The sequence below is a fragment of the Arthrobacter sp. P4_F11 genome (assembly GCF_056401395.1).
Genome location: NZ_JBFUJK010000019.1, coordinates 1 through 57671 on the forward strand (window position 1 = coordinate 1; position 57671 = coordinate 57671).

45 protein-coding genes, 1 tRNA gene, 1 rRNA gene, 1 pseudogene and 1 riboswitch (1 of these 49 running past the window's edge) are annotated in these 57671 nt (G+C 67.4%); of the genes and pseudogenes, 21 read left to right on the top strand and 27 right to left on the bottom strand.

Features of this window, described 5'->3' with window-relative positions; all coding sequences use genetic code 11:
• Window positions 1–103: 103 nt before the first annotated feature.
• The 4 genes from rrf (at window position 104) to AC1DRO_RS18330 (ending at window position 5448) form a co-directional block, all read left to right on the top strand.
• Window positions 104–220, top strand: a 5S ribosomal RNA gene (rrf, locus tag AC1DRO_RS18315).
• 568 nt (window positions 221–788) lie between these two features.
• The gene (locus AC1DRO_RS18320) at window positions 789–1076 is read left to right on the top strand and encodes an HU family DNA-binding protein (RefSeq protein WP_011776355.1); all 288 of its coding nucleotides are present in this window, start codon (window positions 789–791) and stop codon (window positions 1074–1076) included.
• 242 nt (window positions 1077–1318) lie between these two features.
• Window positions 1319–3493, top strand: coding sequence for a bifunctional copper resistance protein CopD/cytochrome c oxidase assembly protein (locus AC1DRO_RS18325; protein WP_476951921.1), 2175 nt, complete (start codon window positions 1319–1321; stop codon window positions 3491–3493).
• Window positions 3490–5448: an NHL domain-containing thioredoxin family protein gene (locus AC1DRO_RS18330; protein ID WP_476951922.1), complete on the top strand. Its 1959-nt coding sequence runs from the start codon at window positions 3490–3492 to the stop codon at window positions 5446–5448. Before AC1DRO_RS18325 ends, AC1DRO_RS18330 begins: the two co-directional genes overlap by 4 nt.
• 105 nt (window positions 5449–5553) lie before the next feature.
• On the opposite strand, the gene AC1DRO_RS18335 is transcribed toward AC1DRO_RS18330, so the two are convergent.
• The 4 genes from AC1DRO_RS18335 to AC1DRO_RS18350 form a co-directional block, all read right to left on the bottom strand.
• Window positions 5554–6546, bottom strand: a complete 993-nt coding sequence (locus tag AC1DRO_RS18335) for a hypothetical protein (protein ID WP_476951923.1) — start codon at window positions 6544–6546, stop codon at window positions 5554–5556.
• A 134-nt stretch (window positions 6547–6680) separates the two neighbouring features.
• Window positions 6681–8417: a helicase HerA-like domain-containing protein gene (locus AC1DRO_RS18340; RefSeq protein ID WP_476951924.1), complete on the bottom strand. Its 1737-nt coding sequence runs from the start codon at window positions 8415–8417 to the stop codon at window positions 6681–6683.
• Between the two features lie 49 nt (window positions 8418–8466).
• Window positions 8467–9171, bottom strand: coding sequence for a type 1 glutamine amidotransferase domain-containing protein (locus AC1DRO_RS18345; protein WP_476951925.1), 705 nt, complete (start codon window positions 9169–9171; stop codon window positions 8467–8469).
• A 71-nt stretch (window positions 9172–9242) separates the two neighbouring features.
• Window positions 9243–10112, bottom strand: coding sequence for an aldo/keto reductase (locus AC1DRO_RS18350; protein ID WP_476951926.1), 870 nt, complete (start codon window positions 10110–10112; stop codon window positions 9243–9245).
• 178 nt (window positions 10113–10290) lie between these two features.
• On the opposite strand from AC1DRO_RS18350, the gene AC1DRO_RS18355 reads away from it, so the two are divergent.
• On the top strand, window positions 10291–11091 hold the full coding sequence (locus tag AC1DRO_RS18355) for a glycoside hydrolase family 25 domain-containing protein (RefSeq protein ID WP_476951927.1): 801 nt from the start codon (window positions 10291–10293) through the stop codon (window positions 11089–11091).
• A gap of 133 nt (window positions 11092–11224) precedes the next feature.
• Window positions 11225–12214, top strand: coding sequence for an LLM class flavin-dependent oxidoreductase (locus AC1DRO_RS18360; protein ID WP_476951928.1), 990 nt, complete (start codon window positions 11225–11227; stop codon window positions 12212–12214).
• Between the two features lie 20 nt (window positions 12215–12234).
• On the opposite strand, the gene galK is transcribed toward AC1DRO_RS18360, so the two are convergent.
• The 8 genes from galK to AC1DRO_RS18400 all read right to left on the bottom strand — a co-directional run bounded on the left by galK (window position 12235) and on the right by AC1DRO_RS18400 (window position 23248).
• On the bottom strand, window positions 12235–13473 hold the full coding sequence (gene galK / locus AC1DRO_RS18365; RefSeq protein WP_476951929.1) for a galactokinase: 1239 nt from the start codon (window positions 13471–13473) through the stop codon (window positions 12235–12237).
• Window positions 13470–14651 carry a galactose-1-phosphate uridylyltransferase gene (galT, locus tag AC1DRO_RS18370; RefSeq protein WP_476951930.1) on the bottom strand — a complete coding sequence of 394 codons (1182 nt, stop codon included), beginning with the start codon at window positions 14649–14651 and terminating at the stop codon, window positions 13470–13472. Before galT ends, galK begins: the two co-directional genes overlap by 4 nt.
• Before the next feature lies 1 nt (window position 14652).
• Window positions 14653–16941 carry an alpha-galactosidase gene (locus AC1DRO_RS18375; protein ID WP_476951987.1) on the bottom strand — a complete coding sequence of 763 codons (2289 nt, stop codon included), beginning with the start codon at window positions 16939–16941 and terminating at the stop codon, window positions 14653–14655.
• Window positions 16942–17060: 119 nt separating this feature from the next.
• Window positions 17061–17879, bottom strand: coding sequence for a DeoR/GlpR family DNA-binding transcription regulator (locus AC1DRO_RS18380; RefSeq protein WP_476951931.1), 819 nt, complete (start codon window positions 17877–17879; stop codon window positions 17061–17063).
• Between the two features lie 9 nt (window positions 17880–17888).
• Window positions 17889–20009 carry a beta-galactosidase gene (locus AC1DRO_RS18385; RefSeq protein WP_476951932.1) on the bottom strand — a complete coding sequence of 707 codons (2121 nt, stop codon included), beginning with the start codon at window positions 20007–20009 and terminating at the stop codon, window positions 17889–17891.
• A gap of 2 nt (window positions 20010–20011) precedes the next feature.
• Window positions 20012–20980 carry a carbohydrate ABC transporter permease gene (locus AC1DRO_RS18390; RefSeq protein ID WP_476951933.1) on the bottom strand — a complete coding sequence of 323 codons (969 nt, stop codon included), beginning with the start codon at window positions 20978–20980 and terminating at the stop codon, window positions 20012–20014.
• Window positions 20977–21651 carry a carbohydrate ABC transporter permease gene (locus AC1DRO_RS18395; RefSeq protein WP_476951934.1) on the bottom strand — a complete coding sequence of 225 codons (675 nt, stop codon included), beginning with the start codon at window positions 21649–21651 and terminating at the stop codon, window positions 20977–20979. The genes AC1DRO_RS18390 and AC1DRO_RS18395 overlap by 4 nt, the downstream gene beginning before the upstream one ends.
• On the bottom strand, window positions 21572–23248 hold the full coding sequence (locus tag AC1DRO_RS18400) for an ABC transporter substrate-binding protein (protein ID WP_476951935.1): 1677 nt from the start codon (window positions 23246–23248) through the stop codon (window positions 21572–21574). Before AC1DRO_RS18400 ends, AC1DRO_RS18395 begins: the two co-directional genes overlap by 80 nt.
• A gap of 239 nt (window positions 23249–23487) precedes the next feature.
• Here AC1DRO_RS18400 and AC1DRO_RS18405 point away from each other — a divergent pair, with 239 nt between their 5' ends.
• Entirely contained in the window at window positions 23488–24813 is a 1326-nt protein-coding gene (locus AC1DRO_RS18405; protein ID WP_476951936.1) for a right-handed parallel beta-helix repeat-containing protein, read from the top strand.
• Between the two features lie 202 nt (window positions 24814–25015).
• The gene (locus AC1DRO_RS18410; protein WP_476951937.1) at window positions 25016–27655 is read left to right on the top strand and encodes a trehalase-like domain-containing protein; all 2640 of its coding nucleotides are present in this window, start codon (window positions 25016–25018) and stop codon (window positions 27653–27655) included.
• Window positions 27656–27685: 30 nt separating this feature from the next.
• On the opposite strand, the gene AC1DRO_RS18415 is transcribed toward AC1DRO_RS18410, so the two are convergent.
• The 5 genes from AC1DRO_RS18415 to AC1DRO_RS18435 form a co-directional block, all read right to left on the bottom strand.
• Window positions 27686–28804 carry a GmrSD restriction endonuclease domain-containing protein gene (locus tag AC1DRO_RS18415; RefSeq protein WP_476951938.1) on the bottom strand — a complete coding sequence of 373 codons (1119 nt, stop codon included), beginning with the start codon at window positions 28802–28804 and terminating at the stop codon, window positions 27686–27688.
• An 81-nt stretch (window positions 28805–28885) separates the two neighbouring features.
• Complete coding sequence (locus AC1DRO_RS18420) at window positions 28886–30016, bottom strand: FAD-dependent oxidoreductase (RefSeq protein WP_476951939.1); 1131 nt, start codon at window positions 30014–30016, stop codon at window positions 28886–28888.
• A gap of 67 nt (window positions 30017–30083) precedes the next feature.
• Complete coding sequence (locus AC1DRO_RS18425; protein WP_018774009.1) at window positions 30084–31010, bottom strand: AEC family transporter; 927 nt, start codon at window positions 31008–31010, stop codon at window positions 30084–30086.
• 106 nt (window positions 31011–31116) lie between these two features.
• Window positions 31117–31545, bottom strand: a complete 429-nt coding sequence (gene panD / locus AC1DRO_RS18430; RefSeq protein ID WP_028275366.1) for an aspartate 1-decarboxylase — start codon at window positions 31543–31545, stop codon at window positions 31117–31119.
• Between the two features lie 92 nt (window positions 31546–31637).
• Window positions 31638–32588, bottom strand: a complete 951-nt coding sequence (locus tag AC1DRO_RS18435) for a LysR family transcriptional regulator (RefSeq protein WP_476951940.1) — start codon at window positions 32586–32588, stop codon at window positions 31638–31640.
• 142 nt (window positions 32589–32730) lie between these two features.
• On the opposite strand from AC1DRO_RS18435, the gene AC1DRO_RS18440 reads away from it, so the two are divergent.
• Together AC1DRO_RS18440 and AC1DRO_RS18445 are read left to right on the top strand one after the other, a co-directional pair.
• Complete coding sequence (locus AC1DRO_RS18440; protein ID WP_476951941.1) at window positions 32731–34194, top strand: amino acid permease; 1464 nt, start codon at window positions 32731–32733, stop codon at window positions 34192–34194.
• 353 nt (window positions 34195–34547) lie between these two features.
• On the top strand, window positions 34548–38102 hold the full coding sequence (locus AC1DRO_RS18445) for a bifunctional proline dehydrogenase/L-glutamate gamma-semialdehyde dehydrogenase (protein WP_476951942.1): 3555 nt from the start codon (window positions 34548–34550) through the stop codon (window positions 38100–38102).
• Between the two features lie 133 nt (window positions 38103–38235).
• Here the strand turns inward: AC1DRO_RS18445 and AC1DRO_RS18450 are convergent, their stop codons facing one another.
• On the bottom strand, window positions 38236–38613 hold the full coding sequence (locus tag AC1DRO_RS18450) for a hypothetical protein (RefSeq protein WP_476951943.1): 378 nt from the start codon (window positions 38611–38613) through the stop codon (window positions 38236–38238).
• A gap of 241 nt (window positions 38614–38854) precedes the next feature.
• A complete protein-coding gene (locus AC1DRO_RS18455) occupies window positions 38855–39709 on the bottom strand; it encodes a LysR substrate-binding domain-containing protein (RefSeq protein WP_476951944.1) in 855 nt (284 codons plus the stop codon).
• 139 nt (window positions 39710–39848) lie between these two features.
• Here AC1DRO_RS18455 and AC1DRO_RS18460 point away from each other — a divergent pair, with 139 nt between their 5' ends.
• Window positions 39849–41246 carry an MFS transporter gene (locus AC1DRO_RS18460; protein WP_476951945.1) on the top strand — a complete coding sequence of 466 codons (1398 nt, stop codon included), beginning with the start codon at window positions 39849–39851 and terminating at the stop codon, window positions 41244–41246.
• 35 nt (window positions 41247–41281) lie between these two features.
• Here AC1DRO_RS18460 and AC1DRO_RS18465 read toward each other — a convergent pair whose 3' ends face one another.
• The 3 genes from AC1DRO_RS18465 to AC1DRO_RS18475 form a co-directional block, all read right to left on the bottom strand.
• Complete coding sequence (locus AC1DRO_RS18465) at window positions 41282–42442, bottom strand: N(5)-(carboxyethyl)ornithine synthase (RefSeq protein ID WP_476951946.1); 1161 nt, start codon at window positions 42440–42442, stop codon at window positions 41282–41284.
• Window positions 42439–42588, bottom strand: coding sequence for a hypothetical protein (locus AC1DRO_RS18470; RefSeq protein WP_018774018.1), 150 nt, complete (start codon window positions 42586–42588; stop codon window positions 42439–42441). Before AC1DRO_RS18470 ends, AC1DRO_RS18465 begins: the two co-directional genes overlap by 4 nt.
• 90 nt (window positions 42589–42678) lie before the next feature.
• Window positions 42679–42752, bottom strand: a tRNA-Gly gene (locus tag AC1DRO_RS18475).
• A 425-nt stretch (window positions 42753–43177) separates the two neighbouring features.
• On the opposite strand from AC1DRO_RS18475, the gene AC1DRO_RS18480 reads away from it, so the two are divergent.
• The 4 genes and pseudogenes from AC1DRO_RS18480 to dcd all read left to right on the top strand — a co-directional run bounded on the left by AC1DRO_RS18480 (window position 43178) and on the right by dcd (window position 46578).
• Entirely contained in the window at window positions 43178–43636 is a 459-nt protein-coding gene (locus tag AC1DRO_RS18480; RefSeq protein WP_476951947.1) for an SRPBCC family protein, read from the top strand.
• A gap of 424 nt (window positions 43637–44060) precedes the next feature.
• Window positions 44061–45638 carry a sugar transferase gene (locus tag AC1DRO_RS18485; protein ID WP_476951948.1) on the top strand — a complete coding sequence of 526 codons (1578 nt, stop codon included), beginning with the start codon at window positions 44061–44063 and terminating at the stop codon, window positions 45636–45638.
• A gap of 25 nt (window positions 45639–45663) precedes the next feature.
• Window positions 45664–45782 (top strand): annotated as a pseudogene (locus AC1DRO_RS18490) (adenylyltransferase/cytidyltransferase family protein); the annotation flags it as partial.
• A gap of 220 nt (window positions 45783–46002) precedes the next feature.
• Window positions 46003–46578 carry a dCTP deaminase gene (gene dcd / locus AC1DRO_RS18495; protein WP_026538211.1) on the top strand — a complete coding sequence of 192 codons (576 nt, stop codon included), beginning with the start codon at window positions 46003–46005 and terminating at the stop codon, window positions 46576–46578.
• 93 nt (window positions 46579–46671) lie between these two features.
• On the opposite strand, the gene AC1DRO_RS18500 is transcribed toward dcd, so the two are convergent.
• Genes AC1DRO_RS18500 through AC1DRO_RS18510 form a run of 3 tightly spaced genes read right to left on the bottom strand, consistent with a single transcriptional unit; the run spans window position 46672 to window position 49795 of the window.
• Window positions 46672–47868: a cation:proton antiporter gene (locus tag AC1DRO_RS18500; RefSeq protein WP_028275381.1), complete on the bottom strand. Its 1197-nt coding sequence runs from the start codon at window positions 47866–47868 to the stop codon at window positions 46672–46674.
• Window positions 47869–47873: 5 nt separating this feature from the next.
• Window positions 47874–48356 carry a cation:proton antiporter regulatory subunit gene (locus tag AC1DRO_RS18505; RefSeq protein WP_018774037.1) on the bottom strand — a complete coding sequence of 161 codons (483 nt, stop codon included), beginning with the start codon at window positions 48354–48356 and terminating at the stop codon, window positions 47874–47876.
• Window positions 48357–48394: 38 nt separating this feature from the next.
• Window positions 48395–49795, bottom strand: coding sequence for an MFS transporter (locus AC1DRO_RS18510; RefSeq protein ID WP_476951949.1), 1401 nt, complete (start codon window positions 49793–49795; stop codon window positions 48395–48397).
• A 225-nt stretch (window positions 49796–50020) separates the two neighbouring features.
• Here AC1DRO_RS18510 and AC1DRO_RS18515 point away from each other — a divergent pair, with 225 nt between their 5' ends.
• The 6 genes from AC1DRO_RS18515 to mnhG are packed head-to-tail and all read left to right on the top strand — an operon-like array spanning window position 50021 to window position 56416.
• A complete protein-coding gene (locus AC1DRO_RS18515; RefSeq protein WP_476951950.1) occupies window positions 50021–53077 on the top strand; it encodes a Na+/H+ antiporter subunit A in 3057 nt (1018 codons plus the stop codon).
• Window positions 53074–53595, top strand: a complete 522-nt coding sequence (locus AC1DRO_RS18520) for a Na(+)/H(+) antiporter subunit C (protein ID WP_230009245.1) — start codon at window positions 53074–53076, stop codon at window positions 53593–53595. The genes AC1DRO_RS18515 and AC1DRO_RS18520 overlap by 4 nt, the downstream gene beginning before the upstream one ends.
• On the top strand, window positions 53592–55220 hold the full coding sequence (locus AC1DRO_RS18525; RefSeq protein WP_476951951.1) for a Na+/H+ antiporter subunit D: 1629 nt from the start codon (window positions 53592–53594) through the stop codon (window positions 55218–55220). Before AC1DRO_RS18520 ends, AC1DRO_RS18525 begins: the two co-directional genes overlap by 4 nt.
• A complete protein-coding gene (locus tag AC1DRO_RS18530) occupies window positions 55217–55762 on the top strand; it encodes a Na+/H+ antiporter subunit E (protein WP_476951952.1) in 546 nt (181 codons plus the stop codon). Before AC1DRO_RS18525 ends, AC1DRO_RS18530 begins: the two co-directional genes overlap by 4 nt.
• Window positions 55759–56037 (top strand): MrpF/PhaF family protein, encoded by a 279-nt coding sequence (locus AC1DRO_RS18535; protein WP_018774043.1) that lies wholly within the window; start codon window positions 55759–55761, stop codon window positions 56035–56037. Before AC1DRO_RS18530 ends, AC1DRO_RS18535 begins: the two co-directional genes overlap by 4 nt.
• Window positions 56038–56068: 31 nt before the next feature.
• Window positions 56069–56416 carry a monovalent cation/H(+) antiporter subunit G gene (gene mnhG, locus AC1DRO_RS18540; protein WP_476951988.1) on the top strand — a complete coding sequence of 116 codons (348 nt, stop codon included), beginning with the start codon at window positions 56069–56071 and terminating at the stop codon, window positions 56414–56416.
• 113 nt (window positions 56417–56529) lie between these two features.
• Here mnhG and AC1DRO_RS18545 read toward each other — a convergent pair whose 3' ends face one another.
• Window positions 56530–56793: a DUF4235 domain-containing protein gene (locus AC1DRO_RS18545; protein ID WP_223915203.1), complete on the bottom strand. Its 264-nt coding sequence runs from the start codon at window positions 56791–56793 to the stop codon at window positions 56530–56532.
• A gap of 39 nt (window positions 56794–56832) precedes the next feature.
• The gene (locus AC1DRO_RS18550; RefSeq protein ID WP_476951953.1) at window positions 56833–57378 is read right to left on the bottom strand and encodes a heme-degrading domain-containing protein; all 546 of its coding nucleotides are present in this window, start codon (window positions 57376–57378) and stop codon (window positions 56833–56835) included.
• Between the two features lie 187 nt (window positions 57379–57565).
• Window positions 57566–57671, top strand: a riboswitch (TPP riboswitch); it runs 38 nt beyond the window's last position.

Here is a 57671-nt window from a genome sequence, read left to right on the forward strand (position 1 = left end):
CCGTTGCTTGAGGAACAAAACCACAACAAAATAACAACACCACAGATGTTGTAACCACAGATTTCCCCACCCCCGCCCCGCGGGTGCGTGGCGGAGCAAGGGTTACGGCGGTCATAGCGTGGGGGAAACGCCCGGTCCCATCCCGAACCCGGAAGCTAAGACCCACAGCGCCGATGGTACTGCACCCGGGAGGGTGTGGGAGAGTAGGTCACCGCCGGAACACCATTAACGGTCGAGGACCCCCACCACACGGTGGGGGTCCTCCCGCATTTAACCGGCCTCTCCGAACCGAGCCGGGCCGGGGTCCCCGACCCGGAGCGGAACCCGGACCGGACAAGACCAGGGCCAGCGTGCCCAGCCGAACCCGGGTCACGGCCTGCCAGAACACAGGTCCCAGGGCCCGCCACGAGCGCCCCACGTCCCCCGGGCAGCCGGCAGGGCATCCAAGACGGGTGCCGGCGTCGCCCCCGCTAAGGCCCCCCTCACGGCCCGCCAGGACCATGGGACCGGTGCCCAGCGGGCAGCGCCCGGGCTGGCTTCCTGGCGGCGGAAAGTCCGCCGGCGGGGACGGCGGCGGATCTGGGTGAAACGGCGCCGACGAGGGGGCTTCCGCTCTCGGCGCAATTTGACGGCGATCGGCGCCCGATTCCAGTGATTTTCCCCAAAAAAGGCCGAAAACACGCGGAATTTGCCACCTCTGAGGCGCCAAGCTGGTAAGTTTTCGAACAGTGGTTTGTACGCATGCCGTGTGCAGGCTCCAAAAATCGTGACCGTCCAGGAGGACATAAATGGCTAAGAACCGTAGTGAACTTGTTGCAGAGGTAGCAGGCAAGGCCGGCACCAGCCAGGCAGCAGTCAACTCCGTGCTCGACGCACTGTTCGAGGTCTTCGAGACCTCTGTCGCCGCGGGCGAGAAGATCACCATCCCGGGCTGGCTCGCCGTAGAGCGCACCGACCGTGCAGCTCGCACCGGCCGCAACCCGCAGACCGGCGAGACCATCCAGATTGCCGCTGGCCACAGCGTCAAGCTGACCGCCGGCTCCAAGCTGAAGGCTGCAGTCGCCAAGAAGAAGTAGTCTTCTTCGCAGGCTTGAAAGGAGCGGCAACCCTCGGGTTGCCGCTCCTTTTGCGTCATCGGCCAGTCCCCGGCCAGCCGCCGGCCGGTCCCTAACCGGTCCCTGACCGGTCTTAGGCCGGCCGGGCTGCCTTCCCGACCAATCCGCAGCCCTTTGAAGGCCGCGCCGGCTGGACGGATCCCCGGAGGCCCAGCCGCCGGGGCCGATTCGCTGAGCAAGGCGGCGTAGCGGACAATGGAGGTGTGCCTTCCGCAGTAAATCCCACGCCCACAACCGCAGCGCCCGTTCCCCCCGGGGACGCACGCGGCCCTGGCTCCGGTCCCCCCGGGATTGCCCGGCCTTGGCTGATCGCAGGCCTTGGCGCGTTGTTTCTTGGCCTGGTAGCGGCACTGATCTTCTCCGGCGCAGCAGCCGCCCGCGAGGTCTCAGATCCAGGTGCGCTGGTGCGCTGGGGGCTTCCGGTGAGCAAAGCGATCCACAACGTCGCTGTCGCCACCGTGATCGGCGGCCTTATCTTCGCCGTCGGCATCCTGCCGCGAAACAGGAACAGCTCCCGGTCCAAGGAGCAGGACGCCCCGGAACATCCGGCCTTCACCCGGGCGCTGGCCGTGGCAGCGGCCGCCGGCGCCGTCTGGACGCTGTCCGCGATCACCGTACTGGTCCTGGGCTACGCGGACATCGCGGGGCAGGGCATCTCCGGGGACCCGGAATTCACCCGCTCCCTCGTGTACTTCATGACGGACATCGAAACCGGACGCGCGTGGCTGGCTGTCGTCATCATCGCCGCCGTCGTTACCACCGCCCTGTTCGGAGTGCGCTCCCGCGGCGGCCTGGCACTGACGCTGGTCCTTTCGCTGATCGGGCTGGTTCCCGCTGCCCTGATCGGACACTCCTCCAGCTCCAGCGACCACGAGGGCGCCATCAACTCGCTCGGCCTGCACCTGGTCGGCGTATCGGCCTGGGTAGGCGGCATCATCATGCTCGCAGTCCTCTCCGGCGTCCTGGAAGGCACAGGCGCCGGCGGCCGCACCTCCGGGGCAGCCTCGGGGACAGCAGACATCACCGAGCCGACCCTGCGCCGGTTCTCATCCCTGGCCGGCTTTGCCTTCGCCCTGGTCTTCGCCTCCGGCGTGATCAACGCCAGCATCCGCCTCACCACTTGGGCAGACCTCTTCGGCTCGGCCTACGGGCAACTGATCCTGGCCAAGACGGCAGCGGTCCTGGTGCTGGGCGGCATCGGGCTCATGCACCGCCGCTGGGTCATCCCGCAGCTCGGCAACCGCGCCATGGGCAGGTCCGCGCGCCGGGTGTTGTGGCAGTTGGTGATTGTGGAGTTGATCATCATGGGGGCGACGTCCGGGATCGCCGTCGCGCTGGGGCGTTCCGCCCCGCCGCAGCCCACCACTTTCGCACCCGACGCTTCGCCGGCCTTCATCCTCTCGGGCTACGAGCTGCCGCCGGAACTGACCCCGGAAAGATGGCTCACGGAGTGGCGGCTCGACTGGCTCTGGATCGCCGTCGCCGTGTTTGGCCTGGTGTCCTACCTCCTCGGCGTGCGAAAAGTGATGAAGCGGGGCGACTCGTGGCCCTGGTTCCGGGCGGTCAACTGGGTGCTCGGACTCGTGGTCCTCACCTACGTGACCTCGGGGCCGCCGTCGGTCTATGGCAGGGTACTGTTTTCGGCGCACATGGTGGACCACATGGCCCTGACCATGGTGGCCCCGATCTTCCTGGTCCTGGGCGCCCCCGTGACGCTGGCACTGCGGGCGCTCACCCCCCGGCGCGACAGCTCCCGCGGCCCGCGCGAGTGGCTGATGATCTTCATCCACTCCAAGTTCTCGCAACTGGTGACCCACCCGCTGTTCGCGGCCGCCAACTTCGCCGGCTCGATCGTGCTTTTCTACTACTCGGACGCGTTCGGCTACGCGATGCGGGACCACGTGGGCCACGAACTCATGAACCTGCACTTCGCCCTCACCGGCTACATCTTCGTGCTCACCATGATCGGCACCGATCCGTTGCCGCGCCGCGCACCGTACCCCATGCGGCTGCTGCTCCTGTTGGCCACTATGGGCTTCCACGCGTTCTTCGGCGTCGCCATCATGGGCGGCACCGGGCTGCTGGCCGCCGACTACTTCGGCAACCTCGGGCGGACCTGGGGCCCCCCGGCCCTGCTGGACCAACAGATGGGCGGTGCCGTGGCGTGGGGGATCGGCGAAGTGCCGACCCTGCTGGTAGCGATCGGTGTCGCCGTGATGTGGTCCCGCTCCGACGCGCGCGAGTCCAAACGCACCGACCGGGCGGCGGACAGGAATAACGACGCCGATCTCACCGCTTACAACGATATGTTTGCCAAGCTGGCCGAGCGCGACGCCAGGCTTGCCGAACGCAATTCAAAGCTGGAAGGACGCTCATGACCGAAACCGTACGCACCCACCTCCGGGTCCGGGCCTCCGAACTGGTGGGCCGCAACTGGCTGAACACCGGTGGCAAGTCCCTGGACCTTGAATCCCTGCGCGGCAAGATCGTGCTGCTGGACTTCTGGACGTTCTGCTGCATCAACTGCCTGCACGTCCTGGACGAACTCCGCTCGCTCGAGCAGCAGTACTCGGATGTCCTCGTGACGGTTGGCGTGCATTCGCCCAAGTTCGAGCACGAGGCCGATCCCGTGGCGCTGGCGGCCGCCGTCGAACGCTACGAGATCCGCCACCCTGTCCTCGACGACCCCGAGCTGGACACCTGGAAGGCCTATACGGCCCGGGCCTGGCCGACCCTGGTGGTCATCGATCCCGAGGGCTACATCGTCGCGCACCTCTCCGGCGAGGGCCACGCGGACGGCCTCGCCGTCCTGATCCCCGAGCTGATCGCCGAACACGAGGCCCGGGGCACCCTGCACCGGGGCGACGGCCCCTACGTGGCGCCGGAACCGACGTCGGGAACGCTGCGCTTCCCGGGCAAGGCCCTGTTCCTGCCCGCCGGCCGCGGGGTCGGAGGCGCCGGCGACGGCTCGTGGCTGGTGACCGACACCGGCCATCACCGGCTCGTGGAACTCTCTACCGACTTTCAGACCGTGCTGGCCACTTACGGCTCGGGCGAAAAGGGCCACGCCGACGGCAACGCCGCCACCGCCCGGTTCAACGAACCGCAGGGCCTGGTGCTGCTGCCCGAGGATGTCGCCGCGGCCGCCGGTTACGACGTCGTCATTGCCGACTCCGTGAATCACCGGCTCCGCGGGCTGTCCCTCGCGGACGGCACCGTCCGGACGCTGGCCGGCAACGGCGTACAGCGGCTGCTGGAAACCGGCCCGGCCCGCGTGGACGAGGAAGGCGCCGCCTACGGAACCCGGCTCGAGGCGGACCCGCTCGCGGTGTCCCTGAGCTCGCCGTGGGACGTCGTCTGGTCCGCCAAGCTCAACGCCGTGGTGGTCGCGATGGCGGGAGTGCACCAGATCTTCAGCTTCGACCCGACTTCCGGCGCCGTAAAGATCATCGCCGGCAACGGCCTCGAAGGGCTCCTGGACGGCCCGGCCGCTGAAGCCTGGTTCGCCCAGTCCTCCGGCCTTGCCGAAGACGCGGACGGCAACATCTGGGTGGCTGACTCCGAGACCTCCGCCCTGCGCAAACTCGTGATTGATGACGCGGGCACCACCACCGTCGAATCGGCGGTGGGCAAGGGCCTGTTCGACTTCGGCTTCCGCGATGGACCCGCCGCGGAGGCGCGGCTGCAGCACCCGCTCGGCGTCACGGTGCTCCCTGACGGTTCGGTGGCCATCGCGGACACGTACAACGGCGCAGTCCGCCGCTACGACCCCGCAACGGGCACGGTCTCCACACTGGCCCGCGGACTGTCCGAGCCCTCGGACGTGATTGTGGACCACACCCAGGTCGCCGGATCCGAGCCGTTGCTGGTGGTGGTCGAGGCCAACAAGCACCAGCTCGTGTACGTGCCCATCCCGAAGGAAGCCCAGCAGGTGGACGAGGGTGCGGCGCAGACCCACCGTCCCAAGAGCCCTGTGGCGCCTGGGCCGCTCGAACTGGCGGTCCGCTTCACGGCGCCCACCGGTCAGAAGCTGGACGACCGCTGGGGCGATCCCACCCAGTTGAAGATCTCGTCCACACCCCCCGAACTGCTGGTCTCCGGCGGGGGGACGTCCGTGGGGCTCCTGCGCACCCTGGAGCTTTCCTCCGACGTCCCCGAGGGCGTCCTGCACATCACCGCCCGCGCGGCGGCCTGTGACGGGTCCGAAGACGCCGACGGCGAGATCCCGGACCATGCGGCCTGCCACCTCTACCAGCAGGACTGGGGAATCCCCGTGCTCCTGCAGGCCGACGGAGACACCGAGCTGGTCCTGGACCTGCGCGGAATGGACTGAGCCGCTGCGCCAAGGCTGACCTAAGGCTGCTGTCCGTGACCCTGAATCACGGACAGCAGCCTTTTGGCTTTCTTCGGGCCCGCCGCCGCGGAGTCCCGGAGGGTACTAGTAGTCCAGCTGCGGCGTGAGTTTGACGGTGTCGCCGTCGATGTCCAGACGGGTCGTGAAGCTGAAATCGTGGACGGAGTCGATGTCGGACACGGCGCCCGAGAACAGATCCTGTTGGCGGGCCTTGATCCGGGCCTTGCCGTCGAGGGGAGCCACCACCCAGCGGCCGCCGAACGGCTCGATGCTGACGCTCGGGTAGTCCGTGATGCTCCAGTCGATGGTTCCGTCCATCACGCGGTTGTTGGTGGCGTGGTAGAACGGGCAGTTGGGCTGCAGCTTCTGCTGCTTGTCGGCCTCGTCCGCGCAGGAGTCCAGGAACTCCTTGACCTTGCCGCTCACGGCCTCCTTCAGGGCGCCCGTGGCCTCGGTCAGCAGGTTCAGCGATGCCGGAGGCGCGTCCGCGGCCGACACGGTGGCGCGGGTGGCCGGGGCGGAGAAGTACTGGCCGTTCAGGGTCGCCTCATACTCGCCCGGGTAGAAGACAGCGAAGGAGTTGCGGCCGTTGGGCATGTTCACCGGCACCCCGTTGAGGGTGGCCTCGCTGGAGTTGACCACGGTGACGTCCAGGACGGGCAGCTCAGAGGGAACGAAAGACCATTTGTGGAAGAACAGCCACTCGGTGCCGGAGCGCTCCAACAGGAACTCGGTCCGCAGTTTGTTGCCGTCAACGGTGTACTCCATGGGCACCATGACCTGATTGGCACCGCGCTCTTCCGCGGCGCCAAGCTTGACGTCGGAGATGCGTGCCGCCGCGGTTTGCAGGGCCGTGCCGTCGAGCATCGCCGGGTTGCTTTGTGGCACGGAGGCGCGCAACAGGCCCAGCGCCTTTTCGCCATCGCCCTTTTGCAGGGCACTCAAATATTCACGGACTGGCTGCTGGGGCCCGGCAATGGAGTCGTTCACCAGATTGATCGACACGATGGCGCCGGCGACGGCAAGCATCAGTCCCAGCAGCCACACTGCTGCGATTTTGACCAACGCCTGACTCATCTGCACCATTCTTACGTTACCTGTACCCCACAGGAATCCCGGTGTCACAGTCCGCACCTGTGACGCGGAGCATGGCTGAAGGCCGCCCGACCCGCGGGCCGGGAACGTTCGGTTGGGTGTCGCCGCGGTGATCCCTAGCGGCGGCGGCGTTTGGAGGAAGTGCCGAAGACGCCGCGGAGCAGTTCCCTGCCAAGCTGGGTCCCCAGCGAGCGGGCCATGCTCTGGAGGCCACCGCCCAGGGCCCCGGCGAGTTCGCCGCCGCCGCCGGCCGGCGGCTGCGCCGGCCGGGGGGCACGCCGCTCGGCCACGTTGTCATCGTCGGGCATCCGGGGCGCCGGCGCGGGGCGGCTGCTGGGGCGGCCAAGGATTTCCTCCTCGATCCGCCGGGCTTCGGCGTCGATGGCGCGGGGGTCCAAACCGCCGCCCTGGGCGGATTCCTGGCTGCCGCCGTCCCGGGCGCCGCCGTGGTGCGCGGTCCCGGCCGCCGGCCCGGTGGGGGCAGCGCCCGTGCGGTCACCGCCTTCGGCGGCGATCTTCTCGTACGCCGAGATGTTGTCGACGGCGGTGCCGTACTTGGGCAGCAGGGCGGAGGCGGCGACGGTGCTGGAGATCAGCTCGTCTGTGCTGGGACCCATCACGGACTCCGGGGCACGGAGCCGGGTCAGCGCCACCGGGGTCGGCGCGCCCTTCTCATTCAGGACTGTGATGACGGCCTCGCCGATGCCGGCGGTAGTGAGGGTCTCCTCGAGGTCATAGTCGCTGGTCGGGAAGGTGGAGACGGTGGCCCTGAGGGCCTTGGCGTCCTCCGGGGTATAGGCGCGGAGGGCGTGCTGCACGCGGTTTGCCAGTTGGCCGAGGACGTCGGCGGGGACGTCCTTGGGGGTCTGCGTCACGAAGAAGATTCCGACACCTTTGGACCTGATGAGCCGGACGGTGGTGGTGATCGCGTCAAGGAAGGCTTTCGAGGCGCCGTTGAACAGCAAGTGGGCCTCGTCGAGGAAGAACACGAGCTTGGGCTTGTCGAGGTCCCCGGACTCGGGCAGGTCCTCGAAGAGGTCGGCCAACAGCCACATGAGGAACGTCGAGAAGAGCATGGGCTTGGTCTGCAGCGTCGGAAGCTCCAGGCAGCTCACCACACCGCGGCCGTCCGGCGCGGTACGCAGCAGTTCGGCGGTGTCGAACTCGGGTTCGCCGAAGAACTTCTCCATACCCTGCGCCTCGAGCGTGATCAGTTCGCGCAGGATCACGCCGGCGGTTGCCTTGGAGAGCCCGCCGAGTTCCTCAAGTTCGTCCTTGCCCTCGGCCGAGGTCAGGAATTGGATCACGGCCCGGAGGTCCTTGAGGTCGATCAGCTCCAGGTCTTTCTTGTCCGCGAAATGGAAGACCAGCTGCAGGCTGGATTCCTGGGTTTCGTTCAGGTCCATGATGCGGGAGAGCAGGATGGGGCCGAAGGAGGTGATGGTGGCGCGGACCGGTATGCCCTTGCCGTCACCGCCTAGGGCCAGGAACTCCACCGGAAAAGTCTTGCCGGACCAGGCCTGGCCGATGCTCTCCGTGCGGGCCAGGAGTTTTTCGGTGCCCGTGCCGGCGGTGGCCAGGCCCGAGAGGTCGCCCTTGATGTCGGCCAGGAACACGGGCACACCGGCGGTGGAAAGCTGTTCGGCCATCATGTGCAGCGTGACGGTCTTGCCCGTGCCTGTCGCCCCGGCCACGAGGCCGTGCCGGTTCATCATCGCGAGCGGCAGCCGGACGGAGGCTTCCTTGTGGAGTTCGCCGTCGACGATCGCCGCGCCGAGCTCGATCGTCGGGCCGTCCAGGGTGTAGCCCTGGACGATCGTGGCGACTTTGTCTGCAGTGGATTTGATGGCCATGCGGTTAGCTTAGCCGGGTCCGGGGTTCCCGGACCCGGCTAAGGGTGGCTTATTCGGCGAGGGCCTTGAGGACCTCCTTGGCCACGTCCTCGCTGGACTGCGGGTTCTGCCCGGTGATGAGGTTTCCGTCCCGCACAACATGAGACGTCCAAGCCGCGCCGTTCTCCACTACCGCGCCCTTCTCCTTCAGGACGTCCTCCACGAACCACGGTGTATTGGGTCCCGTGCCGCCACCCAGCTCCTCCTCATTGGTGAAGACGGTGAGGCGGCGTCCGGCGAAGCTGAACGCGCCGTCGTCGTCCGTGGCGCTCAACAGTCCGGCCGGGCCGTGGCAGAAGGGGGCAATGATCTTGCCGGCCGTGTTGACGGCCGTCAGCAGACGGCCAAGATCGGCGTCCTGGTACAGGTCGGCCATCGGCCCGTGGCCGCCCGGCATCACGACGGCGTCGTAGGCGGAGGCGTCGACGTCGGCCAGCACCAGCGGGTTGGACAGTTCGGTGTCGAGGGAATCGATGTAGCGGCGGAAGCTATCCGCATGGTCCTGCCCACCGGCGGACTCGGCCGCGAGGCTCACCTCATCCACCGTCGGCTTCTTGCCGCCCGGAGTGGCGATGTGCACGGTGTGGCCCGCGTCGAGAAGGGTCCGGTGGGAGACAACGAGCTCCTCGGCCCAGTAGCCGGTGGGGTGGTCGCTGCCGTCGCGCATTGTCAGGGAATCTGCTGCCGAGACAACCATCAGAATACTTTTAGCCATGGTGTTGCTCCTGTTCTGCCGGCAAGGGCCGGCGGACGGTGGATAAGGTGAAATATGGTAGGCGGCGCGGTTCAGCGGGTCGCTTCGAGTTCCGCATAGGTGGCGTCGTCGAGGACGACGGCGGCGGCGGCCAGGTTCTCTTCAAGGTGCTTGACGGAGCCGGTGCCGGGGATCGGCATCATGACGGGGGACCGGCGCAGAAGCCAGGCCAGCGCCACCTGGGAAGTCGTGGCGCCCAGCCGCTTCGCCGCCTCGTCGAGCGGTCCGCCCGGCCGGGCCAGCTCGCCAGCGGACATCGGCGCCCACGGAATGAAGCCGATGCCGTTCTCCTCGGCGTACTCGAGGACGTCCTCGGAGCTGCGGTCGGTGAGGTTGTAGCGGTTCTGCACCGTAGAGACCGTGAAGTACCTCCCGGCTTCCTCCAGTTCCTCCACGCTGACCTGGGAGAGGCCGAGGGCCTTGACCTTGCCTTCCTTTTGCAGATCGCGCAGCACGGCGAACTGCTCCTCGCGGTCCACCTTGGGGTCGATCCGGTGCAGCTGCAGGAGGTCGAGGGAGTCGACCTTGAGCTTGCGCAGGCTCAGTTCCGTCTGCTGGCGCAGGTATTCGGGCCGGCCGACCGGAACCCAGGCGTTGGGTCCGGTGCGGGTGAACCCCACCTTCGTGGCGATCCTGACGCCGTCCCGGTAGGGGTGCAAGGCCTCGGCAATGATTTCCTCGCTGATGTTGGGGCCGTACGAGTCGGCAGTGTCAATGAAGTCGACGCCAAGCTCCACGGCGCGGCGTACCACGGCGACCGCGGCGGCGCGGTCTGCCGGCTCGCCCCAGACGCCGTCGCCGACGATCCGCATGGCGCCAAAGCCCAGCCGGCGGACGGTTGCCAGGTCCTTCAGGGCGATCGTGGCGGATGTTTCCGGGTGCTGTGCTTTGTCATGGCTCATAGGGAAGAGAACATCCTCAGCCTGCTGACTATTCCAAGGTTTCCTAACGGGGCGTCCCCGCCCGGCGATGCGGGGGCGTCTGCAGGGGTGCGTTCCGGGCAGTCCGGCGGCAAAGCCTGCGCCGTGACGGAATTACGCCACCGATTAGCGTTTCTGCGATTTTGCCTTAGACTGTGGCATGCCCAACTCGCTCCCGCGCATCGTGCTGGCCTTTGTCGTGACCCTCGGCCTTGTCCTGCTGGGCGGAAGCCCCGCTTCGGCTGCTACGGCCAGTACCTCGGGACCCGGAATCGATGTTTCCTGGCCGCAATGCGGGAAGGCCCTCCCAAAGCAGCCGGCCTTCGCGATCGTCGGCGTCAACCATGGCCTGGCCAACAACACGAACCCGTGCCTGGCAAGCCAGCTGGCCTGGGCCAAGACCGCAAAGTCCCCGGCAGCGACGGCGCAGCCGGGGGTGGCGCTGTACGTCAACACGGCCAACCCCGCCCGGCAGGGGTCCTGGTGGCCCACGTTGAACACCTACAACGGGGTGAAGGTCACAAACCCCTACGGCAACTGCGCCTTGGGGTCGCTCAAAGCCTGCTCCTATATGTATGGGTGGGCCAAGGCGTCCGACGACGCCAAGCGCCGCGGGGTCAGCAACCCGCAGTCCTACCTCTGGTGGCTGGATGTGGAAACGGAAAACACCTGGCAGGAAGACAAAGCCGCCAACGTCGCCGTCCTGGAAGGCATGGCCGCCTACTTCAAGAAGATCGGCGCCCGCGTGGGCCTCTACTCCACCCCCTACCAGTGGGGGGAGATCGCCGGCAGCGTGAAGTTCACCAGCCCGCTGGCAGGACTGCCGAGCTGGCTCGCCGGAGCGGGATCGGCGGCCGGGGCCAAGGCGAACTGCGCCCGCCCCGGACTCACCCCGAACAGCCGCGTCTCGATGACGCAGTACATCTCCGGGGGCCTTGACTACAACTACTCGTGCCCCTGAGCCGCCTGCAGAAATATCCCGGGGGCCGCCGTCGTTGACCCCAGTGTGCCCGCGCCGGAAACCCGGTGCCACCCAGGACCGCAGTCCAAACTCCGGCCCGCACACTGCTCCGCTACGAAAGGCCGGCTTTTCCGTGACTGTTCCGCTTTCCATTCTTGATCTCGCTACCATCGGCCCGGGCCAGACGGCGGCGGAAAGCTTCGCCGGCAGCGTGGCCATGGCGCAGCTCGCCGAGGACCGGGGTTACCGGCGGATCTGGTACGCCGAGCACCACAACATGTCCGCGATCGCCTCGTCCGCCACGAGTGTGTTGATCGCCCACGTCGCGGCCCACACCTCCAGCATCCGGCTCGGCGCCGGCGGCGTGATGCTGCCCAACCACTCGCCGTTGACCATCGCGGAACAGTTCGGCACGCTTGAGACCCTGCACCCGGGCCGGATCGACCTCGGCCTGGGCCGGGCGCCGGGCAGCGACCAGAACACCATGCGCGCCCTGCGCCGCGATCCGATGTCGGCAGACAGCTTCCCGCAAGACGTCCTGGAGCTCCAAGGCTACCTGAGCGGCCCCACCCGCATCCAGGGCGTCGAGGCCACCCCGGGCAAGGGCACCAACGTGCCGCTGTACATCCTGGGTTCCTCCCTGTTCGGCGCCAGGCTGGCCGCCCAGCTGGGCCTGCCCTATGCGTTCGCCTCGCACTTCGCGCCCAACGCACTGCAGGATGCGGTGGCGGTCTACCGCCGCGAATTCCGGCCCTCCGCGCAGCTCGAAGCGCCGCACGTGATCGCCGGAATCAATGTCATTGCCGCCGATTCCGCCGCTGAGGCGCAGGCGATGTTCCAGGCCACCAAGCGGGCCAGGGTCTCCTTGTTCTTCGGCAATGGCCGTGTGTTCAGCGACGACGAGGCGGACATGATCCTGGACTCGCCCCAGGGCCAGCAGATGGCGCAGATGATGAAGTACTCCGCGGTGGGCACCCCCGAGGCCGTCCTTGCGTACCTCGAGGAGTTCACGGCGCACGCCGACGCCGACGAACTGATCGTGGCGCACCAGAGCACCGGGACCGAACCCCGGCTCCGTTCCGTGGAACTTCTGGCCGACGCCGCCCGCCTCGTGCGGGCATAACGACCTGGGGGCCTTCCGGGCTAGAGTTCCCGGCGGGCGCCCTCGGACGCGGTGACGGTGAAGATGTGCGGGGCGGCGTGTCCGGCCCGGGCGAAGTCGCGGGTAACTCCCGCGGCCACCGTAGCGGCGCCGTCGTTGCGGACCAGAGCAATGGCTGCGCCACCGAAACCGCCGCCGGTCATGCGCGCGCCGATGGCGCCCAATCCCTGCGCGCTGGCCACGGCGAGGTCGAGCTCAGGGGTGGAAATCTCGAAGTCGTCGCGCATGGACTCGTGCGATTCGTTGAGGAACGGCCCGATCGCGGCGGGGCCGGAGGTCCGCAGTGCCGTCACGGTGTCGAGCACCCGCTGGTTTTCCGTGATGATGTGGCGGACCCGGCGGTAGGTCTGGCCGTCGAGCTGTGCCGCGGCGCGGGGAAGATCGGCCGGGCCCAGCGCCCGCAGGCTGCCGACGCCCAGGCGGCGGGCACCGTCCTCACAGGAACGGCGGCGGCTGGCGTAGCCGCCGTCGGCATGGGAATGGCTGGTGCGGGTGTCGACCACGAGCAGCCCCACCCCGGCACCGGCGAAGCCGAGGGCAACCGCCTCGGTCGACAGGTTCTGGCAGTCGAGCAGGATGCCATGATCGGGCTCACCCAGGAGCGAGGCCGACTGGTCCATGATGCCGGTGGGCGCGCCGACCACCCGGTTCTCGGCCAGCTGGCCGATCCGTGCCAGTTCGGGCCTGCCCAGCCCCAAGCCCCAGAGATCGTTCAGGGCCAGGGCCACCGCGCATTCGACTGCGGCGGAGGAGGACAGCCCGGCGCCGGCCGGGACATCGGAGGTCAGCGCCAGGTCCAGGCCGGACATCCGGGACGGGACGCCGGAACCGGCTGCGGAACCGGACGGGACGCCGGAACCGGCTGCGGAACCGGACGCGACGCCGGAACCGGCGCCGCCGGATGCCGCCCGGGACATCGCCCACGCCACGCCGAGGGGGTACGCGGCCCAGCCGGTGAGGCTATCCGGGTCCAGGCGGTCGAGGCTTACCTCTATGACGCCGGGGAAAGAGCTGCTGGTGACCCGGAGCAGACGGTCTGCGCGGACGCGGGCCGCCACCGTGGTGCGCTTGTCGATCGCGATCGGAAACGCGAAGCCTTCGTTGTAATCCGTGTGCTCACCGATCAGGTTGACCCGCCCGGGCGCCGACCACAAGCCGTCCGGCGCGCCCCCAAACTCACTGGAAAAGTACCCACCTTCCCGTTCAAGGACCTCGTTCATGGCTGGGCTGCCTCCTGTTCTGTTGCCGGGAGTTCTGTGCGGAATGGCTCGATCCCTGCTGTACGCGGTGGCGGCGAAGCTTCCTCCATGGCGTCGCGGAGCCGGGCGGCGGCCGTTTCCGGCGGGATGTCCGCGATGAATGCCCCCATCGCGGCTTCCGACCCTGCCAGGTACTTGAGCTTGTCCTCCTCCCGGCGGGGCGAGGTCAGTTGCAGCATGAGCCGGATGTCGTCCCGGTGGGCGTGGACGGGAGCCTGGTGCCACGCCGAAATGTACGGCGTGGGGCTGTCGTAGAGGGCATCGACGCCACGCAGAAGCTGGCGGTACAGCAGGGAGAACTCATCGCGTTCCTCGTCGGTCGTGGCGGCGAGGTCCGGGACATGCCGGTGCGGGAGGATATGCACTTCCAGCGGCCAGCGCGCGGCAAACGGGACAAACGCCGTCCAGTGCTCGCCCTGGAGCAGCACCCGCTCGGATTTCTGCTCGAAGCTGAGGATGTCCTCGAACAGCGAGCCGCCGTAACTTTCGATCGTGCGGACCAACTGGGCCGTGCGCGGCGTGATGTACGGGTAGGCGTAGATCTGTCCGTGCGGGTGGTGCAGCGTCACGCCGATCGCTTCGCCGCGGTTCTCGAACGGAAAGACCTGTTCGACGCCGGGCAGCGCGGACAGCGCGGCCGTCCGGTCCGCCCAGGCTTCCACCACTGTGCGCATCCGGGACAGGGGCAGGCCCGCCAGGGAGCCGGTGTGTTCCGGGGAGAAGCACACCACTTCGCACCGGCCCACGGACTGCCGGCTGCGCCCCAGCCCCACCCGGGCGAGGTCATCCAGGCCTTCCGGCGCGGCGGCCCCCGCCAGGTCGGGTCCGAAGGAGGGGGACTTGTTTTCGAAGACGGCGACGTCGTAGAGGCTCGGAATCTCCGAGGGATTATCCTTCGACGCCGGGGCCAGCGGGTCCAGGTGCGAGGGCGGCAGGACCACCCGGTTCTGCCGGGCGGCCGCGATCGAGATCCACTCCCCGGTCAGGACGTCCTGGCGCATGGTGGCCGTGGGCGGCCGGACCGCCGGCGCGCGGAGATCCTTGCCCCGGTACGGGGGCAGGACGGTATCGGCATCATCGAAGTAGATGATGTCCCGGCCGTCGGAGAGCTTGTGGGAGCGTTTCGTAATCTGGCCCATGCTAGGGGTTCCTCACGGGGTGTGCGCTGTTTGCGGCTGGATCGGCGGCCGGAGCGCCGGCGGTGGTACGACGGACTGCCAGGAGCAGCCCGTGTTCCGGGTTCAGGACCGGCATTGGGAGCCCGGATTCGGCCAGGAAGCGTCCCGACGCCTCGACGCCGCCTGCAAGCCACGCCGGTGGCGCCGCCTGCAGGAACGCCCGCCGGTCCTCGGCCGCCGGGTAGACCGCTTCCACCCGGTACGCGGTGTCCGGGAGCAACCCGGGCAGGCAAACCTTCCCCGGGACTTCGGCGAACGACGTCGCCACCGAGACCAGGGCGTAGAGGGCCTCGCCGCCGTCGTGGGACACGACGCCGTGCAGCCGGAGGGCCGGATCGGGCTCGTCGGCCCGCACCATGCGCCCGCTGTGCAGGAGGGGCCGGTACTGCTTGAACAGTGCGATGGCTCGGGCAAGCTCGGTACGTTCGGCATCGTCGAGTCGCCGGACATCCCATTCGAGGCCGAAGTGGCCGAACATCGCGGTGATCGCCCGGAACGAGAGATCGTGCGTTCGCGCCGTGGTGTGGCTCGTGGTGGGGCCAATGTGCGATCCGACGAGCTCCGGCGGCACCACCACGCCGGTCCAGCGCTGGATGGTCTGCCGTTCCAGGGCATCGTTGCAGTCCGAGGCCCAGATCCGGTCGGTGCGCTCCAGGATGCCGAGATCCACGCGGGCGCCGCCGGAGGAGCAACTTTCAATCTCGACGCCGGGGTGGGCCTTGCGGAGCTCGTCCAGGAGCCGGTAGACGGCCTGAGTCTGGGCGTGCACGGACGGGCGGCCGGCGTGGCCCATCTCGGCCAGGTCCCGGTTCTGGTCCCATTTGAGGTAACTGATCCGGTATTCGCTCAACAGGGCATCGAGCCTGTCGAAGATGTATTGCCAGGCCGCCGGATTGACCAGGTCAAGGACCTGCTGATGCCGCCATTGCATGGGCAGCCGGCCAGTCAGCCGGCCGGCCGGGTTGCCCCCGGCGGGCGGGTTGCCCCCGGCGGACTGGTTCCCCCCGGCGCTCTGGGGTGACGGGCCGGCGATCCAGTCCGGATGGGCGCGGGCCAGGTCCGAGTCCAGGTTGACCATTTCGGGTTCGACCCAGAGCCCGAATTCCATGCCGTGGCCGGTAACTGCGTCGATCAGCGGCGTCAGGCCCGCCGGCCACAGGTCCTCGTCGACGTACCAGTCGCCAAGGCCGGCGTGATCGTCGCGGCGGCCGCGGAACCAGCCGTCGTCGAGGACGAAGCGTTCCACGCCGAGCCCGGCGGCCGCTTCGGCGAGTTCGAGCAGGGGCTCGAGGCGGTGGTCGAAGTAGACAGCTTCCCAGACGTTGAGCACCACGGGACGGGCCTTGCCGGACCGCACGCCGGGGTGGTGAGGGCGCCCGCGGAACCAGCTGTAGAAGGCATCGCTGATGCCGTCCAGGCCCGCGGCGGAGTAGGCAGCGTACAGCCACGGGGTCTCGTAGCTGGCGTTCGCGGCCACGCTGATCTCGCCAGCGCCGAGCAGTTCCGAGGCGCCCAGGACGGTCCGGCCGTCCGCGGTGGCGTCAACGAAGCTCTCGTGGTTGCCGCTCCAGCCCAGATGCACGGCCCAGACCTGCCCGTGGCGGTTCCCGAATCCGGGGGTGCCAGCCGCGAGCAGGAGCGAGGCGTCGTGGCCGGTCCGGCCGTGCCGGCCCGAGCGGACCCATGTGCCTTGGCGCAGCGGCAGGCGCTGGGGGTGGGACTCCCGGCACCAGCGGCCGGTCAGGTCCAGGATTTCTGTGGCGGCGCGGCCCACGGGCAGCACGGCGGCGAGTTCGTCGATGCTGTACAGGCCGGCGCCGTCGTTGTCGAGCCGGTGCCGGAGCTGGAGCAGGCCGCCGTCGTTGATCCTGATCTCCGTACGGACGCTGACACCGGCCTCGGGGTCGGCCTGGGTGATGACGGCCGAGCAGTCCGCCCCGCGGGACCGCCCGCCGCTGGACAGCTCAGCACCGGACCGTTCAACACTGACAACACGCAGACGGGCCGAGAACGCCTGACCGTTCCGGTGGCCGCGGAGGCCGGGGCGCCCGCGCCAGCCGGAGGACGCCTGCGGGATCAGTCCCAGCGTGACCGGGACGTCGAGGGCCGAGTGCGGCACGGCGTGGCCCAGCAGCGAAAGATCCGGCAGGGCCGGGCCGAGGTCGGCGCCGAAGTGCAGCATGGCGGCCTCGCCCGTGCTGAAGTCGATCAGCAGGGACGTTCCGGAGCGGCGCAGGTACAACGGCTCCAGATTCTGCGGCAACAGGTCCGGGACGCCCACAGGGGAGCGGGTCTCGGCGGCAAGGGTGAGGTCCGGGTTGTTCACGGCAGCTCCAGGCGTAGTGGTTTGGGTGGACGGGGGCCGGGCGGTCAGCCTGTGGCAGCTGTGGGGCTGGCTGCGCTGATGCTCCGGGCGTCGCCGGTATGGGCCAGGCGGAGCCGGCCGACGCGCTCGCCGAGGATGCGCCGGGCCTCGCTGCCCAGAAGGTCATCGCTGATGAGTTCGTCAGCGTCCTCCAGGCCGGCGATCGTGCTGATGCCGAGGGTGCCCCACTTGGTGTGGTCCGCCAGCACCACCACCCGCCGGGCCGCGGTGACGAAGGCCCGGTCAGTTTCGGCCTCGAGCACATTGGGGGTGGTGAAGCCGGCGTCGGCGTCGACACCGTGGACGCCGAGGAACAATACGTCCAGATGCAGCTGTTTGAGCGAGGAAGTGGCCAGCGGCCCGACGAGGGCGTCCGAGGGTGTGCGCTCGCCGCCGGTCAGGATCACGGTGGACGGGGAGGCGCTCTGGTGGAAGACGTCCGCGATCCGCACCGAGTTGGTGACCACCGTGATCCGCGGGCCGGCGGACAGCAGCTGGGCCAGCGCCCATGTGGTGGTGCCGGCGCTGAGCCCGACCGCCATGCCCTCGCGCACCTGTGCGGCCGCCTCCTGCGCTATCGCCATCTTCTCGTCCTTGAACTGGGTCACCTTCAGCTCGAAGCCTGGCTCGTGGGTGCCGGCGCCGCCGGGCAACTTGGCCCCGCCGTGGATCTTCTCCACGGCGCCCGCCGCGTCGAGGGCCTCGATGTCCCGCCGCACGGTCATCAGCGAGACGCCGAGCATTGTGGCGAGGTCCGCGACACGGACGATCCGCTCACGCTGGACCTCCGCGAGGATGGCGGAATGGCGGGCTGCGGCTAGCATGTGGAGTCCTTACAGGTTTGAGTGGTTTGGCAGGCTTGAGTGGCTGGCGGAGGTGCCGACCAATCGGGCGGCAGCCGAACGGACGACGGCGACACCGCCGGCCGCGAGGCCGAGTCCGCCGTCGAGTTCGGCGCCGGTGAGCAGGTCCACGCCTTCCAGCGGCAGCCGGACGTCGTGGGCCCCGTGGTTGATGCAGAACGTCCAGTCGGTCCCGTCCTTGCTGCGCCGGACCACTTCGACGTCGGCCGGCAGATCCGGGACGAGCGGCTGCACCCTGGCATCGGCGCAGACGACGGCGAGCAGTTCGCCCAGGCCCTCCGGCGCGAGTGACGTGGCGACATAGTAGGAGCGACCGCTTCCGGCACGGTTACGGGTCACGGCGGGAGAACCGGCAGCCGGTCCCACTTCCACGGCCGCGAGGACCTCGGCGGAGGTGGCATGCCCCAATTCGTTCCAGCAGGTACCCGCCCCGAAGCTGCTGAGCCGGATGCTTTCGCCGCCGCGCAGCGGGAAAAACTCTTCCATCTTCACGCCCAGCAGTCCGCTGAACGCGCCGGGGTAGCTGCCAAGCCTGATGTGGTCATTTTCGTCCACGATACCGGAGAAATAGGTCACCACGAGGTGGCCGCCGGAGCGCACGTACGCGTCCAGATTCGCGGCCCCGGCATCGCTCACGAGGTACTGCATCGGCGCGACGACGAGCCGGTAGCCGGAAAGGTCATCGGTACTCTGGCGGAAGTCGGTGGGGATGCCGGCGCGGTAGAAGGCATCGTGCCAGCGCCGGGTTTCGGCGATGTTGGAGGCGTCCACGCTCGGGTGCGAGTCCAGTTCCGAGGCCCAGCGGGCGTCAGTGTCGTGGAGGATCGCGACGTCCACCCGGCCGGACGCGCCTGTGACCGCCGAGCCGCTGACTTCGGCCAGGCTGCGCAGCGCCTGGCCCAGCTGGACCACTTCGCGCCAAACCTTGGTGTCCGTGCCGGCGTGCGGCAGCAGCCCGGAATGGAACTTTTCGGCGCCGGCCCGCGAGGCCCGCCACTGGAAGAAGAGCGCGCCGTCGGCGCCGCGGGCAACATGCTGCAGGGAGTTGCGCAGCATCTCGCCGGGCGCTTTGGCGATGTTGCGCGGCTGCCAGTTCACGGCAGAGGTCGAATGCTCCATGAGCAGCCACGGCTTGCCCTTGGCCCAGCCGCGGGTGAGGTCGGCGGTTGCCGCCAGTTCCTGGAAGTTCCGCGGATCCTCGGCAACCAGGTAGTGGTCGTTGGAGACCACATCCATCTCCTCGGACCAGCGCCAGTAGTCCACGGGCTGGTGCAGGCCCATGTTGAAACCCATGAAGTTGGTGGTCACGGGATGTCCCGAGTGCGTGCGGATGATGGCGGCCTCGGCCTTGTAGCATTCGAGCAGCTCATCGGAGGAGTAGCGGGCGAAGTCCAGCTGCTGGGTCGGGTTCACCCAGGTCCCGGAGGTGCGCGGCGGCAGGATCTGCTCCCAGGCCGAGTAGCGCTGGGACCAGAAGGCGGTGCCCCACGCGGCATTGAGGGCCTCCAGGCTGCCGTACCGGCGTTCGAGCCAGCGCCGGAAACCCGCGGCGGCACCGTCCGAGAAATCAGGCTGGTTGTGGCAGCCGTACTCGTTGTGGACATGCCACATCACGACGGCGGGGTGGTCCTTGTACCGGGTGGCAATCTGCTCGGTCAGGGCCGCGGCGGCCCGGCGGTATTCGGCACTCGACGCCGCGAAGGCCTGCCGGGAACCGTAGCTGTGCCGCACGCCGTCGGCCGTCACAGGCAGGGACTCGGGATACTTGTGGCTGAACCAGGGCGGCGGCGACGCCGTGGCGTTCGCCAGGTCCACCCGGATGCCGTTGGCGTGCAACAGGTCCAGGACCCGGTCCAGCCAGCCGAACTCGTAGACGCCCTCGGACGGCTCAAGCAGGGACCAGCTGAAGATGCCCACGCTGACCAGGTTGACGCCGGCCTCGCGCATCAGCCGGACGTCCTCGTCCCAGGTCTTCTCGGGCCACTGCTCCGGGTTGTAGTCTCCGCCGAATGCCAGCATCGGGGAGCCTTCGGAGCCGAGGCGGGCGGTGATGTAGTCCATGGCGTTGTTGTGGTTGGAGCTGTTGTCCACGTTTATCCTTTGCTGGAGCCGAGGGTCAGGCCCGCCACGAAGTGGCGCTGCAGGAGCAGGTAGATGATCAGGGCCGGAACGGCCGTGATCATGGCGCCGGCGGCGATCAGGTTGTAGTTGGAGAGGAACTGGCCCTGGAGGTTGTTGATCGCTGTGGTGACCGGAAGCCGGTCTCCGCTTTGGATGAAGAGCAGGGGCCAGAAGAAGTCGTTGTAAATGAAGATCACCTCGAGCGTGCCCATGGCGGCCAGGGCCGGGCGGCACAGCGGCAGGATGATGTCCCAGTACTGGCGCCAGACGCCGGCACCGTCAACCAGGGCCGCCTCGGTCAGCTCGGGGGACAGGGCCTTCATGTAGTTCGAGAGGACGAACGTCACGAAGCCGATCTGGAAGGCGGTGTCCACGGCGATCACGCTGATGTAGGTGTTGAGCAGGTTCCCGGAATCGCTGACGGCGTAGGGAAGCTCGAAGTGCTTGAACATTTCAAAGAGCGGCGCCGCGAGCACCTGCGGCGGCAGCAGGTTTCCGGCGGTGAACATGATCAGCAGGGTGATGTTGAACTTCCAGCTCACCCGGCTCACGGCGAATGCCATCATGGAGGCGAAGAAGAGGATCAGGAACACCGAGGGGACCGTGATGAGCACGGAGTTCCAGAACAGCTGGGAAAAGCCGCCCTGTGTCCAGGCCTGGGCGAAGTTGTCGAAGTTGAAGGCGCCGCCGGTGCTGAAGTAGCCGTATTTGTCGGTGTCAGCTTTGGGCCGCAGGGCAGTGAAAATGGCCCAGGCCAGGGGTACGAGCCAGATCGCGGCCATGACGATAAGGAAGACGTGGGTGCCGTAGTGCTTCTTGCCCTGCTTGTTGTTGGCCGGGCGGCCGGGGCGGGGGCCGGTCCCGCTTGGGCCGGAGCTGCGCTGCCGGGCGTCTGCCGGGCTGCCGGCCGCGGCGGCATCGGTTGGATGGGCGATGCTCATGCCTCTTTGTCCTTTCCGAATGCGCGGGAGAGATAAAACGTGATGGGGATCAGCGAGATGACGAGCAGGATGACGGCCAGCGCCGAGCCGATGCCGATCACCTGCCCTTCGCCCACCAGGTTCTGGATGACCAGGGCGCTGATCAGTTCCAGCCCGTTGGTGCCGCGGTTGATCACGTAGACGATGTCGAACGCCCGGAGGGATTCGATGACGGTGATGACGATGATGATGACGTTCACCGGGCGCATGGCCGGGAAGACCACCTGGAAGAAGGTCTGGACCGCGTTGGCGCCGTCGATCTGGGCCGCCTCGCGCAGGGTCGGATCCACGCCCTTGAGCCCGGCCAGGTACAGGATCATGACGTAGCCGGCGTGCCGCCAGGTGGCGGCGAAGAGGGCTGCCCAGATGTTGACGCTGGAATCCCCGAACCAGTCGACGGCCTGGGGCGTGCCGGCGGTGCCAAGCAGGAAGTTCAGGAGGCCGCTGTCCCGGTTGTAGAACAACTGCCAGATGATCCCGATCAGGGCCAGGGAGAGCATTACCGGGGCGAAGAAGATGCTCTGGTAGATCCGCGTGCCGCGGATGTTCTGGTCAAGGAGCACGGCCAGGAGCAGCCCCAGCGGGGTGGCGACGAGTGCCAGGAACGCCAGCCACAGCACGTTGTGCTGCATGGCCGGCCAAAACGGCGGGTAATCCTGGGCGATGAACTGGTAGTTCTCGACGCCGGCGGGCTTGATGTCGGTCAGCTCCAGCCCGTTCCAGCGGGTGAAGGACAGTCCGACCGACATGAGGGTGGGGATCCAGACCAGTACGAGCTGGATCAGCGTGGGGATGCCCACCATCAAGCCGAGCACCACTTTGTCGCGGCCGGACAGCCGCCGAACCCGCCGCGCGGGGGCTGCGGCTGCTTTGCGCCCCCGCGCCGACGGGTTGGTAGAGACACTCATGGAGATTCCTTGCCTTGTGAAATGCAGAGTGAAATGCAGAGGAAAGAGCCGTGCTGACCGCGCCGTCACCCGCGCGGGACTGAAGCGCCGGGATCATCACGTTGTTGGCCATGGCGGGCAGGGCATCGCGGTCGAAGAACTGGCTGATGTTCTTGGCGCCGCTGATGGCCTCGGCCAGCTTCTTGTTCAGCGGAGTGAACTTGGAGGTATCGGCGCCCTTGGCGGTGGCGATGTTGGACGAGTCGACCGAGGCGTACACATCCTGTCCCTCCGGGGTGCCGACGTAGGCCAGGAAGTCCCGGGCGGCCTGGTTCTGGCCGCCCTTCTTGGAGAGCAGCAGGCCGTCGATGGGTGCCTCGATGGCGTCCTGGCCTTCCATCGCGACCTCGGGGAACGGGAAGAAGTCGATGTCGTCGGCGGTTGCCTTGTCCGTGTATTGCTGGGTGAGGAAGGAGCCGAGCAGGTACATGCCGGATTTCTTGTCCGCGAGGGACTTCGCCGAGTCCTGCCAGGTCATGCCCAGGGCGTTCGGGTTCTGGAACGGGAGCAGGGCCCTCCAGGTATCGAAGACGTCGCTGACCTTCTTCTGGTCCCAGCTTTCCCGGTGCGCGGTGAGGTCCATGTGGAACTGGTAGCCGTTCAGGCGCATGTTCAGGTAGTCGAACGTGCCCATGGCGGGCCAGCCGTCCTTATCCGCGAATTCAATCGGGATCAGGCCGTCGGCCTTCATCTTGGTGGCGAGGGCCTTCAGCTCATCGAACGTCGTGGGGACGGTGTACCCCTTTTCCGTCCAGAGGCTCTTGCGGTAGAAGAAGCCCCAGGGGTAGTTGTAGTTCGGGATCAGGTACATCTTGCCGTCGGCGCCGGTCGAGGCCTTTTTCAGGGCATCGGAGTAGTTTCCGCCGACCTTTTCCCAGACGTCATCGATCGGGGCGAGCAGCCCCTTGCCGGCGTAGTACTGCATACGGTACCCGGCGAACCAGGTGAACGAATCGTCGGGGCTGCCCTGGAGGTAGGTGTTGATCTTGTTCTGGAAGTCGTTGTGCGCCACCACGTTGGTGGTGACCGCGATGCCGGACTTCTTCTGGAAAGCGTCGGTCACCGCCTTGTAGGCAGCCTTGGGGACCTCGTCGGAGGACCCGGAACCGAACGTGGCCGTCTTGGCGCCGCCGCTGGCAGGTGCGCTGCCGCCCGTGCAGGCCGAGAGCAGGGGAATGCCGGCCATCGCGACTGCTCCGGCGCCGAAGGTCTTCAGCAGCGTCCTCCGGTCCCACCCGCCTCGGCTGGAGGCCCGGAGCAGTGCGTCTTCATGCATGGTCATAATTTCTCCTTTGAAATAACGCGGGTGGAGTGAAGCAGCTCACATCATTAGCTATCATAATCGCACAATAAGGAACGTCAAGTAGCAAAAAGGAACATTTTGACGCGCATGGCCGGACTCGTCCGTTGACTTAGGGCGGGGCCGCTCTTAGCGTTAAGCCCCTCAGGGTGCCGATGTGGTCCGCCGGCTGGCGGTGGCGCCCGGAACCGCGGATACATGGCGAAAACCCAGGTGCACCCATGAAGATCAAGTCCACAGCCGCCGCCACGCTGCTCGTCCTGCTGTTCCTGGGAGGATTGCTCGGCGGCCCGTCCGCGCCGGCGTCGTCCGAGGGCGTCACGTATTACGTGAGCGCCGACGGCAGTGACGCCAACGACGGGACGTCGCCGCAATCAGCCTGGGCGACTCTCGACAAGGTCAATGCCACTGCGCTTCGGCCCGGGGATTCGGTCAGCTTTCGCCGCGGAGACATCTTCTCCGGGGGCCTTGTGGTCGGCCAGAGCGGCACCAGCCGGCTCAAGGTCACGCTGAATGCCTATGAAAGCGGCGATCCGCCCGTCGTTACGGGCGGACTGGCAGGAACGTGCGTCAGGCTCGACGGCGACTACATCGCCGTTGACGGCCTGCGGGCGGAGTCGTGTGGCTATGCGGGCTTCAGCATCTACGGCGACCACGCCTCCGTGCGGAACTCCGCCGCCAGGAACAATGCCGCGGGCATCAAAGTGAGCGAGGGCTCCGACTTCGGCACCTATGCCAACAACACGCTTGCCGACAACAACATCATGAACGTCAATACGCCGGGGGAGCTGTGCGGCACCGCCACGTCCCTGAAGTGCGATGACGACTCGGGTGCCTTTGGCTTCCTGATCAACGGCAGCGACAACGAGTTCGCCAGCAACACCGTCACCGGCTCCACCGCGGTGTCCTACGACTTTGGCCACGACGGCAGCGCGTTCGAAATCTTCAACGGGAACCGGAACAGGATCCACCACAACGTGGCCGTGGATAACAACGTCTTCTCCGAACTGGGGCGCGGGAAGGGCGGAAATGCCGACGGCAACACGTACAGCTACAACCTGGTCCGGTCCACCTGCGGCCCCAACTGCTCCCAGGCCATGGGGCTGATCGCGCGCGGCAGGACGTCCTCCTTCGGCCCGACCAACGGCACCACGTTCGAATACAACACCGTGTGGCTGGACGGCGCGGACTCCCAGGCCCTGGTCTGCCACTCGTCGTGCCCGGCCTCCACCGTCGTCAGGGGAAACATCCTGGTGGCCGCCCGCAACGCGCTGTGGATGGACGGCGCCGGCTGGACCGAGCAGGAAAACGTCCTCAACGGCCCCACGAACATCATTCCCAATGCCACCTCCACCACCGAGCCGGCCGGCTTTGTCAACGCACCCGCCGATCTCCACCTCTCCGGCGCGAGCCCGGCCATTGACCGGGCCGGGGTCAGCCCCTTCCCCCTGGATTTGGACGGGCGGCCGGCCAACCAGAAGGGCGACTGCCAGGGTGGCGGCGCGGCCGATGCGGGGACCTACGAATACAGGCCAGCCGGCTGCTGAAACGCAACGGCGTGGCGGCGCAGCAAGGAACCAGCACTGGTGCCATCGCGGGTCCCAGGGTATTCGGGGCGGCCCGGCGGATGTTACATAGTTGCAACTGCCGGGACACCCATGCGAAATCGTCCCGGGAGGATACTTGAAGTGCGTCCTCCCGGGGACGATTCGCATGCAGGCATTGGGGACTACTCGAAGGACCGCGCCGATGCCCACACCGTTCAACCAGGCCCTGGCCGACTCTGCGCTTCTCACCAAATCCCTCCCGCTGGGCCTGCTCCGCGCTTTCGTGCAGACCAACGCGGCCGACGACGGGCTCACGCCGCAACTGCTGGCTGAGCTCAAGATCCTGGCCCGCACTCCCGGGCTGCTCGTGGCCTGCAACTACGGCGGCACGCTGTGCGCAGCAGAAGGCATTTCCACCGAGACCCTGCCGCTGGGCAGCGCGGCGATCGCGCTGAGGGCGCTGGCAGCCCTCCCGAACACCCACGCGGCCGTCATCTCCGGGCGGTCGCTGCGGGATCTGGCCGCCGTCTCACGGCTCCCCGCGGAAGTGCACCTGGTCGGCTCGCACGGCGCGGAGTTCGACATGGGCTACGCCCACGGGCTGTCCCTCGCCACCGAATCGGTACTGCAGCAGGCCAGCCAGGCACTCGCCGAATCCGTCGGCGCCTACCGGGGCATCAGCATTGAGCGCAAGCCGGTCGCCGTGTCGGTGCATACCCGCCCGGCCGCCCCCGACGTCGTCGCACTGGCCACCACGAAGGCGGAGGAGATCGCCCGGGCGCACGGGTTGCACTTTGTTGTGGACGGCTCGGTGCTGGATCTCTCCGTGGTGGAACCGTCCAAGGCCTCCGCGCTGGAGCACCTGCGCTCCATACTCGGCGTGAGCGCCGCCCTTTACGCCGGCGACGCCTTCAGCGATGAGCTGGCCATGGCGACGCTGCGCGGGCCGGACATGGCGCTGCGCGTGGGGGAGGGGCCCACCGTGGCGGCCCACATCCTCCGGGACCCGGAGTCGTTCGCCCGCGTCCTGGCGATCCTGTTCGAACTGCGCCGGGCGTGGCTGTTCGGCGAGGACGCCGTGGGGCTGGAGCGGCACTCCATGATCGGCAACGGCTCGTCCACCGCCCTGATCACCCCGGACGCGAAGATCTGCTGGATGAGCCACCCGCTGCCGGACAGCGGGTCGCTGTTCGCCCATCTGCTCGGCGGAGATGCGGCGGGGCACTTCTCCGTGGAACCGGCGAAGTCCTCGCAGGTCCTGGGCCAGCGCTACGTGGACAGCACCATGATCGTCGAAACCCGCTGGGCCGACGTCACGGTGACGGACTACCTGGAGCCGGCCCCGGACGGCATCACCAGCCTGGTCCGGGTGCTGTCCGGCACCGGCACCGCGAGAATCGTCTTCGCTCCGCGGCCGGACTACGCGAATGCGCCGTTCAGCATGGAGGCGCGCGGAACGGAACTGCACGTCGTGGGAACCGCGGACCCCATCATACTTCGGGCGCCCGGAGTGACCTTTTCCATCACCTCGGACGGCCGGCACGGCACCGCCACCGGCGACGTCGACTTGCGGGACGGGCCGGTCGTCCTCAACCTGCGCTGCGGCGACACGGAACCGCAGTCAGCGGTGCCCGGGGACGAGACTGATGATGAGACCCGGCGTCGCGCCGCCGTCGCCCATCACTCCCGGCGCTGGGTGCACGAACTGCAACTGCCCGGCGTGAAGCCGTCGCTGGTCCGCCGGTCCGCGCTGGTGCTCCGGGCGCTGGTCCATGAACCCACCGGCGCTGTGCTGGCCGCGCCCACCACCTCACTGCCGGAGGGAATCGGCGGCACCCGCAACTGGGACTACCGGTACTGCTGGCTGCGGGACGGGTCCATGACCGTCAACGCGCTCGTGGACCTGGGCTCCACGGCCGAGGCCGAGGGATTCCTGGCGTGGCTGGGCCGGATCCTGGCCCACGCCCCGGGTCCGGAGTGGCTCCATCCGCTCTACTCCGTGACCGGGGCGCCGCTGTCCACCGAGGCCATCATCGAGAGCCTGCCCGGCTACGCGGGATCCCGCCCGGTGCGGATCGGGAACGCCGCCGACCACCAGGTGCAGCTGGACGTGTTCGGCCCGATCGCCGAGCTGATCAACGCCCTCAGCGCCCGCCAGGGCATGCTCTCCGACGGGCACTGGGACCTGCTGGTCCAGATGGCCGCAGCCGTCCTGGCCCGCTGGCACGAGGCCGACCATGGCATCTGGGAGGCCAGGCGGGCGCCGCGGCACCATGTCTACACGAAGGTGATGTGCTGGGTGGCGCTCGACCGGGCGCTGCGCACAGCCGTCCGGCATGGCCGGGAACCGCTGCCGGCCTGGGAGCCCACGGCGGCGAAGATCCGGGAGGAAGTCCTGCGCGAGGGCTGGGACGAGTCGGCGTCCTCCTACACCGTGGCGTACGACAGTCCGGACCTGGACGCAGCCGTGCTGCACATCGGTCTCTCCGGCCTGCTGGACGTCAACGACCTCCGGTTCCTGGCCACCGTCACGGCGGTGGAGCGGGAACTGCGGGTGGGGCCCACGGTTTTCCGCTACAGGTACGACGACGGCCTGCCGGGCCTGGAGGGCGGCTTCCACATCTGCACCACCTGGCTGATCGAGGCCTATGTCGCCGTCGGCCGGATCGAGGAGGCCTGGGACCTCTTTGACCAGCTGGTGAACCTGTTCGGTCCCACGGGGCTGCTGCCCGAGGAATACGACCCCGGCACGGAAACCCACCTGGGCAACCATCCCCAGGCGTATTCGCACCTGGGCTTCATCCGCTGCGCCCGGCTCCTGCACGAGCACCAGAAGAACTGACCCCCCGGCCCGCGGACGGGCCGGCCGCCGCTACTCGCAGCCGACGCCGTCCCCGTCCCGGTCCAGTATGCGGCTGTACCCCGGCTGGCCGACGCGGATGGGCGCCGCGCCGGCCGCACGGACCGCGGCGCAGTTCGCGTAGGCCACCCCGGCCGCAGGTGCTGGCGCAGGAGCGGGCGCAGGAGCGGGCGCGGCTTGGGCTGGAGCGGCGGCCGGCTGGGTGGCGGGGGCCAGTGCGTCCGGGCAGTTCGTTAGGACCCGGGCCATGGCGTCGTGCTCGGCCTGGGTGACCCAGAGCCCATAGCTGGATTTCACCGAAATCTGGTGGGCGACGTAGTTGCAGCGGTAGGACTTGTTCGGCGGCAGCCAGGTGGCGGCGTCGCCGTCGCTCTTGCTCTGGTTGGCCGGGCCGTCCACCGCCAGCAGGTTTAGGGGATCGTTGGCGAAGGCCAGCCGCCGTGCCGGGCTCAGCTGCTGCGCGCCCTTCTGCCAGGCGTCGCTGAGGGCCACGACGTGGTCGATCTGGACGGCGGTGCTGGTGGCATTGCCGCGCAGGAAGTGGATGGCGGCGGCCGTGTAGGGGTCGGCCAGGACGCCGGAGAGCACCACGCAGTCCGGCGTCCCGGGCCGGAGCGCGACTGAAGTGAGGTCGCGGCGGAGCACGTCATTGCGGGTATCGCAGCCGTTGTGATCAACGTCGGACCAGGCCGGGCCGAACTGGTCGCGGGAATAGCCCGTCTTGGTGGCGCGGCCCTTGACGGGCAGCGTGGCCAGCACCGAGAGGGCCTTGCCCGCCGAGGCCGGCTGCCGGGTCGCGGCGGCCGCAACATCGGCGCCGGCAACTTCGACACTGGGAACTTCGACGCCGGGAACTTCGACGCCGGGGGTGGCGTCCGGATCCAGCGGAGCGCTGTCCGTGCCGGCTGACGCAGTGGAGGGGGAGGCCGTGACGACGAGGACGCCGGTTCCGGCGGCCGGGGGAACAGCACCCGGGCCGGAGCACGCTGACGTCGCCACCAGCAGCAGGCCCGCCACCCCGCGCACGATCCAGTCGACCGCACCGATCCTCGGGCTGCGGGCATCCATTGCTTGGGCGCTGCTGGACTGGATGTCGCTGGACTGGATGCTGCCTGACCGCGTGCTGAGCAATTTTCCCCCACCTCATGCTGGCGCCCCGGGTATCCGCGGGCGCCTAAGACCGGCCCCAGCCTACCGGTTGCTCCGACGGAGTCAGCGGACCCCGGGGCGGGAGGCCGAGAAGATGGCCGGCGCTCCGCCGTCGCCGGTCGCGAGGTCGGCCAGGATCCTGCCCACGACCGGTGTGAACTTGAAGCCGTGCCCGGAGAAGCCGGCGCCGATGACAACCGGCCCGATCCGGTCCAGGACAAAGTTTTCATCCACGGTGGTCGTGTAAGTGCAGCTGATGTCGGAGAGGGAGTCGGCGTCGACCCCGGGCAGCCAGTCCCGGGCGTAGCGCTGCAGGGCCGCCCGCTGCTCCGGCTCCGGCGCGAAGCTCCGCCGGTCCGGGTCCGCCACCGGGCCCACCCCGTGCCATCCGGCCTTGATCCCCTCGCCCGGTGTTTGCATGCCGTAGACCGGCGAACGCCAGTACGCGTACGCGTCGCCGTGGCCGGGCATGTGGTTGAACCCCGGCCACTGGGCACCCTCATCGGTGATGGCGAAGTGTGCTGGTTGTTCCTGGGTGACCGTCAGCCGGGGCAGGGGCGCCACTCCGGCGAGCAGTTTCGTGGTCCAGCCGCCAGCGGTGACCACTGCCTGCCTCGCGGCGAGGACCTCGGTGCGGCCGCCGGCGTCGAGGGTGAGCCGGACGCCGTCGTCGAGGACTTTCAACTCGAGGACCTTCACATGATGGCGGATCTCGGCGCCGAGTCCGGCGGCGAGCCGCTGCAGCGCCGGCAGTGCGGCATCGGGGTTCAACTGGCCGCCATCCGCCATGTGCAGCACGCGCGTATCGAAACGGATGCCCCGCCAGCGCTCGGCGGCTTCCCCGGCGGAGAGGAACTCCGCCCGGAGCCCGGCCGCAAGCAGCGCGTTCCGGACCTCGGGCAACCGCGGATCGGGGCCGTGGTTTACGACGCCGGTGCGCGCCAGCAGGCGCTCGCCGGCGTCCGTTTCGAGCTCGCTCCACAGCCTGGCCGCCTCTGCCAGCATGGCGACGTAGTCCGGATCCGCGTAGCCGGGGTTGAAGTTCCGGGTTGTGCCGTGGGAGGCGCCGTTGCGGTGGCCGGGACCGAACTGCTCGAGCAGGGTCACCTCCCGGCCGCGCCGGGCCAGCGCCCACGCGGCGGCCGAGCCCATCGCGCCGCCGCCGATGACCACAGTGTCCAGGGTTGTTTTCAAGGGTCCTCCTCCGGGTTTGGTGCCGGTCCGCCGATACCGTTCAGCCGAGCCCGGCTGCCCGGCGAGGTCAGGCCAGCAGCAGGGCCACGCCGATCATGGCGGGCACAGCTACCACCGTAGTGATCAGCACGGTGTCCCGGGCTACCGTTACGCCGGTGCGGTAACGGCTGGCCGCGACAAACACGTTCTGGGCGGTGGGCAGGGCGGCCGTGACGACGGCGGCAAAGAGCGCCTGTTCCTGCATGCCGAGGACAAAATGGGCAAACAGGTAGGCCACCAGCGGGTGGACAACGAGCTTGAAGAAGCTCGCCAGCAGGGCGTCCAGCCGGCGTCCGGCGGCCGCCTGCAGCGGCTTGGAACCGTTCAGGCTCATGCCGAAGGCGATCAGCATAGCCGGGATCGCGGCCCCGCCGATCAAATGGATGGGCTCCAGGATCAGTGGTGGCACCGTCCAGCCGGTGGCGGCCACCAGGAGCCCGAGTCCTGTACCCACGATCATCGGGTTGCGCAGGATCATGAGCACGAAACTCAGGGGCGTGGTGCGGTGCGAGCTGGTGGTGGCGTCCAACGCCATGAGGAACAAGGGGGTGAAGAAAGCCAGCTGGAAGATCAGCAGGGGTGCCACATAGCTGGCATCGCCGAGCACGAAGACGGCGATGGGAATGCCGAGGTTGGCCGAGTTGGCCAGCGACGAGCTCATGGAGGAGATGAGGGCTTCCGGCAGGGACCGCTTGAGCGCGAAGCGCACGATGCCAAAGAACAGGACCGCTGTGGTCACCGCCCCGACTGCCGTCACGAGCAGCGGCGCGGCAAAGACGTCGTGGAGTTTCGCCTTGCTGAGGGTCTCGAACAGCAGGGCGGGGCTGGCCACAAAAAACGTCAGGGCGCTCAGCACGGGGCGGGCGTTCTCGCCCAGGATATTGCGCCGGCCCACGAACATGCCGACGAGGATGATGGCCCAGACGACAAAGAAACCCGCCAGTACCCCTAGCATGCGGTTCTCCGCAGCGGGGCTGGTGGGCGGCGGGTGAGGGTCACCCGTCCAGAGTAATCAGCTTTATTCCGCGCGCCGTCCTATTACGCCCGACGGCGCGCTGCCGCTAGTTGAGCGCGGCGTTGTTCAGCGAGTGCGGCGGACGCATGAGGCCGGGCGTCATGCCCTCCGCGGGGTCGTTGCCGATCTGGACAATCTTGTTGTCCTGGTCAACGTGGACCACCTTGGGGTTGTACGCCTTGGCCTCTTCCGTGGTCATCTGGGCGTAGGTGATGAGGATGACGATGTCGTTCTCGTGCATCAGGTGGGCGGCGGCGCCGTTGATGCCGATCACGCCGGAACCGCGTTCGCCGGCAATCGTGTAGGTCTCGAGCCGGGCGCCGTTCGTGACGTCGACAATCGCCACGAGCTCCCCGGGCAGGATGTCGGCCGCCTCCAGCAGATCCAGGTCCACGGTGACGGATCCGACATAGTGAAGGTCCGCGTGCGTGACCGTCGCGCGGTGGATCTTGGATTTGAATATTGTGCGATTCATAACGACATCAGTCTAACGCGGGGCCACCGCCCGCGCTGTGGCGCACTGCACACGCATCGGTCCGCCACGCGCTGTTCCACACATGCCGGAAGTCACGCGGGCCGGTCCACGGGGGCCGGACCGAGGACGCCCGCGGCCGCCGCCGGCACGATGGATGCCGCCGTCACCGCCAGGATTTCCCGGGCCGCCAGCAGCGCGGGCCGCCTGGCGCTTGAGCGCCGCACCGAGGTGAACACCGTACGGTGCGGATCCCCGGGCAGGTCCAGGAGTTGCGCGCTGGTGCCGCGGCCGGTCCACACGAGGTCGGGCATCAGGGCCACCGCATTTCCGGATTCGATCAGCCGGATCTGGGCCTGCAGGTCGGCGGTTTCAAAGCGGACGTCGGGCTCAAACCCGGCGCTCCGGCAGGCCTGCTCAGCCCAGTGCCGGGAGGCCGCTCCGCGGGGTTCCATCACCCAGGCCAGCCCTGCGGTATCGGCCAGCGTCCTAATGGGGTCGCGGTCGGGCGAGGGCGGCGGAACGGCGAGCCGGATGGCGTCGCGGGTCAGGGCCACGCGGTCCAGTTCGGCGTAGTGCGGGGCGGCGTGGCCCGGGTACTGCTCGGCGATCACGAGGTCGAAGTCGCGGGCCCACGTCTCGTGAAGGGCCGTCTCCGGTTCCCGCTGGGTCATTTCGACCCGGACTTCCGGGTAGCTGTCGGTCATTCTGGTCAGGGTGTCCGGCATGAGCGCCAGCGCGGCAGACTGGAACACCGCAATCCGCACGGTGCCCGTGACCGTGGTCAGCGACGCGGCCAGGTCCGCCTCCGCCTGCTCGAGGGTCTCCAGGAGCTGGGAGGTGTGGGCCACCAGGACTTCGGCCTGCGGGGTCAGCTGCACCCGGCGCCCGGTCTTGCGGAGGAGCTCCACCCCGGCCTCCTTCTCAAGGAGGGCCAGTTGCTGCGAAACTGACGACGGGCTGTACTGAAGCGCTTCGGCCACTTCGGCCAAAGTGCCCCGGATCTTCAGTTCGCGCAACAGTCGCAAACGCCGGACGTCGAGCATCGCTATTCCTTTGTGAATCCTGACGGTTATTCATTAAGAGAATTCACTTTATCTAATGCAACCGGGCTTGCATACTGTTCTCACTCGATATGCCCCATCACAGGGTGGAGTGATGGGCACCGCACCTAAGCAGGAGGCCCTCATGGCTACACGGGATTTGTCACAGTCGATCATGCGGCGCAAGCCCATCGACGACATCGAGGAAGAAAACAAACACAGCGGTCTGCACAGGAGCCTGGGGCTCTGGCAGTTGACGGCCATCGGCGTCGGCGGCATTATCGGCGTCGGCATCTTCTCCCTGGCGGGCCTTGTGGCCCACGGCAGCGAGTCCGAGCCCGGAGTCGGGCCGGCCGTGCTCATCTCCTTCCTGATCGCCGGCCTGGCGTCCGCCGCCGCGGCGCTGTCCTACGCGGAGTTCGCAGGAATGATCCCGCGTGCAGGCTCGGCCTACACCTACGGCTACGTCGCCCTCGGCGAGATCATCGGCTGGTTCATCGGGTGGGACCTGCTGCTGGAGTACATCGCCATCGTCGCCGTGGTGGCCATCGGCATCTCGGGCTACTTCGACGCGTTCCTCTCCGGTATCGGCATCCATATGCCCGTCTGGATGACCGCGACGCCGGATGAAGGCACCGGCGGCATCATCAACCTTCCCGCGATCCTCGTCTGCCTGCTCGTGACCTGGATTCTCTCCCGCGGCACCAAGACCTTCGGCCGCTTCGAACTGATCGCCGTCGGCATCAAGGTGCTGCTGATCCTGTTCATCATCGGCCTGGGCATTTTCTACGTGAACACCAACAACTACAACCCGTTCTTCCCCAGCGGTTTCGGTCCCGTGGTGGCCGGCTCCGCTACAGTGTTCTTCGCGGTATTCGGTTACGACGCCATGAGTACCGCGGCGGAGGAAGCCACCGACGGCAAGAAGCACATGCCCAAGGCGATCATCCTCTCGCTGGTCATCGCCATGCTGCTCTACGCCGCCGCCACCCTGGTGCTCACCGGTATGCAGAACTTCACGGAGATCGACCCCAAGGCCGGCTTCGCCTCCGCCTTCAACAGCGTTGGCCTTCCGGTGATCGCGACGATCATCTCCGTGTTTGCCGTCCTGTCCATCCTTACCGTGATGCTGACCTTCCTCCTCGGCGTCACCCGCGTCTGGTTCTCGATGAGCCGCGACGGCCTGCTGCCCGGCTGGTTCTCAAAGACGGACCGGAACGGCACGCCCCAGCGCGTGACCTGGATCGCCGGTGTCGGGGCCGCAATCCTGGCCGGCGTCCTCCCGATCAAGGCCGTCGCGGACCTGACCAACATCGGCATCCTGGCCGCGTTCGTCGTCGTCTGTGTGTCGGTGATCGTGTTCCGCTACAAGAAGCCGGACGCCCCGCGGACATTCCGGCTGCCGCTGATGCCCGTGGTTCCGGCGTTCGGCGTGTTTGCCTCGCTCTTCCTGATGTTCCAGCTGCACTGGGAGACCTGGCTGCGGTTCGTCGTCTGGCTCATCGTCGGCCTGATCATCTACTTCACGTACGGCCGCAGGCACTCGCTGATGAACCCGGACAGCCCGCGGCACGAGGAGATCGTGGAGATGCACCGCCCACTGACCTAACTACCCCGCCCACCCAACGCTCCCTCACTTCCCGCAGAAGATATTCGGACGCTCCCTCAGGTCCGGTGCAATATCGGCGAACCCTCTCTCACCTCTTGGGAGAGGGTTCGCCGTTTCAGCGCGGTAAGTGCGGGAGCGTCGCTTGAATAAGTGCCAGAAGTGCGGGAGGGTCGCTTGAAAAAGTGCCAGAAGTGCGGGAAGGTCCGGAGTGGTTCCCGAACGTTCGGACGGGGACCGGAAGCATCGGTTTTTCTAACCGGTATTGCTCAGAAAACTTCGCTTTATCTTATGAAAGTCCGGTCGCATACTGTTTCGTAAGAGGTCCACCTTTTGAGAAAGAACGTGTTTCAGCCATGACCAACATCTCCACGGAGCCCGGCGCCACCACCGGAAACGCCGCAGGCAACGACGCCACGCACGCCGCCGTTTCGGAAGGCTCCACGGTCCTTGAGGCCGCAGCCCTCGCCGAGGACACCATCGCGCTGGTGCGCCACTGGCTCACCGAGGCCGCAAAGGTGCCCGTCGACGCCTCGGCCGAGCAGCTCGCAGGGGTCCTGAAGGACCCCAACGGCCTGGACTTCACGGTCGGGTTCGTCGACGGCGTCGTCCGTCCCGAAGACCTGCAGGTCGCCGCCCGCAACCTCGCCGCCCTGGCGCCCAAGGTCCCGGCCTTCCTGCCCTGGTACATGCGCAGCGCGGTCCGCCTCGGCGGCGCCATGGCCCCGGTCCTGCCCCAGGTGGTCATCCCGGTTGCCCGCCGGGTGCTGCGTGAAATGGTCGGCCACCTCATTGTCGACGCCACCGACGCCAAGCTCGGCCCGGCCATCGCCAAGATCCGCAAAGACGGCATCAAGCTCAACGTCAACCTCCTCGGCGAGGCCGTGCTCGGCGAACACGAGGCCTCCCGCCGGCTCGAGGGCACGCACACCCTGCTGTCCCGGCCCGACGTCGACTACGTTTCGATCAAGGTCTCCTCCACGGTGGCCCCGCACTCCGCCTGGGCCTTCGACGAGGCCGTGGAGCATGTCGTGGAGAAGCTCACCCCGCTTTTCGCCCGCGCCGCCTCCTACGCGTCCACTGGCCAGAAGGCCAAGTTCATCAACCTGGACATGGAGGAATACAAGGACCTGGACATGACCATCGCGGTCTTCACCCGGATCCTGGACAAGCCCGAGTTCAAGAACCTGGAGGCCGGCATCGTGCTCCAGGCGTACCTCCCGGACGCCCTGTCCGCCATGATCCGCTTGCAGGACTGGGCCGCCGCCCGCCGCGCCGACGGCGGCGCCGCCATCAAGGTGCGCGTCGTCAAGGGCGCCAACCTGCCGATGGAGCAGGTCGAGGCCTCCCTGCATGACTGGCCGCTCGCCACCTGGGGCACCAAGCAGGACTCGGACACCAACTACAAGCGCGTCATCAACTACTCGCTGCACCCGGACCGGGTCCGCAACATCCGGATCGGCGTCGCCGGCCACAACCTCTTCGACATCGCTTTCGCCTGGCTCCTGGCCAAGCAGCGCGGCATCGCGGATAGCGCACAGCAGAGTATCGAATTCGAGATGCTGCTCGGCATGGCCCAGGGCCAGGCCGAAGCCGTCAGACAAGATGTCGGCTCCCTCCTGCTCTACACGCCCGTGGTCCACCCTGCCGAGTTCGACGTCGCTATCGCCTACCTGATCCGCCGCCTCGAAGAGGGCGCCAGCCAGGACAACTTCATGTCCGCCGTGTTCGAACTCAGTGAAAACGAAACGTTGTTTGAGCGCGAGAAGCAGCGCTTCCTCGCCTCGCTGGCCAAGCTCGACGACGAGGTCCCGGGTCCGAACCGGCTGCAGAACCGTGCCGTTCCGGCCGCGCCGCTGCCGCACGACTCGTTCGAGAACACTGCCGACACGGATCCGTCGCTGCCCGCGAACCGCGACTGGGGCCGCGCCATCCTGGGCCGCGTGACGACGTCGACACTGGGCAACGCCTCCGTCGAGGCCGCCACGATCAACGATGCCGCGACCCTGAATGCCGTGATCGATACCGCCGTCGAGAAGGGCAAGGCCTGGGGTGCACTCTCCGGCGCCGAGCGCGCCGAAATCCTGCACCGCGCCGGCGACGTCCTCGAGGCCCGCCGCGCGGACCTTCTTGAGGTCATGGCTTCCGAGACCGGCAAGACGATCGATCAGGGCGATCCGGAGATCAGCGAGGCGGTCGACTTCGCGCACTACTACGCCGAGTCCGGCCGCAAGCTCGACGACGTCGACGGCGCCACCTTCGTCCCGGCCAGGCTCACCGTTGTGACGCCGCCGTGGAACTTCCCGGTCGCCATCCCGGCCGGCTCCACCCTTGCGGCCCTCGCCGCCGGCTCCGCCGTCGTGGTCAAGCCCGCCAAGCAAGCCCGCCGCAGCGGGGCCGTCATGATCGAGGCCCTCTGGGAGGCCGGCGTTCCGCGCGATGTGCTCACCATGGTCCAGTTGGGCGAGCGGGAACTGGGCCAGCAGCTCATTTCCCACCCGTCTGTGGACCGCGTCATCCTGACCGGCGGCTACGAGACCGCCGAGCTGTTCCGCTCGTTCCGCAAGGACCTGCCCCTGCTGGCCGAGACCAGCGGCAAGAACGCCATCATCGTCACTCCGAGCGCGGACCTGGACCTCGCGGCCAAGGACGTCGCGTACTCCGCGTTCGGCCACGCCGGCCAGAAGTGCTCCGCCGCCTCGCTGGTGATCCTCGTCGGCTCCGTGGCGAAGTCGAAGCGCTTCCACAACCAGCTGATCGACGCCGTCACCTCGCTCAAGGTCGGCTACCCGCAGGACCCGGCGAGCCAGATGGGCCCGATCATCGAGCCCGCCAACGGCAAGCTCCTGAACGCCCTCACCACCCTCGGCGAGGGCGAGACCTGGGCCGTCGAGCCGCGGAAGCTCGATGATTCGGGCAAGCTCTGGAGCCCCGGCGTGCGCTCCGGTGTCCGCCGCGGATCCTACTTCCACCTCACCGAGTTCTTCGGCCCGGTCCTGGGCGTTATGACTGCAGAGACCCTCGAGGAGGCCATCGCGATCCAGAACCAGATCGAATACGGCCTCACCGCCGGCCTGCACTCGCTCAACAGCGAGGAACTGGGGATCTGGCTGGACACCATCCAGGCCGGCAACCTCTACGTCAACCGCGGCATCACCGGCGCGATTGTCCAGCGCCAGCCCTTCGGCGGCTGGAAGAAATCCGCCGTCGGCGCCGGCACCAAGGCCGGCGGCCCGAACTACCTCGTCGGCCTCGGCGAATGGGCCAGCAAGCCCAGCGCCGCCGCCGGCACCCCGGGCACTTCTCCCGCCCACGCCGGCGTCCGCCGGATCGAGGACGCCGCCAAGGGCTTCCTGACCGCCGACGAACTCGCGCCGCTGCAGCGCGCGCTCGCCTCCGACGCCCGCGCCTGGGCCGAAGAGTTCGGCACCGCGAAGGACGTCTCCGGCCTGAGTGCGGAACGCAACGTCTTCCGCTACCGTGCTCTGCCCGTCACGGTCCGCCTCGCGGAAGACGAGCCGCTTGCCGGCCTCGTCCGGACCGTCGCCGCCGGCGTCCTGGCCGGGTCCGTCCTGACGGTCTCCACCGCCGTCGAACTGCCCGCCCAGCTGCGCGCCGTCCTGTCCGGGCTTGGCATCGCGGCGACTGTTGAGAACGACGCCGAATGGCTCGCTTCCGCCGGCACCCTCGCCGCGGCGGGCAAGCTTTCCGGCGCCCGGATCCGGCTGATTGGCGGGGACGCCAAGGCGCTGGCCGAAGCCACGGGCGGACGCCCGGACCTGGCGGTGTATGTCCACCCCGTCACGGAAGCCGGACGCGTGGAACTGCTGCCGTTCCTGCACGAGCAGGCTATCAGCATCACGGCGCACCGCTTCGGCACGCCCAACCACATCTCCGACGCCCTGATCTAGCCCGGGGCTGCTAAAACCCCGGCTCGGGCGTGCTGGAACCCTGAAACCCAAAAAAACACCGCCGCCGTGCAGGCACCATAAGGTGCGGCACGGCGGCGGCGTTTAACGGCGAAGGCGCTAAGCGGAGTCGGGGCTAGCCGAAGTACCAGCCCGGCGGGACCCAGGAAGCGGGGACCGCGTGGGCGGAGAAATCGTCGCAGCCCGAGCAGAAGTAGGTGACCTCGCCGAGCTTGCTGACCGAGCCGTCCCTCCGGTGCGTGGCCGGGACGAAGGTCTCAAGGTAAATGAACTCGTCCGTGCCGCAGCGTTCGCAGTACGGGCTGGCCACATAATCGGACTCTGCGAGGGTAGTCGGGCGGATTCCCCGTTGGCCCGGGGTGGCCGCGTGCTGCATTCCGGCGGTCGAGTGGTGCATGGCCGCTGCGGGGCGGGCCGGCGCGGTTACCTGACGGGAGGACTTTGTCGCGTGGGCGGCGGGGGCGGGCAATCGGGGGTGATTAATGGCTGGCATCAATGGCGGCCTATCCCGAACGCTCCGACGCCAGCCACAGGGCGTCAGCGACGGACAGCGTTCGTTATTCGAATCGTTGTCGTGGGCCACTGCTTGACCTCGAACGGTGGATCTTAAGTAGTGTCAGGATAGATGAAGTACGTGCACCGTTCAATGGTCAAGTAAGTACTGCCCGGGTCCGGGTAGTCCGCCCCGTAGGTACCGTGGCAGGATCAGTGCTGGCTGCGGGACCGCCCGCGCGTCAGGCCGGTCGTTTCAGGGTCCGGCCCACGATCGCCTGCGTGAGGGCATCGATCACCTCGGTATTGGCCAGCGGATTGCGGATGAGCGTGAAATCGACGTCGCCCACCGGTGGCAGATCGAAGCGGCGGGTGATGATTTTCAGGTCCTCCGGCACCAGGGAGGAAGGCATCACCGCCACACCGATGCCGGCCCGGACGGCGGCCAGTACGCCGCTGATCTGGCGTGTGGTGCAGGTGATCCGCCAGGTGCGCCCGGTGGCTTCCAGGGCGTCGATCGCAAGCTTCCGGCTCAGGCTGGGGGAGGGGTAGGCGATCAGCGGGACAGGATCAGCCGGTTCCAGCACGGTCTGCTCCAGGCCGACCCAGGCGAAGGCGTCCTGCTGGACCACGGTCCCGTCCTTGGCCCCGGCCACCCATTTCACAAAGACCAGATCCAGTTGCCCGGCATTCAGGCGCTTGTAGAGCTGGTCGCTCTGCCCGACCGTCAGCTCGAGGTTGATCTGGGGATAGATCTGCCGGAACTCCCGGAGGATGCGTGGCAGCCCGGTGATGGCGAGATCATCGGCCGTGCCGAAGCGCAGTCGGCCGCGCATGGCGGAGCCGGAGAAATAGCGGGCGGCGGAGTCGTGCGCGGCGAGGATGCTGCGGGCGAACCCGGCCATGGCATCGCCGTTGTCGGTCAGGCGTACATCCCGGGTATCCCGGGCAACCAGCACCCGCTTGGCGGCGGTCTCCAGCTTGCGGACGTGCTGGCTGACGGTGGGTTGGGCCAGGCCGAGGCGCTCGGCGGCCTTGGTGAAACTCAAGGTTTCGGCCACGGCCAGGAACGAGCGGAGCTGGGCGGGTTCGAACATGGCGGTCTCCGGATCGGTGCCGCATACCCTGCATTGTGTTTTGTAATGCGAGTTATGCGTGGAATAGGCTTCCATAATCTCTTGGGGCCAGCCTAGCGTTAAGTCCATCCCACTCACCCGCTCTTTTGAGGACTTTTCCGTGGCACCCCCTCCGCCGCTAGAGGCGAACGCAGCTTCCCTGCCGGACACCATCACCCAACCACTCGCCGTCGTCAACGAGCCCCTGCCTTGGCGCCACACTTTCATTTCGCTCAAGGTCCGCAACTTCCGCGTCTTCGCGATCGGGCACTTCGTCGCCGTCATCGCGCTCTGGATGCAGCGGATCGCCCAGGACTGGCTGGTGCTCCAGCTCTCCGGTTCCGTCACGGCCGTCGGCATCACCGTGGCCCTGCAGTTCCTGCCGTCGCTGTTCCTCGGCCCGTGGGCCGGCATGATGGCGGACCGTTTCGCGAAGCGGAAGATCCTCATGCTGTGCCAGTCGGTGGCCGCCGCGTTGGCCGCGGTCCTTGCCGTCCTGGCGCTCAGCCACCGGATTGAGGTGGGGCACGTCTACGCGATCGCGCTGGTTCTGGGCCTTGTGACCGTGCTGGACCAGCCGGCCCGCCAGGTGTTCGTCAACGAGCTCGTGGGCCCCGGCTATCTGCGAAACGCGATCAGCGTGAACTCCACGATCTTCCAGCTCGGCGGCCTGATCGGTCCTGCGATCGCCGGGATCCTGCTGACCGCCGTGGGGGCCGGCTGGGCCTTTGCCGCCAATGCGGTGGCGTGCTGTTTCACTGTGGCCATGCTCCTGAGCCTGCGCAAGGACCAGCTGCATGTCAGCACCCCGGCCGCCAAGCGCCCGGGCATGCTGCGGGAAGGGCTGGACTATGCGCTCAGCAAGCCCACCATCTACTGGCCCTGGCTGATGGCCGGGTTCATCGCGGTGTTCGCGATGAGCCTGCCGGTGCTGCTGGCCGCGTTCGCGGACCACGTGTACGACGCCGGTGCCGGTGGCTATGGGCTGCTCAACACGCTCGTGGCCCTCGGCGCCCTGGCCGGCGCGATCACCTCGGCCCGGCGGCGCGCCCTGCGGCTGCGCTCCGTGGTGCTGGGCGCCGGGATGTACGGGCTCATGCTGTGCCTGGCTTCCCTGGGGCCGTCCATGGCGTGGTTCGGCGTGGCCATGGTGCTGGCCGGATTCTGGTGCCTGATGTTCCTGACCGCCGCGAACCAGCTGGTCCAGGTCAGCGCCAACTTGGCCATCCGCGGGCGGGTCATGAGCCTGTACATCATGGTGCTGATCGGCGGCCAGGCGATCGGCGGCCCGATGATGGGCTGGCTGGCCGAGCACGCGGACCCGCACACCGCCGTCCTCGTCTCCGGCGGCGTCCCGGTGCTGGCTGCCGCGACCGTCGCCGTCGTCCTCGCCCGGCGCGGGCAGCTCATGCTCAAAGTGGACCTGAAGGACCGGCGCCGGCTGCTGCGGATCGTCCGGACCGATTTCCGCACCGAAAAAGGACAGCCGCTACGTGGATCCACGCAGCGGCTGTCCTAATTCGTCGCGGAAAACCGGGAGGCGTGCAACAACCCCTAGAGCGACAAGGGGCGGTGCGGGAACTCTGCCTCCCGCTGCTGGAACTGCAGCACATCCGGGTTCAGGACCACGCCGTCGCGGATTTCCATCGCGCGGCGGATGGTCTCGTTTCCCGCCCAGGCCTCGGGGCCGGACACCACGGTCTCGAGGAACGGCAGCAGCGCCTCGCTGATTTCCCAGCTGGCGGAATTCCACAGATAGGACGGACTGTGGTCCACGGCGTAGTAGTCGATGTGGTCACCCACTTTGAACATCGGCTCGGCGAAGGTGGTGGTTTTCGCCCAGCTGAAGCCCATGCCCTCGTCGCAGGAGACGTCCACGATCAGGCTGCCGGGCCGGAAGGCGGCCAGGTCCCCGGTGCGCAGGTAGGTCAGCGGCGCGTTGGGGTCCTGCAGCGTGCAGTTGACCACGATGTCGCTCGCGGCCAGGAACGGCGCCAGCGGCACGCGCCCGCGCTCGGTGATGACCTCGCTCAGGAACGGCGCCTCGCTGTCATGGTCGAACTGCGCGATGCGGACCGAGTGGATGGGAGAGCCAACAGCGGCAACACCGCGGTTGGTCAGCACCTGCACGTCATGGACACCGTGGGCATTCAGCGCCGTCACGGCGCCGCGGGCGGTGGCCCCGAAGCCGATCACGACTGCGCTCAACCGGCGGCCGTAGTCTCCGGTGGAACCGGTCAGCGCCAGGGCATGCAGCACGGAACAGTAGCCTGCGAGCTCGTTGTTCTTGTGGAAGACGTGCAGGCCGAAGCCGCCGTCGCTGGCCCAGTGGTTCATGGCCTCGAAGGCGATCAGCGTGAGTTTCTTGTCGATCGCCAGCTGGGTGATGGCCCGGTCCTGGACGCAGTGCGGCCAGCCCCAAAGGACCTGCCCGTCCCGGAGCTCGGCCAAGTCCTCGGGCTGCGGCTTGGGCAGGAGGACGACGTCGGCTTCCGCCAGCAGTTGCTGCCGCGGCGCGATGCGCCCCACGAGGGGTGCGAGCTCGGCGTCGGACCGGCCGAAGCGCTCGCCGTAGCCTTCCTCGAGGATCAACCGGTCCCGGATCTCCGGCGCGATGCGGTCCAGGTGCAGGGGGTGGATCGGGAGGCGCCGCTCGTCCGGTTTGCGTGTGCCGGCGAGGATGCCGAGCGTGAGGTAATTCGGTGAACGGGTCACTTCTTTTTGGGGCTCGCCGTCTTTGCGGCGGTCACTTTATCGAGGGAGCTGGCCGGCGCTGATGCGGCCCTCTTGTCAGCGCGCTTTTCCTTAATGGATTTGCCGGATTTTTTGGATGCTGCTTGACGGGGGGATTTGTCAGCCATGATTGCTCCTGTAGCGGAACCGAAGAGGTTCCTGACTTCCGACGATACAGGTAGCAACCTAATAGGAGCCCGGGATGCTGCGGGGGCAATTGGAGCGGCTGACGGGAATCGAACCCGCGTATCAAGCTTGGGAAGCTAGCGCTCTACCATTGAGCTACAGCCGCAGTGGGACCAGTCAGAGTGCTGGACTTCGCCCCGGGGAACAACGAGCTTTACCTTACCTCAGTCGTGGGCGTTCTCCGAACAGGTCATGCGGTCGAAGTCATGGGTCGCCCGCTCCTCTGTTTGCCACAGATGGCCGCCAAACCGCTGCGCAGAGGGGCTATCTCCGTCAAACGGCGGGCTGGACATCCTCATGTCCACATACATGTGGCTGGGCACCGACCTCGACTTTGAGGCGTCCAAGTTCTTCGTCGAGGACACCGAGCACGGTCATGTAGCAGCACACAGTCCGGGAGCCCATAACGCTTCGGTAAAGGCCCGTCCCGGAGCCGAGCGGTGCGGGCCTCGCTGTCTATCCTGAATTGGTTAGCTGCAGTTCGGGGGAGGCGGGCTACGCCCATTTGCCGTTCGCCGAGCAAGGATTTTTGTGGCATTCGCAGAGTACGACGTCGTCATCCACTGTGACGCAATGAGCGTGTACAACTTCCTCCTGGACCCGGGCCACCTGCCGCTTTGGCGTGACGGGGTCCGGAGCGTGGAACTGCTCTCCGGCGCCGCAGGCGCCAAGGGTGCCGTGTACCAGCAGACGATCGCCGGACCGGGCGGCAGGCCCGTGGCCGCGGACTTCGAAATCATCGAAGCCCGGACGGGGGCGGAGATTCAGTACCAGGTCATCGTCGGCCCGGTCCGGCCGCGCGGCGGCTACTACCTGAGCACGGAGGGTCGCAGCACCCGCGTCCGGTTCGCTTTGAACTGTGAGCCCAGGGGATTCGTGATCCGCATGACCAGCCCGTTCCGCCAGCGAATGAAGGCCGAGGTTGGCCAGCTTGAGCGGCTCAAGTCCCTCCTCGAAGATATGCCCGCTACGGAATGGACGGGCCGGTGAAGTTGCACCGCCCACTGCCGGCCTCGGCCACCTGAATTTCCACCCGGCCGACATTATGCTTCGAAGTGCTGTCGGTGAGCGTTATCCGTGCGCGCAGAATGTCGGCCGGAATTCGAGCCGTGGAATGGGTGGGTCTATCTCGAATTCGGGTAGCAAAGCAGGTAGTCAGCCCGTGGCGGCGAACAGGACGAGTGGTCTACAAACTCAAGAGGAGTAGGGCACACTCGTGTGCAGCAGAAGGCCATCGAATTTACTTGGGGAGACCACAGACAACCAAGTCGCTAGAAGGTCTCACCATGTATGACGAGAAGTTGATGGTCCTGCGCCCTTTCTTACCAACTGGCAGGCTTTCTCACGCCGAATTTGCCGGGAAGGCAGCGATTCCAAGGGATTCTGCACCTGGTCTCGGTAGAAGGCAGCGGCCATGAGTGAGCTCAAGCAGCGCCGACGCACACAAACTCCGATTCCAAAGGCGGGTCAAGCCCGCGTTCCGCTACGCACGCAACCATCCGCGAAGCCCCAACATTCGGTGTGGGACGACGCATCTCGACATAACATCGCAGCTCCAAGGAGCGCGGCCACCTTACGATGGAAGGGTTTCGTTAACCGTCTTCGAATCACGGATGCGGCGGCGATTGCCGTATCGGTGGCCTCGGCATACGTGGTCCGGTTCCGTTCCGATACCAAAGCTGATCGTCAATGGGACTTTGAAACGAAATATCTCGTGGTCTCGGTATTGCTTCTCGTGGCCTGGGTCGCTGTCTTGGAGATTTACCGCACCCGCGACAGCCGGACTTTTGGTGTTGGCGCCGCCGAATACAAGCGGGTCATCCAAGCCACCCTCAAGCTGTTCGGTGCACTTGCGATAGCGATGGTTTTCATTCAGTTTGATGTGGCGCGAGGCTACTTCGCGATTGCTCTGCCACTGGGTCTGCTGCTGCTCACGGGAGACCGCTGGCTTTGGCGCAGGTGGCTGAATCAGCAGCGGTCCCGGGGTACGTACGTCTCTCGAGTCATTGTTATCGGAGAGTCAACTGACGTCGAGTACGTTATCAACCAGATCCAGAAGAACCCGACCGCGGGGTACCAAGTTTCCGGTGTCGCGCTTCCGACGCTGGAGAAGTCCATGGAACTGCGGCCTCCCTGGTACCGCATCCCCGTCCTGTCAACCCTGGCCGACGTCTCGCGGATGGTTGAAGTGGTCGGTGCGGATGCAGTCATCGTCGCGGGACCTGTCCACGGCGGTAGCACCTACATCAGGGAACTCGGATGGAAGCTTGAAGCCACGGGGACGGAACTGGTCCTGGCCTCGGGCTTGACCAACGTTGCGGGTCCGCGAATTCACTGGCGTCCGGTCGATGGGTTGCCGCTTGTGCACGTTGAGCTTCCGCAGTACGCCGGCGGAAAGCATGTTCTCAAACGTGCGGTGGACATCTCCGTAGCCTCCGTGGCGTTGCTGGTTTTGTCGCCGCTCCTGTTCGCGTTGGCTTTCATCGTCAAACGCGGCAGTGAGGGCCCCGTCCTCTTCCGCCAGGTACGGGCGGGCAGGAACGGGATTCCCTTTCACATGCTGAAGTTCCGGTCGATGGTCCAGACTGCTGAAAGCGATTTGGAGTCGCTCCGCGAGCTTAACGAGGGTTCCGGGCTGCTGTTCAAGATCCGCAACGATCCGCGGGTCACCAAGTGCGGGCGCTGGATGCGCAAGTACTCCTTGGACGAGCTGCCGCAGTTCTGGAATGTCTTGACCGGCGAAATGAGCTTGGTAGGGCCTAGGCCACCGCTGCCCGCGGAAGTTGAAGGGTACGAGAAGTTCACCAACCGTCGGCTGCTCATAAAGCCAGGAATTACGGGATTGTGGCAGATAAACGGCCGTTCCACCCTCCCGTGGGACGAGAGTATCCGCTTGGATCTTTATTACGTGGAGAACTGGTCGCTCACGGGCGACCTGATCATTATGTGGAGAACATTCAGAGCCATGCGCAGCCCAGTCGGCGCGTATTGATGCGCGTATTGATGAAGGAGACGTCCTGGTCACTCGAATTGGATACGCAGCGGGGCCTTCGATCTATTCCACGCCGGCCACCTCAATTTTCTCTGTGATTTCCTGGTCGCCGGTGCCGTTGCGGATGGAATGCTGATCGAGGCAATGGGGCCGTGCGCCGGTTCCCCTAAGTCGTCAGTCAAATAGTCTGTCGCGAAAAGGGCTAACCGTACCGGTCTGATACCGGACCCCGTTTTTCGTAGTCGCCAAGTCTGGGCCCTGGAGCCGCCGTGAACGCCGTCGGGCCGGCGTGTGGACGCGGTTCCGTGACAGTAGCTCCACACTGTGCGGTCCATCCAATGGGGAGTGCGGTATTTTTGAACCTGTGCTGATCTCTGACCGCGACATTCGAACCGAAATTGACTCCCAGCGGATTGTCCTCGAGCCCTTCGACCCCGACATGGTCCAGCCGTCCTCGGTGGACGTCAGGATCGACAAGTTCTTCCGGCTGTTCGACAACCACAAATACGCCCACATTGACCCGGCCGAGGAGCAGCCCGAGCTGACCCGACTGGTGGAAGTTGAGTCCGGCGAGCCGTTCATCCTGCACCCGGGGGAGTTCGTCCTTGGCTCCACGTACGAGACCGTGACGCTGCCGGATGACATCGCGGCCCGCCTCGAGGGCAAGTCCTCGCTCGGCCGGCTCGGCCTGCTGACGCACTCGACGGCGGGTTTCATCGATCCCGGATTCTCCGGCCACGTCACGCTGGAACTGTCCAACATGGCCACGCTGCCCATCAAGCTCTGGCCCGGCATGAAGATCGGCCAGCTGTGCTTTTTCCGGCTGTCCTCGGCCGCGGAGCACCCGTACGGTTCGGGGGAATACGGCAACCGCTACCAGGGCCAGCGCGGGCCCACGGCCAGCCGCAGCCACCTGAATTTCCACCTCACCAACATCTAGGCGGGACGGCTGCCAGGCCGGACGGCCGCGCCAGGCAGCCAAGCCAGCCTCCCGGCCAGGCAGCAAGCGCGCTGTGTCGCAGGGGCGGCAGCGTTACGCCGGGCCCGAGGTCCGGAACGCGGGCCGCCGTGCGGGACGGCGCAGGAGCCGGACCAGCGGCTCCACGAAGCGGGCGGCCAGCGGCCCCACGATCGCCATGATCAGAACGTAGGCGGTGGCGAGGGCTGCCAGATCCGCGGGCACCACGCCGGAGGCAACGGCCAGGCCGGCGATGACAATCGAGAACTCGCCGCGTGCGATCAGGGCCGCGCCCGCGCGGTAGCGGCCGGGAATGCCAATCCCGGCCCGCTTGGCCGCCCAGTACCCGGTGACCACCTTGGTGGCTGCCGTCACCAGGGCCAGCAGCAGGGCCCAGCCCAGGACCGGGGGGATGGACCGGGGGTCGGTGTTGAGGCCAAAAACCACAAAGAAGATGGCCGCGAAGAGGTCACGGAGCGGTTCCAGGACGCGGGTGGCGCTGTGGGCCGTGGCGCCGGAAATCGCGATGCCGAGCATGAAGGCGCCCACTGCCGCGGAAACCTGCATGGCGGCTGCGAGCCCCGCGACCAGAAGTGCCGCGCCCAGCAGGTTGAGCAGGAAAACCTCGGAGTTTTCGCTGTGCACGGCCTTGGACACGTGGTGTCCGTGCCGCAGGGCCACCACCAGGACCAGGCTGACGACGGCCAGGGAGATCCCCACCGTCTGCAGCCCCAGCAGGATGCTGACGCCGGCGAGCGTGGCGGTCAGGACCGGCAGGTACACGGCCATAGCGAGGTCCTCGAACACCAGGATGGACAGGACAACCGGGGTTTCCCGGTTGCCGATGCGGCCAAGATCCGTGATGACCTTGGCGGCGATCCCGGAGGATGAAATGTAGGTGACGCCGCCCATCACCATGGCCCCCACGACGCCCCATCCCAGCATCACCGCGAGCCCGGCACCGGGCAGGAAATTGAGCAGCAGGTCCAGGACGCCGGCCTGCCAGGACCGACGCAGGCCGGTGACGAGCTCGGACGCCGTATATTCCAGCCCAAGCATAAGCAGCAGGAGAATCACGCCGATCTCGCCGGACAGGTGCGCAAACTCGTGCATGCCTTCGAGCTTGACCAGGCCCCCGGCCCCGAAGAACAGCCCGCCCACCAGATAGAGCGGGATGGGGGACATGCCGATCCGCCCGGCCAATCTGGCCAGCAGGCCGAGGCAGAAGACGACGGCCCCCAGCTCGATCAGGGTCAGCGCGAGCGGATCCATCCGGCTTATCCGTTGCGCAGGATGCCGGCCGCCGTGTCCAGGCCTTCTTGCGTACCCACCGCAACGAGAAGGTCACCGGGGTGAAGGACGACGTCGGGTCCCGGGGAGGGCAGGACCTCGCCTTCGCGCATGATGGCCACGATCGAGACCCCGCTGCGGGTCCGGATGCACGCCTTCCCCATCGGCTGGTTCTGGAAGGGTGACTCAGCGCTGATCGAAAACTGGCGCGTGACGATACCCGGGATTTCCCGGTGGGCTTCCGAGAGCTGCATGGCGATGCGCTGGCCGCCCAGGAGGTTGCCCAGGGCGGCGGCCTCATCCGCAGTCAGCGGGACAGAGGCCTGGCAGGTGTCAGGATCGTCCCAGGTCGAGACGATGAGTTCCGTCTGGCCCTCGCGGTATTCGACAACGCCGATCCGGCGTCCGGAGGCAGTCATGAAGTCCTTGCGCCGGCCGAGGCCGGGGAGGTCCGTCTCATCCACGTTCATACCCTCAGCCTAGTGCGCGAACCGGTGATTCGGCCGCCTCAGGACTCGGGGACCACCGCGATTTCGGTCTGGTCGGGGGCCTTGACCGGCAGGAGCACGAGCAGGCCCACGAGCAGCACCACCATGATGCCGAGGATGCCCCAGCGCTGGGCCTGGCCCTCCGCTACGAAGGGTGCGGCGACGGCGATGCACAGCGTGAACAGCGCGGGGGCGAGGAAGCTTACGGCCCGGCCCGTGGTGGCGTAGAGGCCGAAGAGCTCGCCGGATTCGCCGTGCGGGGCGAGCCTGGCGAGGTAGGCGCGGGAGGACGACTGGGCCGGCCCCACGAAGAGGCACAGCAGCAGGCCGAAGACCCAGAACGTGGTGGTCCCGGTCCAGGCCATGCCAAAGAACTTGTAACTGCCGGTGCCGAGGACCAGGATCGCGGTACCCGCGACCAGCAGGCCGGCGAGGGACGCGATAATCACAGTCTTCGGCCCGATCCTGTCATCCAGGAAGCCGCCGAGGATGGCGCCGGCGGCCGCCACGACATTTCCGAAGATCGCGAAGAAGATGACGTCCTTGAGCTCGAAGCCAAAGGTGCCGGCCGCGATCACCCCGCCGAAGGTGAAGACAGCTGCCAGCCCGTCCCGGAAGATGGCGCTCGCGAGGAGGAAGTAGATAGTGTGCGGGCTGGTTCGGTAGATCGCCTTGATGCGCCGGACGAGCAGGCCGTAGGAGGCGAGGAACCCCAGCCCGGCTCCCCGGTCCGAGCGCGGCAGCTCCGGGACCGCGAACAGCACGGGCAGTGCAAAGACGAGGAACCACAGGGCCGAAAACACCGCTACCAGCCGAATGTTCAGGCTGTCCGCGGTGGAGGCGCCAAACCAGTTCACGCTGGGCTGGACAAAAAGCTGGAGCACAACCAGCAGCGCCACGATGCCGCCGAGATACCCCATTCCCCAGCCGAAGCCGCTCACTTTGCCGATGTTCCGCGGGGTGGAGATCTGGGTGAGCATGGCGTTGTAGTTGACCCCGGCAAACTCGAAGAAGACGTTGCCCAGCGCTATGAGCGTGACGCCCAGGATCAGGAAGTCCGGCCGCGGGAAGACAAAGAAGCACAGCCCGGTCAGGACGACGACGGCGGCAGTGTTGACCCCCAGCCACAGCTTCCGCCGGCCGCCCGTGTCCGAGCGCTGCCCGGTGACCGGGGCCAGGAGGGCAACGGCCACGCCGGCGACGGCCAGCGCGGCGCCCAGGACTGCCGAGGCCTGGTCCTCCCCGCCGAATGCCCTGGAGGTCAGGTAGACGGTGAAAACGAATGTTGTCATGACGGCGTTGAAGGCTGACGAACCCCAGTCCCACGAGGCCCACGCGAGGATCCGGCCCCGGTGCGGGACGGGACTTCCCGATTCCAGTTCCGAGGGGCGCATGGCCTCGGGGGCGGCGGCAGTGTTCATAGCCAGAATCGTAGCCGCCCAGGGCGTCCTCCGAGGGGGAGCGGGAGGGGTTTTTACCAGCCGGGGTTTAACCCCGGCTTCACATTTGCGTCGAATTGTTCAGCGGCCGGTGTCCCGGCCAAAAGAATTTGTACACGCTTGGTAAACTGACGGCACCGAACCTAACAAATGACCCGCCTGCTCCAACTTGCTGACAATCGACTTTCTGACGTTGCGGAGATACCAGTGATCACAGTCCTTGCCGTGCACTTTGCGGTGGCTGCTGTGGCCCCGCTGCTGTTCCGAAAGTTTGGCAGGAATTCGTTCTTCGCCCTGGCCGCGGTCCCCGCGGCCTCCTTTGTCTGGCTGCTGCTGCAGCACGACGAAGTCTATGCAGGCACAGTCTATTCAGGTTCTGACGGGGCGATTACCGAAGTCATCCCCTGGATTCCCGGACTGCAGCTCGAACTCGCGTTCCGGATGGATGCCCTGGCCTGGGTCATGTCCCTGCTGGTGCTGGGGGTGGGTGCGCTGGTGCTGGTCTATTGCGCCCGCTACTTCAAGGACAAGGACGACTACCTCGGCGGTTTCGGCGCCCAGCTCCTGGCCTTCGCCGGGGCGATGTTCGGCCTCGTTACCGCTGATGACCTTCTGCTGCTGTTCATCTTCTGGGAACTGACCACCGTGCTGTCCTACCTGCTGATCGGCTACGCCCGCACCCGGCTGTCCGCGCGGCGCTCGGCGTTGCAGGCACTCGTGGTGACCACCGCCGGCGGCCTGGCCATGCTCGTGGGGCTCATCATGCTCGGTTCGACGGCCGGAACCTACCGGATCCAGGCGATCATGGACCTGGCTCCCACCCTGGTCGCCGGCCCCGCAGGCGGGGTCGTGAACGCCGCCGTCGTCCTCATCCTGATCGGTGCGATCACCAAATCCGCCCTGGTGCCGTTCCACTTCTGGCTCCCCGGCGCAATGGCTGCCCCCACCCCCGTGAGCGCCTACCTGCACGCCGCGGCCATGGTGAAGGCCGGGATCTACCTCGTGGCCCGACTGGCTCCGGGATTCGCGGACACCGCGGCGTGGCTGCCGATCGTGCTCGGCCTGGGCCTGGCCACCATGCTGGTGGGCGGCTACCGGGCCCTCCGGCAGACAGATATCAAGCTCATCCTCGCCTACGGCACCGTGAGCCAGCTGGGCTTCATGACCATGGTGGTGGGCCTCGGCACCCCCGACGCGGCACTCGCCGGAATAGCCCTGCTCCTGGCGCACGGGCTGTTCAAGGCCACGCTCTTCCTGGTGGTGGGCATCATCGACCACCAGTCCGGGACCCGGGACATCCGCGAGCTCTCCGGCGTCTACGGATCGGCCAGGGCACTGGCGGTCGTCGCGGCGATCGGCGCGGCCTCGATGGCGGGCGTGCCCCCGCTGGCCGGCTTCGTCGCCAAGGAATCGGTGTTCGAGGCCTTCCTCCAGTACAAGTCGGAGACCGGGACCGGACCCTGGCTCCTGGCCGGTGTGGTCCTGGGCTCCATCCTGACCTTCGCCTACAGCGCCCGGTTCATGTGGGGAGCCTTCGCCCTCAAGCCCGGCGTGGAGCCCACGGCCTTCAAGCCGGTCAAACCGGCGTTCCTCGCCGCGCCGGCGATCCTGAGCCTCCTCACAATCCTTTACGGGCTGTGGCCTGCCCCCGTTGACGCCTGGATCCAGCCCTACGCGGAGCTTTTTGTGCACGGCTCCGAGGCCCCGCCCGGGCACCTGGCGCTGTGGCACGGCATCACCCCGGCCCTGGGCCTGACCGCAGTGACGTTCGTCCTGGGCCTGGCGATGTTCTACGGCCGCAACGCCGTGGCCCGGCTGCAGGCGCTGGTGCCGGGCTGGATCGACAGCGACCGTGCCTACCAGCAGACGATCGGCGCCCTGGACGACACCGCGGTATGGATCACCGGCCGGACCCAGCGAGGTTCGCTCTTCTTCTACCTGTCCGTCATCCTGACCGTGGCGTTCGTCCTGCCGCTGACGGCGCTGCTGCTGGCCAACAAACCGCTGCCGCCCGGCCTCTATGTCATCGATCCCGGCTCGCCGCTGCAGTTGGTGGCCGGCGCCGGAATCGTGATCGGGGCGCTGGCCGCGGTGCGCGCCAACAAACGGTTCCTGGCCGTCCTGATGGTGTCCGTCACCGGCTACGGGATTGCGATGATGTTCGCCCTGCAGGGAGCCCCGGACCTCGCCCTGACGCAGATGCTGGTCGAAACCATGATCCTGGTGGCGTTCGTGCTGGCCATGCGGAGCCTTCCGCCGGGGCTGCGGGACCGCACCGGCGGCAAGTACCGGGTCATCCGCGTGGTGATCGGCCTGGCATTCGGCGTCACCATGATTTTCGTGGCCATCCACGCCCTCGGCGCCCGGGTGGCGCCGCCGGTCTCCCTGCAGTTCCCGCAACTGGCCTATGAGGGCGGCGGCGGCCTCAACGTCGTCAACGTGACCCTGGTGGACATCCGGGCCTGGGACACCTTTGGCGAGATCTCGGTCCTGGCCCTGGCCGCCACCGGCGTGGCAAGCCTCATCTTCGTCCGCGGCCGCGGCGACCGCATCCGGACATCCGCGAGCGTCGCGGAAGGGACCGTGGGCCGGCGGACCGGGGCCAGGGGAAGCACCAGGGAAGACGCCGCCCTGGCGATGAACCGGCGGTTCGCTGCCGCCACTCGCGACGCCTGGCTGGTGGCCGGCCGGACCCTGGCACCCGAACGCCGCTCGATCATTTTCGAGGTGGTCACGCGCCTCATCTTCCACTCGATGATCGTGTTCTCCATCTATCTGCTCCTCGCCGGCCACAACCTGCCCGGCGGCGGCTTCGCCGGCGGCCTCACGGCCGGCCTCGCCCTCACCATCCGCTACCTGGCCGGCGGCCGCTTCGAACTGCGCGAAGCGACACCCGTCGGCGCCGGCACCCTGCTGGGGATCGGACTGGCCACGGCGGCTGCCGCCGGAATGACGCCGCTGCTGCTGGGCGGCGAAGTGTTCCAGAGCGCCATCGTGGAGCTGTGGCTGCCCGTCTTCGGCGACATCAAGTTCGTCACCTCGACCATTTTCGACATCGGTGTCTACGTCGTGGTCGTCGGACTGGCCCTGGACGTGCTGCGCAGCCTCGGCGCGGAGATCGACGAGCACTTCGAAGAACAACCCGAGACGACCGAAGAGGGGTCCGCCGAAGACCAGGACAGCGGAGGAATCCCGGCCGGTGTCCCTTCCGGGTCCGCCGACGGGTCCGCCGACGCGGAAACCACTGCCAAGGGGAGAACATGAGCGTCAACCTGACCCTGCTGACGGTCATGGGCGCCCTGTACGCCTGTGGCATCTACCTGCTCCTCGAACGCAGCCTCACCCGGGTCCTGCTGGGCCTCATGCTGCTGGCCAACGCCACGAACCTGCTGATCCTCGCCACCGGCGGCTACGCCGGGCTGGCGCCGCTCTTCGACAAGGACACCCCGGCGGGGGACTACAACGACCCCCTGCCGCAGGCCCTGATCCTGACCTCGATCGTGATCTCCTTCGCCGTCACGGCGTTCATGCTGGGCATCATCTACCGCACCTGGGTCCTGGCCCGCCAGGATGAAATCCAGGACGACGCCGAGGACCGCCGCGTCGCGGAAACGCCAAGCTTCGATGCCGAGGATGACTCCGTGATCCCGGTCGAGACTTCGGAGTTCCCGCTGGCTACGGTCATGTCCGGTGACCGCCCCGTGCGGGCCGACAAGGCCGCTTCTGAAGAGCAGCCCGGCTCCCTCAACGTTGACCCCAGCCCGGAAGGAGGCGGAGAGTGAACATCACCAGCCTTGCCCCGCTCGCCGTCGTACTCCCCATCCTGGGCGCCGCCCTGACCTTCCTGCTCATCCATCACCCGCGGGTCCAGCGCACGGTCAGCATCGCCGTGCTGACGCTGACACTGCTGCTGGAATGCTGGCTGCTGGCCTCCGTCTGGGATGGCGGGACGGCCGCGGTGAACATCGGCGGCTGGCTGCCGCCCTGGGGCGTCGTGCTGGTGGTGGACCAGTTCTCCTCCCTCATGCTCGTGGTGTCCTCGGCCGTGAGCCTTGCGGTGCTGGTCTACGCAACGGGACAGGGCATGGCCGACGGCGACCGCGACGCGCCGGTCTCGATCTTCCACCCGACCTACCTGATCCTCGTGGCCGGGGTGTCCAACGCCTTCCTCACCGGAGACCTCTTCAACCTCTACGTCGGCTTCGAGATCCTGCTGACGGCCAGCTACGTGCTCATCACCCTCGGCGGGACAGGCCCGCGCATTCGGGCCGGCGTGACCTACGTGGTGGTCTCCGTCGTGTCCTCGGTGCTGTTCCTGATCGCGATCGCCATGATCTACGGCGCCACCGGAACCATCAACATGGCGGACCTCGCCATCAAGCTCGGCGACCTCGACCAGGGCACCCGGACGCTGCTGCACGTCATGCTGCTGGTGGCCTTCGGCATCAAGGCCGCCGTCTTCCCGCTGTCCTTCTGGCTCCCTGACTCCTACCCCACCGCCCCGGCCCCGGTCACCGCGGTGTTTGCCGGGCTGCTGACCAAGGTGGGCGTCTATGCGATGGTCCGCACGGAAACGCTGCTTTTCCCGGGGGATGCGCTCAACGCCCCGCTCATGGTCGCGGCGCTGCTGACCATGGTGGTGGGCATCCTCGGCGCCCTGGCCCAAAGTGACATCAAGAGGCTCCTGTCCTTCACCCTGGTCAGCCATATTGGCTACATGGTGTTCGGCCTGGCCATGTCCACCGTGGCCGGCCTGGGCGCCGCGGTGTTCTACGTGGCCCACCACATCACTGTCCAGACCAGCCTGTTCCTGGTGACCGGCCTGATTGAACGCCGTGGCGGCAGCTCGTCCATGGACCGCGTGGCGGGACTGGCCAAGCTCTCCCCGGTCTTGGGGGTCCTGTTCTTCATTCCCGCCATGAACCTCGCCGGAATCCCGCCGTTCTCGGGTTTCCTGGGCAAGCTGGGGCTGCTTCAGGCAGGCGTGGAACTGGGGACGCCGCTGGCCTACGCCCTGGTGATCGGCGGCGTGCTGACGAGCCTGCTGACCCTGCTGGCGATTGCGAGGGTCTGGAACCGGGCGTTCTGGCGCAAGCCCGGGGACGCCGAACACCCCGATCCGGTGCTCCTGGCAGCGCCGGCCGACTCCGCCACGGGTGACCGGGCCGGCAAGACGAATGTGACCCTGCTGCCCCGCACCATGGTGGGCTCCACCCTGGGCCTGGTGGTCTTTGGCGTGGCTCTGACGGTCTTTGCCGGGCCGCTGTTCAGGGTGGCCGACCAGTCCGCCCAGGAGATGCTGGACCGGACCTCCTACATCCAGGCCGTGCTCGGCCCGGATGCGCCCGTGCCGCCGGTGCCTCCGTCGCTCCATCCGGTGCAGGTCCGGGAGGGCGGCGGGAAATGAACCGGAAAAGGATCTCGCTGCGCCAGGAACTGCCGCTGCTGGTCTGGCTCGTCTTTGTCTGGGGCGCGCTCTGGCAGAACTTCAGCCCGGGCAATCTCCTCTTCGGCGCCCTCATCGCGGTGCTCGTGGCGCGCATTTTCTATCTGCCCCCGGTGGAACTCGGCGGCCGCTTCAACGTGCTCCGCGCCGTGCCGTTCGCCCTCATCTTCCTCGGAAAAGTCGTCGCGGCAAGCTGCCAGGTCCTGTACCTGGCCGTGGTCCGCGGCCCCAACGTGGTCAGCGCGGTCGTAGCCGTGCCGCTCCGAAGCCATTCGGACCTCCTGGTCACGGCCACCGGGCACGTGATCTCGCTGATTCCCGGGTCCCTCGTGGTGGAGGTGGACAGGTCGACGTCCACGCTCTACATCCACGGCATCAACGTCCGCAATGCCGAGGACGCGGCCAAGCTGCGCAAAGAGGTCCGGGACACCGAGGCCGGGCTGATCCGGATCATGGGGACCAAAGCCGAACTTTCCGCACTGACACAGGAGACCGCCGCATGATGCAGACCGTCCTGACGGTGACCGCCGTCGTACTGTCCCTGGCCGCCGCGGGGGCGATCGTCCGGATCGCGCGGGGGCCCTCGCTGCTGGACCGGGTTCTGGCCGCCGACGTGCTGCTGGCCATCTTCGGCGCGGCCCTGTGCATCGACATGGCCGCCAACCGGCACCTGAACAACCTGATGCTGCTCGTTGCGATTTCCCTGATCGGCTTCGTCGGTTCGGTCACCGTGGCCCGGTTCGTGGCCGACAGGCGGGAGGGCGTCCGTGAATCCTGACACAGTGATCGACGCCGTCTCCGCCGTGTTCATGGTGACCGGAGCCCTGATGTCCCTCGCGGCCGCCATCGGGCTGCTGCGCTTCCCGGACCTCATGAGCAGGATGCACGCGGCCACCAAACCGCAGGTCCTCGGCCTGTTCCTGCTGCTGGCGGCCCTCGGCCTGCAGATGCGCACCTGGTCGGTGTGGCCCGTCCTGCTGGTGGCCTGGCTCTTCCAGCTGCTCACCGTGCCCGTGTCCGCCCACATGGTGGGCCGGGCCGGCTACCGGACCAAGCACCTGCACCCGGAGCTGCTGAGCTCCGACGAGCTCGAGGCGGTAGTCCAGAAGGCCGCCCAGCATGCGGCCACGCACGGAGCGGACGACGACGACCGCTGAGCCCCCGTACGGCCCGGCGGACCCGACCGGCCCGGCGGACCCGGCCGGCACATCGACGGACGCGGCCGGGGCCTTCGACTGCCGCGGTGGGCGCCGCGGCTGGTCGGGTCAGGTCAGACGACGTCCTGGGTCTTGGCGAAGCGGGTGATCGCGCGCTGGGTGCCGCGGTTGGCGAGCACCTGGATGATGGCGCTGACCGATGCGGAGATCAGGGCGAACGTCAGGGCCGAGCGCAGGGTCGTGGGAACGTCGTCCTCCTGGCCCTTGGGCGGCTTGTTGCCCGTCGACTTTTCCCACATGGTGTCCACCAGCTTGGTGCCGGCAAAGCCGGCCAGGAGGCTGACGCCGGTACCGAGCAGCTTGATGAGGATGTTCATTCTTCGGTCTCCTTGGGACGGGAACGGTTTTCCCCTAGCCTAGCGTTCCGGGGTGAGGACCATCCGCAGGGCCTCGACCACGAGTTCGTGATCCGCCTTCTGGGGCAGGCCGGAGACGGTGGCGACGGCGACGGCGCCCGTGCCGCGCACGTAGATGGGGAACGCCCCGCCGTGGGCGGCGAACTCCGACTGATCCCACCAGGCGTTGTCCTCAATCCTTCCGCCGGCGGCGCGGGCCCGGAGGCCCACCAGCAGGGACGGGACCTCGTACCGCATGGCGGTGCGCTTCTTGGCGTTGATCCAGCGCTCATTGTCCGGTGTGGCGCCGTCCAGCGCGGCGTGGAAGAGCACCTGCTCGCCTTTGGTGATGTCGACGGCGATGGGCAGCGAGCGTTGCCTGCCCAGCTCGACAAGAAGGAGCCCGAGGTCCAGGGCGTCATCCTTGCTGAACGACGCGAACTGGAGCGCCTCTATCTCGGCCAGCACGCGGCCGATGAGCACCGCCAGGGAACCCTGCGGCTGCGGCTCACTGGAGTCGGGATCGTATTCCCCGAAAGGATCTTGGGTGACCGGTGTGTGCGACAAAATATTCCAGCTTTCCGGTGGGTGACGAGGCCGCCCGCTGGCGGGTCCGGGGGTCCGGCACGACGACTCTACCAAGAGGGTTTTCCGGGCCGCCGGGACTTCCGCCGTCCGGTCCACGATTGTGACGGCACACCACTGAAAACCCGGCCGTCCGGGTGTAAACTGAGCCAGCCCACAAGGGCGAAAATAATTACGACAGGGGAGCGCCGCCGTCGGGCATCGCCGGAACAATCCGGGGAAACCTTTGGTGGGCGCTGAGAGTGCGGACAGCCGCAGACCCTCGAACCTGATCC

What these genes read in the sequence shown, in the direction of transcription:
- AC1DRO_RS18320 (WP_011776355.1), top strand. Translation starts at nt 789, where the DNA reads ATGGCTAAGAACCGTAGTGAACTTGTTGCAGAGGTAGCAGGCAAGGCC.
- AC1DRO_RS18330 (WP_476951922.1), top strand. Translation starts at nt 3,490, where the DNA reads ATGACCGAAACCGTACGCACCCACCTCCGGGTCCGGGCCTCCGAACTG.
- AC1DRO_RS18335 (WP_476951923.1), bottom strand. Translation starts at nt 6,546, where the DNA reads ATGAGTCAGGCGTTGGTCAAAATCGCAGCAGTGTGGCTGCTGGGACTG.
- AC1DRO_RS18340 (WP_476951924.1), bottom strand. Translation starts at nt 8,417, where the DNA reads ATGGCCATCAAATCCACTGCAGACAAAGTCGCCACGATCGTCCAGGGC.
- AC1DRO_RS18345 (WP_476951925.1), bottom strand. Translation starts at nt 9,171, where the DNA reads ATGGCTAAAAGTATTCTGATGGTTGTCTCGGCAGCAGATTCCCTGACA.
- AC1DRO_RS18350 (WP_476951926.1), bottom strand. Translation starts at nt 10,112, where the DNA reads ATGAGCCATGACAAAGCACAGCACCCGGAAACATCCGCCACGATCGCC.
- AC1DRO_RS18355 (WP_476951927.1), top strand. Translation starts at nt 10,291, where the DNA reads ATGCCCAACTCGCTCCCGCGCATCGTGCTGGCCTTTGTCGTGACCCTC.
- galK (WP_476951929.1), bottom strand. Translation starts at nt 13,473, where the DNA reads ATGAACGAGGTCCTTGAACGGGAAGGTGGGTACTTTTCCAGTGAGTTT.
- galT (WP_476951930.1), bottom strand. Translation starts at nt 14,651, where the DNA reads ATGGGCCAGATTACGAAACGCTCCCACAAGCTCTCCGACGGCCGGGAC.
- AC1DRO_RS18380 (WP_476951931.1), bottom strand. Translation starts at nt 17,879, where the DNA reads ATGCTAGCCGCAGCCCGCCATTCCGCCATCCTCGCGGAGGTCCAGCGT.
- AC1DRO_RS18390 (WP_476951933.1), bottom strand. Translation starts at nt 20,980, where the DNA reads ATGAGCATCGCCCATCCAACCGATGCCGCCGCGGCCGGCAGCCCGGCA.
- AC1DRO_RS18395 (WP_476951934.1), bottom strand. Translation starts at nt 21,651, where the DNA reads ATGCAGCACAACGTGCTGTGGCTGGCGTTCCTGGCACTCGTCGCCACC.
- AC1DRO_RS18400 (WP_476951935.1), bottom strand. Translation starts at nt 23,248, where the DNA reads ATGACCATGCATGAAGACGCACTGCTCCGGGCCTCCAGCCGAGGCGGG.
- AC1DRO_RS18405 (WP_476951936.1), top strand. Translation starts at nt 23,488, where the DNA reads ATGAAGATCAAGTCCACAGCCGCCGCCACGCTGCTCGTCCTGCTGTTC.
- AC1DRO_RS18410 (WP_476951937.1), top strand. Translation starts at nt 25,016, where the DNA reads ATGCCCACACCGTTCAACCAGGCCCTGGCCGACTCTGCGCTTCTCACC.
- AC1DRO_RS18425 (WP_018774009.1), bottom strand. Translation starts at nt 31,010, where the DNA reads ATGCTAGGGGTACTGGCGGGTTTCTTTGTCGTCTGGGCCATCATCCTC.
- panD (WP_028275366.1), bottom strand. Translation starts at nt 31,545, where the DNA reads ATGAATCGCACAATATTCAAATCCAAGATCCACCGCGCGACGGTCACG.
- AC1DRO_RS18435 (WP_476951940.1), bottom strand. Translation starts at nt 32,588, where the DNA reads ATGCTCGACGTCCGGCGTTTGCGACTGTTGCGCGAACTGAAGATCCGG.
- AC1DRO_RS18440 (WP_476951941.1), top strand. Translation starts at nt 32,731, where the DNA reads ATGGCTACACGGGATTTGTCACAGTCGATCATGCGGCGCAAGCCCATC.
- AC1DRO_RS18445 (WP_476951942.1), top strand. Translation starts at nt 34,548, where the DNA reads ATGACCAACATCTCCACGGAGCCCGGCGCCACCACCGGAAACGCCGCA.
- AC1DRO_RS18450 (WP_476951943.1), bottom strand. Translation starts at nt 38,613, where the DNA reads ATGCCAGCCATTAATCACCCCCGATTGCCCGCCCCCGCCGCCCACGCG.
- AC1DRO_RS18455 (WP_476951944.1), bottom strand. Translation starts at nt 39,709, where the DNA reads ATGTTCGAACCCGCCCAGCTCCGCTCGTTCCTGGCCGTGGCCGAAACC.
- AC1DRO_RS18470 (WP_018774018.1), bottom strand. Translation starts at nt 42,588, where the DNA reads ATGGCTGACAAATCCCCCCGTCAAGCAGCATCCAAAAAATCCGGCAAA.
- AC1DRO_RS18485 (WP_476951948.1), top strand. Translation starts at nt 44,061, where the DNA reads ATGAGTGAGCTCAAGCAGCGCCGACGCACACAAACTCCGATTCCAAAG.
- AC1DRO_RS18500 (WP_028275381.1), bottom strand. Translation starts at nt 47,868, where the DNA reads ATGGATCCGCTCGCGCTGACCCTGATCGAGCTGGGGGCCGTCGTCTTC.
- AC1DRO_RS18505 (WP_018774037.1), bottom strand. Translation starts at nt 48,356, where the DNA reads ATGAACGTGGATGAGACGGACCTCCCCGGCCTCGGCCGGCGCAAGGAC.
- AC1DRO_RS18510 (WP_476951949.1), bottom strand. Translation starts at nt 49,795, where the DNA reads ATGAACACTGCCGCCGCCCCCGAGGCCATGCGCCCCTCGGAACTGGAA.
- AC1DRO_RS18520 (WP_230009245.1), top strand. Translation starts at nt 53,074, where the DNA reads ATGAGCGTCAACCTGACCCTGCTGACGGTCATGGGCGCCCTGTACGCC.
- AC1DRO_RS18530 (WP_476951952.1), top strand. Translation starts at nt 55,217, where the DNA reads ATGAACCGGAAAAGGATCTCGCTGCGCCAGGAACTGCCGCTGCTGGTC.
- AC1DRO_RS18535 (WP_018774043.1), top strand. Translation starts at nt 55,759, where the DNA reads ATGATGCAGACCGTCCTGACGGTGACCGCCGTCGTACTGTCCCTGGCC.
- mnhG (WP_476951988.1), top strand. Translation starts at nt 56,069, where the DNA reads ATGGTGACCGGAGCCCTGATGTCCCTCGCGGCCGCCATCGGGCTGCTG.
- AC1DRO_RS18545 (WP_223915203.1), bottom strand. Translation starts at nt 56,793, where the DNA reads ATGAACATCCTCATCAAGCTGCTCGGTACCGGCGTCAGCCTCCTGGCC.